Annotated in this window: 50 protein-coding genes (2 of these 50 running past the window's edge); 27 read left to right on the top strand and 23 right to left on the bottom strand. The window is 69.8% G+C overall.

The annotated features are described in order from the left end of the window. The 6 genes from C3942_RS10630 to C3942_RS10605 all read left to right on the top strand — a co-directional run. Window positions 1–2370, top strand: partial view of a DUF6351 family protein gene (locus tag C3942_RS10630; protein ID WP_104230365.1) — the 3' portion only. The gene continues 78 nt to the left of window position 1, outside the view; the window shows 2370 of its 2448 coding nt (coding positions 79–2448); the start codon falls outside the window, past its left edge; the stop codon is at window positions 2368–2370. Window positions 2371–2515: 145 nt separating this feature from the next. Next, the gene (gene tkt, locus C3942_RS10625; RefSeq protein ID WP_104230364.1) at window positions 2516–4522 is read left to right on the top strand and encodes a transketolase; all 2007 of its coding nucleotides are present in this window, start codon (window positions 2516–2518) and stop codon (window positions 4520–4522) included. Between the two features lie 84 nt (window positions 4523–4606). Beyond that, the gene (gene gap / locus C3942_RS10620) at window positions 4607–5608 is read left to right on the top strand and encodes a type I glyceraldehyde-3-phosphate dehydrogenase (protein WP_104230363.1); all 1002 of its coding nucleotides are present in this window, start codon (window positions 4607–4609) and stop codon (window positions 5606–5608) included. A 100-nt stretch (window positions 5609–5708) separates the two neighbouring features. Continuing rightward, window positions 5709–6887 (top strand): phosphoglycerate kinase, encoded by a 1179-nt coding sequence (locus C3942_RS10615; protein ID WP_104230362.1) that lies wholly within the window; start codon window positions 5709–5711, stop codon window positions 6885–6887. A gap of 18 nt (window positions 6888–6905) precedes the next feature. Further along, window positions 6906–9116: a DEAD/DEAH box helicase gene (locus C3942_RS10610; protein WP_207766053.1), complete on the top strand. Its 2211-nt coding sequence runs from the start codon at window positions 6906–6908 to the stop codon at window positions 9114–9116. A 164-nt stretch (window positions 9117–9280) separates the two neighbouring features. Then, window positions 9281–10075, top strand: a complete 795-nt coding sequence (locus C3942_RS10605) for an AAA family ATPase (RefSeq protein WP_104230514.1) — start codon at window positions 9281–9283, stop codon at window positions 10073–10075. Window positions 10076–10147: 72 nt separating this feature from the next. Here C3942_RS10605 and C3942_RS22540 read toward each other — a convergent pair whose 3' ends face one another. The 3 genes from C3942_RS22540 to C3942_RS10590 all read right to left on the bottom strand — a co-directional run bounded on the left by C3942_RS22540 (window position 10148) and on the right by C3942_RS10590 (window position 14398). After that, window positions 10148–11191: an FHA domain-containing protein gene (locus C3942_RS22540; protein ID WP_207766051.1), complete on the bottom strand. Its 1044-nt coding sequence runs from the start codon at window positions 11189–11191 to the stop codon at window positions 10148–10150. A 644-nt stretch (window positions 11192–11835) separates the two neighbouring features. Beyond that, a complete protein-coding gene (locus C3942_RS10595) occupies window positions 11836–13719 on the bottom strand; it encodes an MFS transporter (RefSeq protein ID WP_104230361.1) in 1884 nt (627 codons plus the stop codon). A gap of 34 nt (window positions 13720–13753) precedes the next feature. Continuing rightward, window positions 13754–14398 carry a hypothetical protein gene (locus C3942_RS10590; protein ID WP_104230360.1) on the bottom strand — a complete coding sequence of 215 codons (645 nt, stop codon included), beginning with the start codon at window positions 14396–14398 and terminating at the stop codon, window positions 13754–13756. Window positions 14399–14463: 65 nt separating this feature from the next. On the opposite strand from C3942_RS10590, the gene C3942_RS10585 reads away from it, so the two are divergent. Further along, window positions 14464–15090 (top strand): TetR/AcrR family transcriptional regulator, encoded by a 627-nt coding sequence (locus C3942_RS10585; RefSeq protein ID WP_165797416.1) that lies wholly within the window; start codon window positions 14464–14466, stop codon window positions 15088–15090. Here the strand turns inward: C3942_RS10585 and C3942_RS10580 are convergent. From C3942_RS10580 to C3942_RS10565, 5 genes are all read right to left on the bottom strand, one after another. After that, window positions 15009–15803, bottom strand: coding sequence for an alpha/beta hydrolase (locus tag C3942_RS10580; protein WP_104230358.1), 795 nt, complete (start codon window positions 15801–15803; stop codon window positions 15009–15011). The genes C3942_RS10585 and C3942_RS10580 overlap by 82 nt on opposite strands. Before the next feature lie 15 nt (window positions 15804–15818). After that, window positions 15819–16109, bottom strand: a complete 291-nt coding sequence (locus tag C3942_RS10575) for a YiaA/YiaB family inner membrane protein (protein ID WP_104230357.1) — start codon at window positions 16107–16109, stop codon at window positions 15819–15821. A 9-nt stretch (window positions 16110–16118) separates the two neighbouring features. Further along, window positions 16119–16256, bottom strand: coding sequence for a hypothetical protein (locus C3942_RS22275; RefSeq protein ID WP_165797415.1), 138 nt, complete (start codon window positions 16254–16256; stop codon window positions 16119–16121). 11 nt (window positions 16257–16267) lie between these two features. Then, window positions 16268–16960, bottom strand: coding sequence for a PspA/IM30 family protein (locus tag C3942_RS10570; RefSeq protein WP_104230356.1), 693 nt, complete (start codon window positions 16958–16960; stop codon window positions 16268–16270). A 128-nt stretch (window positions 16961–17088) separates the two neighbouring features. Then, window positions 17089–17916: a hypothetical protein gene (locus C3942_RS10565; RefSeq protein WP_104230355.1), complete on the bottom strand. Its 828-nt coding sequence runs from the start codon at window positions 17914–17916 to the stop codon at window positions 17089–17091. Between the two features lie 94 nt (window positions 17917–18010). Between C3942_RS10565 and C3942_RS10560 the strand changes: the two genes are divergently transcribed. Then, window positions 18011–18745 (top strand): FecR domain-containing protein, encoded by a 735-nt coding sequence (locus C3942_RS10560; RefSeq protein WP_104230354.1) that lies wholly within the window; start codon window positions 18011–18013, stop codon window positions 18743–18745. A 188-nt stretch (window positions 18746–18933) separates the two neighbouring features. Here the strand turns inward: C3942_RS10560 and acs are convergent, their stop codons facing one another. From acs to C3942_RS10545, 3 genes are all read right to left on the bottom strand, one after another. Beyond that, window positions 18934–20898: an acetate--CoA ligase gene (acs, locus tag C3942_RS10555; protein ID WP_104230353.1), complete on the bottom strand. Its 1965-nt coding sequence runs from the start codon at window positions 20896–20898 to the stop codon at window positions 18934–18936. A gap of 187 nt (window positions 20899–21085) precedes the next feature. Then, a complete protein-coding gene (locus tag C3942_RS10550; RefSeq protein ID WP_104230513.1) occupies window positions 21086–22738 on the bottom strand; it encodes a cation acetate symporter in 1653 nt (550 codons plus the stop codon). A gap of 2 nt (window positions 22739–22740) precedes the next feature. Next, window positions 22741–23058 carry a DUF485 domain-containing protein gene (locus C3942_RS10545; RefSeq protein WP_104230352.1) on the bottom strand — a complete coding sequence of 106 codons (318 nt, stop codon included), beginning with the start codon at window positions 23056–23058 and terminating at the stop codon, window positions 22741–22743. Between the two features lie 277 nt (window positions 23059–23335). On the opposite strand from C3942_RS10545, the gene C3942_RS10540 reads away from it, so the two are divergent. Continuing rightward, entirely contained in the window at window positions 23336–23557 is a 222-nt protein-coding gene (locus C3942_RS10540; protein WP_104230351.1) for a YegP family protein, read from the top strand. A 178-nt stretch (window positions 23558–23735) separates the two neighbouring features. Beyond that, window positions 23736–24467, top strand: coding sequence for a hypothetical protein (locus C3942_RS10535; RefSeq protein ID WP_104230350.1), 732 nt, complete (start codon window positions 23736–23738; stop codon window positions 24465–24467). Window positions 24468–24531: 64 nt separating this feature from the next. On the opposite strand, the gene C3942_RS10530 is transcribed toward C3942_RS10535, so the two are convergent. The 5 genes from C3942_RS10530 to C3942_RS10510 all read right to left on the bottom strand — a co-directional run bounded on the left by C3942_RS10530 (window position 24532) and on the right by C3942_RS10510 (window position 30553). Continuing rightward, window positions 24532–25023 carry a hypothetical protein gene (locus tag C3942_RS10530; RefSeq protein ID WP_104230349.1) on the bottom strand — a complete coding sequence of 164 codons (492 nt, stop codon included), beginning with the start codon at window positions 25021–25023 and terminating at the stop codon, window positions 24532–24534. A gap of 74 nt (window positions 25024–25097) precedes the next feature. Next, window positions 25098–25901 (bottom strand): hypothetical protein, encoded by an 804-nt coding sequence (locus C3942_RS10525; protein WP_104230348.1) that lies wholly within the window; start codon window positions 25899–25901, stop codon window positions 25098–25100. A gap of 110 nt (window positions 25902–26011) precedes the next feature. After that, on the bottom strand, window positions 26012–27343 hold the full coding sequence (locus tag C3942_RS10520; RefSeq protein ID WP_104230347.1) for a sigma-54-dependent transcriptional regulator: 1332 nt from the start codon (window positions 27341–27343) through the stop codon (window positions 26012–26014). Window positions 27344–27455: 112 nt separating this feature from the next. Next, window positions 27456–30368 (bottom strand): sensor histidine kinase, encoded by a 2913-nt coding sequence (locus C3942_RS10515; protein WP_104230346.1) that lies wholly within the window; start codon window positions 30366–30368, stop codon window positions 27456–27458. Next, window positions 30365–30553 carry a hypothetical protein gene (locus tag C3942_RS10510; protein WP_104230345.1) on the bottom strand — a complete coding sequence of 63 codons (189 nt, stop codon included), beginning with the start codon at window positions 30551–30553 and terminating at the stop codon, window positions 30365–30367. The genes C3942_RS10515 and C3942_RS10510 overlap by 4 nt, the downstream gene beginning before the upstream one ends. A gap of 232 nt (window positions 30554–30785) precedes the next feature. Between C3942_RS10510 and C3942_RS10505 the strand changes: the two genes are divergently transcribed. The 8 genes from C3942_RS10505 (at window position 30786) to C3942_RS10470 (ending at window position 38264) form a co-directional block, all read left to right on the top strand. Continuing rightward, window positions 30786–31928, top strand: a complete 1143-nt coding sequence (locus C3942_RS10505; RefSeq protein WP_243393573.1) for a DcaP family trimeric outer membrane transporter — start codon at window positions 30786–30788, stop codon at window positions 31926–31928. Window positions 31929–32045: 117 nt separating this feature from the next. After that, window positions 32046–32870, top strand: a complete 825-nt coding sequence (locus C3942_RS10500; protein WP_104230344.1) for a 23S rRNA (adenine(2030)-N(6))-methyltransferase RlmJ — start codon at window positions 32046–32048, stop codon at window positions 32868–32870. Continuing rightward, the gene (locus tag C3942_RS10495) at window positions 32867–33394 is read left to right on the top strand and encodes an NUDIX hydrolase (protein ID WP_104230343.1); all 528 of its coding nucleotides are present in this window, start codon (window positions 32867–32869) and stop codon (window positions 33392–33394) included. Before C3942_RS10500 ends, C3942_RS10495 begins: the two co-directional genes overlap by 4 nt. A gap of 8 nt (window positions 33395–33402) precedes the next feature. Beyond that, window positions 33403–34251, top strand: coding sequence for a phytanoyl-CoA dioxygenase family protein (locus tag C3942_RS10490; protein ID WP_104230342.1), 849 nt, complete (start codon window positions 33403–33405; stop codon window positions 34249–34251). Between the two features lie 175 nt (window positions 34252–34426). Next, window positions 34427–35404 (top strand): ferredoxin--NADP reductase, encoded by a 978-nt coding sequence (locus C3942_RS10485; protein WP_165797414.1) that lies wholly within the window; start codon window positions 34427–34429, stop codon window positions 35402–35404. Window positions 35405–35422: 18 nt separating this feature from the next. Then, window positions 35423–36622, top strand: a complete 1200-nt coding sequence (locus C3942_RS10480; protein ID WP_104230340.1) for a ferritin-like domain-containing protein — start codon at window positions 35423–35425, stop codon at window positions 36620–36622. A gap of 196 nt (window positions 36623–36818) precedes the next feature. Next, the gene (locus C3942_RS10475; RefSeq protein WP_104230339.1) at window positions 36819–37226 is read left to right on the top strand and encodes a hypothetical protein; all 408 of its coding nucleotides are present in this window, start codon (window positions 36819–36821) and stop codon (window positions 37224–37226) included. A gap of 114 nt (window positions 37227–37340) precedes the next feature. Further along, entirely contained in the window at window positions 37341–38264 is a 924-nt protein-coding gene (locus C3942_RS10470; protein ID WP_104230338.1) for a hypothetical protein, read from the top strand. Window positions 38265–38391: 127 nt separating this feature from the next. Here the strand turns inward: C3942_RS10470 and C3942_RS10465 are convergent, their stop codons facing one another. Then, complete coding sequence (locus C3942_RS10465) at window positions 38392–39288, bottom strand: bile acid:sodium symporter family protein (protein WP_104230337.1); 897 nt, start codon at window positions 39286–39288, stop codon at window positions 38392–38394. Between the two features lie 369 nt (window positions 39289–39657). Here C3942_RS10465 and thiC point away from each other — a divergent pair, with 369 nt between their 5' ends. After that, complete coding sequence (gene thiC / locus C3942_RS10460; protein WP_104230336.1) at window positions 39658–41547, top strand: phosphomethylpyrimidine synthase ThiC; 1890 nt, start codon at window positions 39658–39660, stop codon at window positions 41545–41547. After that, a complete protein-coding gene (locus tag C3942_RS10455) occupies window positions 41544–42689 on the top strand; it encodes a DUF748 domain-containing protein (RefSeq protein WP_133164287.1) in 1146 nt (381 codons plus the stop codon). Before thiC ends, C3942_RS10455 begins: the two co-directional genes overlap by 4 nt. A 75-nt stretch (window positions 42690–42764) precedes the next feature. Here C3942_RS10455 and C3942_RS10450 read toward each other — a convergent pair whose 3' ends face one another. From C3942_RS10450 to C3942_RS10435, 4 genes are read right to left on the bottom strand one after another with little or no spacing between them, the layout of a single operon-like run. Next, entirely contained in the window at window positions 42765–43124 is a 360-nt protein-coding gene (locus C3942_RS10450) for a hypothetical protein (RefSeq protein ID WP_104230334.1), read from the bottom strand. A gap of 28 nt (window positions 43125–43152) precedes the next feature. Next, window positions 43153–43548, bottom strand: coding sequence for a roadblock/LC7 domain-containing protein (locus C3942_RS10445; RefSeq protein WP_104230333.1), 396 nt, complete (start codon window positions 43546–43548; stop codon window positions 43153–43155). Then, window positions 43541–44092: a GTP-binding protein gene (locus C3942_RS10440; RefSeq protein WP_243393572.1), complete on the bottom strand. Its 552-nt coding sequence runs from the start codon at window positions 44090–44092 to the stop codon at window positions 43541–43543. The genes C3942_RS10445 and C3942_RS10440 overlap by 8 nt, the downstream gene beginning before the upstream one ends. 1 nt (window position 44093) lies before the next feature. Further along, on the bottom strand, window positions 44094–45071 hold the full coding sequence (locus C3942_RS10435; RefSeq protein WP_104230332.1) for a hypothetical protein: 978 nt from the start codon (window positions 45069–45071) through the stop codon (window positions 44094–44096). Between the two features lie 189 nt (window positions 45072–45260). Here C3942_RS10435 and C3942_RS22270 point away from each other — a divergent pair, with 189 nt between their 5' ends. Both C3942_RS22270 and C3942_RS10430 read left to right on the top strand, forming a co-directional pair. Beyond that, a complete protein-coding gene (locus C3942_RS22270) occupies window positions 45261–45416 on the top strand; it encodes a hypothetical protein (protein WP_165797412.1) in 156 nt (51 codons plus the stop codon). Beyond that, the gene (locus tag C3942_RS10430) at window positions 45417–46709 is read left to right on the top strand and encodes an Ig-like domain-containing protein (RefSeq protein WP_104230331.1); all 1293 of its coding nucleotides are present in this window, start codon (window positions 45417–45419) and stop codon (window positions 46707–46709) included. It abuts the gene before it with no gap. Here C3942_RS10430 and C3942_RS10425 read toward each other — a convergent pair. Then, window positions 46690–51081, bottom strand: a complete 4392-nt coding sequence (locus C3942_RS10425; protein WP_104230330.1) for a DEAD/DEAH box helicase — start codon at window positions 51079–51081, stop codon at window positions 46690–46692. The two genes, C3942_RS10430 and C3942_RS10425, sit on opposite strands and share 20 nt — an antisense overlap. A gap of 145 nt (window positions 51082–51226) precedes the next feature. Between C3942_RS10425 and C3942_RS10420 the strand changes: the two genes are divergently transcribed. From C3942_RS10420 to C3942_RS10405, 4 genes are all read left to right on the top strand, one after another. Continuing rightward, window positions 51227–52303 carry a hypothetical protein gene (locus C3942_RS10420; RefSeq protein ID WP_104230329.1) on the top strand — a complete coding sequence of 359 codons (1077 nt, stop codon included), beginning with the start codon at window positions 51227–51229 and terminating at the stop codon, window positions 52301–52303. Then, window positions 52300–53442, top strand: a complete 1143-nt coding sequence (locus C3942_RS10415; RefSeq protein ID WP_104230328.1) for a serine/threonine-protein kinase — start codon at window positions 52300–52302, stop codon at window positions 53440–53442. The genes C3942_RS10420 and C3942_RS10415 overlap by 4 nt, the downstream gene beginning before the upstream one ends. Window positions 53443–53449: 7 nt before the next feature. Next, entirely contained in the window at window positions 53450–54355 is a 906-nt protein-coding gene (locus C3942_RS10410; RefSeq protein ID WP_104230327.1) for a 5'-nucleotidase, read from the top strand. 116 nt (window positions 54356–54471) lie between these two features. Further along, entirely contained in the window at window positions 54472–55380 is a 909-nt protein-coding gene (locus C3942_RS10405; RefSeq protein ID WP_104230326.1) for an alpha/beta fold hydrolase, read from the top strand. A gap of 42 nt (window positions 55381–55422) precedes the next feature. On the opposite strand, the gene C3942_RS10400 is transcribed toward C3942_RS10405, so the two are convergent. Further along, window positions 55423–55905 (bottom strand): YajQ family cyclic di-GMP-binding protein, encoded by a 483-nt coding sequence (locus C3942_RS10400; protein WP_104230325.1) that lies wholly within the window; start codon window positions 55903–55905, stop codon window positions 55423–55425. A 146-nt stretch (window positions 55906–56051) separates the two neighbouring features. On the opposite strand from C3942_RS10400, the gene C3942_RS10395 reads away from it, so the two are divergent. Then, a protein-coding gene (locus C3942_RS10395) for a hypothetical protein (protein WP_104230324.1) crosses the window boundary here: on the top strand, window positions 56052–56294 show its 5' portion. It continues 27 nt past the right edge of the window; the window shows 243 of its 270 coding nt (coding positions 1–243); it begins with the start codon at window positions 56052–56054; the stop codon falls past the right edge of the window.

Raw genomic sequence — 56294 nt, 5'->3', positions numbered from 1 at the left:
TCGGTGGACGGCGAGGGCGGCAGCAGCGGCGGCACCAACCTGGTCGAGGCCGACTACCACACGCGCGCCACGCCGCCGCTGGAACCGGGCCAGTTCGAGATGATCACGCTCTCGACCCTGCCCGACGCGGTGACCGACGGCGACGTGCTGCTGGGCCTGCGCGGACTGGCCGCGGGCGATACCTTCAAGGTGACGCGCAACGGGGCCGACGTCAGCGCGGCCTTCGCCCGCGCGGAGGGCGGCGAGGTGCGTGGCCTGGTCACCGGCCTGAAGAAGGGCGCCAACCGCCTGGCGGCCACCGTCAGCGGCGAGGCCGGCGTCCGCCGCGCCGAATTGACCGTGATCAACCACCCGATCACCGGCCCGGTGCTGTCGGGCCCGCACCAGAAACCCTTCATCTGCCGCACCGAGGACAACGGCCTCGGCGCGCCGATCGACGCCAACTGCTCGATCGTCACGCAGTACAAGTGGTTCTACCGCTCGGTGACCAACCAGGGCTTCAGCGAGCTGGCCGATCCCTACGCCCCCTATCCGGGCGACGTGATCATGACCGAGACCAAGGACGGCCGCGCCGTTCCCTTCGTCGTGCGCATGGAGACCTCCACGATCAACCGCGGCATCGCACGCCTGGCGGTGCTGGACGATCCGCATGCCCGCGGTCCCGAGGCGCCCTTCGAGGCGGCGCTGTGGGACGGCCACGTCTACTATGTCTTCGGCGAATCCTGCGGCGTCGGCTACCAGCAGGGCAGGAGCGATCCCAACCTGGTGCTCGGTGCGCTGGCGCTGACCGAGATCTCGGCCGACAACCTGCTGATCAACCTGGTGGGCATCGCCGACCGCCTCGGCAAGGGCGACCTGGTGATCCACAACACGCTCAGCGCGTTCGGCAACCACTGCAATCCGCTGATCAGCGCCGAGACGGCGATGCTGATGAAGGAGCACATCACCGAGAAGTACGGCCCGGTGCGGTTCATGATCGGCACCAACGGCTCGGGCGCGGCGCTGCAGCAGTACAACCTCGCCAACAACCTGCCGGGCGTGCTCAGCGGCGCGATGCCGACCGCGACCTTCGCCGACATCCTGACCACGGCGATGACGGTGGCGGACTGCGGCCTGCTGCAGCACTACTACGAGAACAGCTCGCTGGACTGGAGCGTGGGCAAGCAGGCGGCGGTCAACGGCCACAACCTGCTGGTGGGCAACCCGCTCAACGCCATCTGCCAGTCCTGGGTCGATGCCTTCCTGGACCTGCTCAATCCCGAGACCGGCTGCGGCCCGGTGCCGGAGGAGGACCGCTACCGCGGCCCCGACAATCCCAACGGTCCCAACCTCAAGGGCGTGCGCTGCACGGTGCAGGACGCCAACGTCAACATCTTCGGACGTGATCCGGAGACCGGCTACGCCAACCGCCCGCTGGACAATACCGGCGTGCAGTACGGCCTGGGGGCGCTGCTGGCGGGCACGATCAGCGCCGAGGAGTTTCTCGACGTCAACCGCAACATCGGCGGCTTCAACATCGACGGCAAGCCGGTGGCCCAGCGCATGCGCATGAACGAGCGGATGGCCAAGGTCGCGTACCAGGTCGGCGGCGTCATCGGCCGCGGCGCCCTGGCGGAGACGCCGGTGCTGGATCATGCGCCCTACCTGGACCTGATCCCGGTGGCCAACATCCACGAGGCGGTGCGCCCGTTCATCGTGCGCTCGCGCCTGCAGAAGCAGACCGGCCAGGTGACGACCCAGGGCCTGTGGCGCGGCGTCGTGACCCAGGCCGACGGCTACCCGGTGATGGAGCAGTGGCTGGAGGCCCTGCAGCGGCCGGAATACGGCGGCGACCACATGGCGGCCGTGATCGCGGCCAAGCCGGCCGCGGCGGCCGATCGCTGCGTGTTCGGCACCATCGGCGGCCGCCTGGAGCTGCCGGATGCGATCCTGCTGCCGCTGGGCCTGGCGCAGCTGCCGCTGCTGCCCCAGCTGGGACCCCTGCACGACCTGATCCCCGAGTTCGACGTCAACGTCCCGCTGCGCGTCGACCTGCCGGAGTTCTACAACAACGACGGCTCCGGGCTCGGGGTCTGCTCGCTGGCGCTGCCGGTGACCCGGACGCCGCGCATGGTGGCCGGCATGCCGATGACCGACGACATCATCCGCTGCCAGCTGCGCCCGGTGGACCCGGCCGACTACGCCGGCAAGCTCAGCGAGGCGCAGGTCGCCGAGGTCCGGGCGATCTTCCCGGACGGCGTTTGCGACTTTACGAAGCCGGCGGCCGAGGACGTCGAGCACAGCCTGCTGTACCCGTCCCTGGGCGGCGAGCGGCTGGAAGCCCCGCACTCCCTCAAATGGTGGGCCGCGCGGTCCGGCAAGGCGCAGTAAACCCTTGATCGAAAAGCCCGGCGGCGCCTGCCGCCGGGCTTTTTTGTGCCCTGGATAACGGTTGCCGCCGCCGTTTCCTTGCCCCGGCGCGCGCAAACCCTGAAAATATGCGCCCTTTTTGTTTCCCTTCAGGCCGCCGCTTCCCATGCCCGCGACGAACCGCTTCGAACTCGCCAATGCCATCCGCGCCCTGGCGATGGATGCCGTGCAAAAAGCCAACTCCGGCCATCCCGGCATGCCGATGGGCATGGCGGACATCGCCGAAGTGCTCTGGAACGACTACCTGAGCCACAACCCCGCCGACACCAGCTGGGCCAACCGCGACCGCTTCGTGGTGTCCAATGGCCACGGCTCGATGCTGCTGTACGCGCTGCTGCACCTGACCGGCTACCCGCTGCCGATGGAGGAGCTGAAGAATTTCCGCCAGCTGCACTCCAAGACGGCCGGCCATCCGGAGTACGGCATCACCCCGGGCGTGGAAACCACCACCGGCCCGCTGGGCCAGGGCCTGGCCAATGCCGTGGGCATGGCGCTGGCCGAGCGCGTGCTCGCCGCGCGCTACAACCGCGACGGCCACAGCGTGGTCGACCACTACACCTACGTCTTCACCGGCGACGGCTGCCTGATGGAAGGCATCAGCCATGAAGCCTGCTCGCTGGCCGGCACCCTGGGCCTGGGCAAGCTGGTGGTGTTCTACGACGACAACAACATCTCCATCGACGGCGAGGTCGAGGGCTGGTTCCGCGACGACACGCCGGGCCGCTTCGAGGCCTACGGCTGGCAGGTGATCCGCAACGTCGACGGCCACAACCCGGCCGAGATCAAGAAGGCCATCGATACCGCCCGCGCCACGCAGGACAAGCCGACCCTGGTCTGCTGCAAGACCATCATCGGCTTCGGCTCGCCGAACCTGCAGGGCAAGGAGAAGTGCCATGGCGCGCCGCTGGGCGAGGCCGAGATCAAGCTGGTGCGCGAGAAGCTGGGCTGGACCCACGCGCCCTTCGAGATCCCCGACGAGATCCGCGCCGGCTGGAACGCGCTGGAGAAGGGCAGGCAGCGCCAGCAGGCCTGGACCCAGGCCTTCCGCGCCTATGCCGAGAAGTTCCCCGAGGACGCTGCCGACTTCGAGCGCCGCATGAAGGGCGAGCTGCCGGCAAACTGGGCCGCGACCGCCGCGGCGACGCTGGCGGAGGCCGCGAAGTTCGACAAGCCGGTGGCCACGCGCAAGGCCTCCAAGAACGTGCTGGACGCGCTGGCCGCGGGCCTGCCGGAACTGTTCGGCGGCTCGGCCGACCTGAGCGAATCCAACTGCACCGACTTCAAGGGCCACAAGGCCGTACGCCACGGCAGCCTCGACGGCAACTACGTGAACTACGGCGTGCGCGAGTTCGGCATGTCGGCGATCATGAACGGCGTCGCCCTGCACGGCGGCCTGATTCCCTTCGGCGGCACGTTCCTGACCTTCAGCGATTACGCCAGGAACGCGGTGCGCATGGCCGCGCTGATGAAGATCCGCAGCATCTTCGTCTACACCCACGACTCGATCGGCCTGGGCGAGGACGGCCCCACCCACCAGTCGGTGGAGCACGTCGCGTCGCTGCGCCTGATCCCGAACCTGAACGTGTGGCGTCCCGCCGACCAGTTCGAGACCGCCATCGCCTGGCAGGATGCCATCGAGCGCAAGGACGGCCCCTCGGCGCTGGCGCTGACGCGCCAGAACCTGGTGCCGCAGGCGCATCCGGAATCGCATTTCACCGACGCCCGCCGCGGCGGCTATGTCCTGTGGGAGCCGGCCGCCGCCGCCCAGGGCATCCTGATCGCCACCGGCTCGGAGGTGCAGCTCGCCGTGGACTCGGCGAAGAAGCTGGCCGAGCAGGGCGTCCATGTCCGCGTGGTGTCGGTCCCCTGCGCGGAGATCTTCCGCCGCCAGGACGCCGCCTACCGCGAATCGGTGCTGCCCAAGGCCCTGCGCAAGCGCCTGGCGATCGAGACCGGGGTGTCGCTGTATTGGGCCGGCTTCGTCGGCGACGAGGGCGAGGTCCTCGGCGTGGACACCTACGGCGAGTCCGCGCCGCTGGCCGCCGTGATGAAACACTTCGGCTTCACGGTCGATAACGTCGTGGCCAAGGTCACGGCTCTGCTGGGCAAATGATGGAGGGGGCGCCGCGAGGCGCCCCTTTGTTTTTCAACCGAAACCTGCGGGTATGGCCGCAGTCTGTACTAAAGGAAAAGTAAGATGACCGTCAAAGTGGGTATCAATGGCTTCGGCCGCATCGGCCGCAACGTGCTGCGCGCCGCCGTGCAGAATTTCGGTGGCGACATCGAGATCGTCGGCATCAACGACCTGCTGGAGCCGGACTACCTCGCCTACATGCTGCAGTACGACTCCGTGCATGGCCGCTTCAAGGGCGACATCAAGGTCGAGGGCGGCGCGCTGGTCATCAACGGCAAGAAGATCCGCCTGACGCAGGAGCGCGATCCGGCCAACCTGAAGTGGAACGAGATCGGCGCCGACGTCGTGATCGAGTCCACCGGCCTGTTCCTGGACAAGGCCAGCGCCGAGAAGCATCTCGCCGCCGGCGCCAAGAAGGTGATCATCTCGGCCCCGTCGAAGGACGACACCCCGATGTTCGTCTACGGCGTCAACCACAAGACCTACGCCGGCCAGGCCATCATCTCCAACGCCTCCTGCACCACCAACTGCCTGGCGCCGCTGGCCAAGGTGCTGCACGACAAGTGGGGCATCAAGCGCGGCCTGATGACCACCGTGCACGCCACCACCGCCACCCAGAAGACCGTGGACGGCCCGAGCAGCAAGGACTGGCGCGGCGGCCGCGGCATCCTCGAGAACATCATCCCGTCCTCCACCGGCGCCGCCAAGGCCGTGGGCGTCGTGATCCCCGAGCTGAACAAGAAGCTGACCGGCATGTCCTTCCGCGTGCCGACCTCCGACGTCTCCGTGGTCGACCTGACCGCCGAGCTTGAGCGCGAGGCCAGCTACGAAGAGATCAAGGCCGAGATGAAGGCCCAGAGCGAAGGCGCCCTCAAGGGCATCCTCGGCTACACCGAGGACAAGGTCGTGGCCACCGACTTCCGCGGCGATGCCCGCACCTCGATCTTCGACGCCGATGCCGGTATCGCGCTGGACAAGACCTTCGTCAAGCTGGTGAGCTGGTACGACAACGAGTGGGGCTACTCCAACAAGTGCCTCGAGATGGTCCGCGTCGTCGCCAAGTAAGCATCCGGAGACGAGAACGGGAGCGGGGAGACGCAAGACTCCCCCTCCCGTTTTTCTTGGATCTCCCGCCCACGTCTTCCGCCTCACGGAGTAAAAGATAATGACCGTCCTTCGCATGTCCGACCTGGACCTCGCCGGCAAGCGCGTGCTGATCCGCCAGGATCTGAACGTGCCCATCTCCAATGGCCGCATCACCTCCGACGCGCGCCTGCGTGCCTCGCTGCCGACGCTGAAGCTGGCGCTGGAGAAGGGTGCCTCGGTGCTGGTGGTGTCGCACCTGGGCCGCCCCAAGGCCGGCAAGTTCGACCCCGAGGCCTCGCTGACCCTGGTGGCCGCCTGGCTGTCGGAGAAGCTCGAACGGACCGTGCCGCTGGTCTCCAACTGGATCGAAGGCATCGCCATGGAGCCGGGCCAGATCGCGCTGGGCGAGAACACCCGCTTCCTCAAGGGCGAGAAGGACAACGACGAGGCGCTGTCGAAGAAGATGGCGTCGCTCTGCGACGTCTACGTGATGGACGCCTTCGGCACCGCGCACCGCGCGGAAGCCTCCACCCACGGCGTGGCGAAGTTCGCGCCGGTGGCCTGTGCCGGCCCGCTGCTGGCCGCCGAGCTGGATGCGCTGGGCAAGGCCCTGGCGACGCCGAAGAAGCCGCTGGCCGTGATCGTCGGCGGCAGCAAGGTCTCGACCAAGCTGGACCTGCTGGAGAACCTCGCCGACGTGGCCGACCAGCTGATCATCGGCGGCGGCATCGCCAACACCTTCCTGGCCGCCATGGGCAAGCCGGTGGGCAAGTCGCTGCACGAGGCGGACATGCTGGAGAAGGCGCGCGCGATCCTGGCCAAGATCCAGGCCCGCGGCGGCGACATCCCGCTGCCGGAAGACGTGGTGGTGGCCTCCGAGTTCTCCGCCGAGGCGCATGCCGAAGTGCGCGATGCCGACGAGGTGGAATCCGACGAGATGATCCTCGACATCGGCCCCAAGACCCGCAAGAAGCTCTCGGCGCTGCTGAAGTCCTGCGGCACCATCGTCTGGAACGGCCCGGTGGGCGTGTTCGAATACGACAGCTTCGCCGGCGGCACCAAGGCCATCGCCGAGGCCATTGCGGCGGCCGAGGGCTTCTCGCTGGCCGGCGGCGGCGACACGCTGGCGGCGATCGACAAGTTCAAGGTGGCCGAGCGCATCGACTACATCTCCACGGGCGGCGGCGCCTTCCTCGAGTTCCTCGAGGGCAAGAAGCTGCCGGCGGTGGAGATCCTGGAACAGCGCGCCAAAGGCTGAGGACCACGGGTCGCGACCGTGACGGGCTCTCCGCCATGGCCACGGCCGGTCGTACGGCTGCTGCGCACGGAGCACGGCTACGGCGGCCGTGACGAGCGCGTGCGCGACTGCGCGCAGCTGCTGTTCGACTACGGCGTGCAGCGCTGCCGCTACGGCGAGCCGGCCGTGGGCGAGCACGGCCAGGGCTTCCTGCTGCGCGATCCCGGCGCCGAGGACGTCGCCTGCCGCCGGCTGCTGGCGCTGGGCCTGGTCTCCTTCGATCCCAAGCGCCCGTCGCTGCTGACCCCCCACAGCGAACGCGACTGGCTGCGCCTGATGGCGGAGCCGCTGCCGGCGCTGCAGCGCGAGGGCTGGCAGATCGACGTCGACCGCGACTTCAGCTTCCGGCTCTACGAGCCGGAGCCGGACTGGCTGCTGCAGCTGCAGGAGGGCGAGGGCCGCGACTGGTTCGGCGTGGCGCTGGACGTGGACGTGGAGGGCGAGCGCCTGCCGCTGCTGCCGCTGCTGGTGGCCTTCCTGCAGGATCCGCGTGCCGGCTGGACGCCTCAGAAGTTCGCGGCGCTGGACGACCATGCGCCGCTGCTGCTGCGCGACGAGTCGCGCGACCGCTGGCTGCGCCTGCCGGCCGGCCGCCTCAAGCCGGTGCTGGCGGTGCTGCGCGAGCTGTTCACCGCGACCTGGCTCGACGCCGGCGGCCGCCTCTGGCTGCCGCGGCCGCAGGCCCTGATGCTCGACGAGCTGCTGCACCTGCCGCAGCTGCGCTTCGACGGCGATGCGCCGCCGGGGCTGCTCGCCGGCGTGGCCGAGGTGGCGCCGCCGCAGGGGCTGAATGCGCAGCTGCGCGGCTACCAGCAGCAGGGCCTCAACTGGCTGCAGTTCCTGCGCACCCACGGATTCGGTGGGGTGCTGGCCGACGACATGGGCCTGGGCAAGACCCTGCAGACGCTGGCGCACATCCTGCTGGAGAAGGAGAGCGGCCGCATGGACCGCCCCTGCCTGGTGGTGGCTCCCACCAGCCTGATGTTCAACTGGCGCCGCGAGGCCCGGCGCTACGCGCCGGCGCTGCGCGTGCTGGTGCTGCAGGGGCAGGACCGGCGCCTGCGCCATCACGAGATCCGCGACCACGACCTGGTGCTGACCACCTACCCGCTGCTGGCACGCGACCACGAGGCGCTGGCGCGGCACGAGTACCACCTGCTGATCCTGGACGAGGCGCAGCACATCAAGAACAGCCGCTCGCAGGCTGCGCAGAAGGTCAGCCAGCTGAAGGCGCGGCACCGTCTCTGCCTCAGCGGCACGCCGATGGAGAACCACCTCGGCGAGTTCTGGTCGCTGATGAATTTCCTGATGCCCGGCTACCTGGGCAGCGAGGCCGAGTTCCGCCAGCGCTACCGCAAGCCGATCGAGCAGCAGGGCGACCAGGATGCGCGCGAGCAGCTGCTGCGGCGCATCAGGCCCTTCCTGCTGCGCCGTACCAAGGCCGAGGTGGCCACCGAGCTGCCGCCGCGCACCGACCTGATCCGCAGCGTGGCGCTGGAGGGCGCGCAGCGCGAGCTGTACGAGACGCTGCGCCTGTCCATGGATCAGCGCCTGCGCGAGGAGATCGCCGCGCGCGGCCTGGCGCGCAGCCATATCGTGGTGCTGGACGCGCTGCTGAAGCTGCGCCAGGTCTGCTGCGATCCTCGCCTGCTGAAGCTGGAAGAGGCGGCCCGGGTCAGCGAGTCGGCCAAGCTGCAGCTGCTGATGGACCTGCTGCCGGAGATGCTGGAGGAGGGGCGCCGCATCCTGCTGTTCTCGCAGTTCACCAGCATGCTGGAGCTGATCGAGGAGCGCCTGCAGCAGGAGGGCATGCGCTATCTCAAGCTCACCGGCGAGAGCCGCGACCGCGAGGCCCTGGTGGAGCGCTTCCAGCGCGGCGACGTGCCGCTGTTCCTGATCAGCCTCAAGGCCGGCGGCACCGGCCTGAACCTCACCGCCGCCGACACCGTGATCCACTACGACCCCTGGTGGAACCCCGCGGTGGAGCAGCAGGCCACCGACCGCGCCCACCGCATCGGCCAGGACAAGCCGGTGTTCGTCTACAAGCTGCTCACCGAGGGCACGGTGGAGCAGAAGATCGCCGAGATGCAGGAGCAGAAGCGGGCCCTGGCCGACGCCCTGCTGGCGGAGTCCGGCAGCATCGCCGGCTGGAGCGAGGACGAGCTGCGGGCCCTGTTCGCGCCTGCCTGAGCCGGGCTTCGCCCGCGCGGCCGGGCCGGAACGCCGGATTACCCCCCCGTGGCGGGTGGCAACGCCCGGGCCCGCCATCCTTTAAACTGCGCTCCTTACGCAATTTCGAGGACTGCCCCGTGCGCTTCCAGGGTACCGATACCTACGTCGCCACCAACGACCTGATGATGGCCGTGAACGCCGCCGTGACGCTGCAGCGCCCGCTGCTGGTCAAGGGCGAGCCCGGCACCGGCAAGACGCAGCTGGCGCGCGAGATTTCCGCGGCGCTGGGCCGCCCCTTCATCGACTGGGCGATCAAGTCCACCACCAAGGCCCAGCACGGCCTCTACGAGTACGACGCGGTGTCGCGCCTGCGCGATTCGCAGCTCGGCCAGGAGTCGGTGAAGGACATCCGCAACTACATCATCAAGGGCAAGCTCTGGGAGGCCTTCGACAGCGACGTGGCGCCGGTGCTGCTGATCGACGAGATCGACAAGGCCGACATCGAGTTCCCCAACGACCTGCTGCGCGAACTCGACCAGATGGAGTTCTACGTCTACGAGACGCGCGAGAACGTCAAGGCCAAGCACCGTCCGATCATCATCATCACCTCCAACAACGAGAAGGAACTGCCGGACGCCTTCCTGCGCCGCTGCTTCTTCCACTACATCCGCTTCCCGGACAAGGAGACGATGCAGCAGATCGTCGACGTGCATTTCCCCGGACTGAAGAAGCACCTGATCAAGGAAGCGATGGAGGTGTTCTTCGGCCTGCGCGACATCCCGGGCCTGAAGAAGAAGCCTTCCACCTCGGAGCTGCTGGACTGGCTGAAGCTGCTGCTGGCCGAGGACATCGATCCGGCCGTGCTGCACGATGCCTCGACCAAGAAGAGCCTGCCGCCGCTCTACGGCGCGCTGCTGAAGAACGAAGCCGACGTGCATCTGTTCGAACGCGTTGCCTTCATGGCGAGGCGTTCATAGGGCAACGGCCCGCAGCACGAAAAACGGCGCCCGAGGGCGCCGTTTTTCGTTGCCGCTGAAGCCGGCCCGGGTTCAGACGAACAGGAAGGCCACGGTGCGGGCCAGTTCACCGATGACGGCGTCGGCGCTGCTGTGGCAGCGGTCCGGCATGCCGGTCATGCGCAGCCAGACCCCGGAGATCACGCCGGTCTTGTGGTCCGGATGCTCCTGGCTCAGCACGATGGACTGCTGCGGCAGCTTGGGGTCGGGCTGCACGCGGATCGCGACCTCCCCGCTGCGGCGCGAGACGTTGAAGTAGCGGATGCGCGGGTCGTCCTTGAGCTTGGCCTGCAGCGTCTCGCTGTAGCTCACGATCTTTTCCCACTCGGCGCGCAGCTTCGCCTCGTTCTCCTGCTTGTCCTGCTGCTCGCGTTCGCGGTGCGCCCGGATCGAGCGGGCCATGCCCTCCAGGGGGTCGGCAACCGACGGGGGCGCTGCGGGCTCCGCCGGCTTGGGCGTGCCGAGCTCGGGCAGGATGAAGTTGAAGCCGGCGATCGGCGACGAAGGCAGGCTGGCCGGCGGCGGCGCCTTGGGCGGCGGCGGGGCGGCGGCCACCGGTGGCGGCGGGGGTGGCGGTGGCGGTGCGGGCGGCGGAGCCAGCACGGCGCTCAGGGCCGGGATCAGCAGCGGTTCGGTGCCCGGCTCGGCAGCGGCCGAGGGGCGCGGCGGCACCGGCACGGCGGACACGCCGGTCAGCGGCAGGGTGGAGTCCGGCGGCGGCTCCTGGACCACCGGGGCGCGCATGATCGTGGTGGCCATGGTGTCGGCCGCGGCTGCGGCGGCCACGCTGGCGCTCTGGTCGTGGAATTCGAGGCGCTGGGCGCCGATGTAGATGACGTCGCCGTTCTTCAGCGGCGCGCGGCTGATCCGCTGGCCGTTGAGGATCGTGCCGTTGCTGCTCTTCAGGTCCTCGACGAAATAGCGGCCGTTGACGTAGCCGATCATGGCGTGACGACCCGACGCGAACGTGTCGGGCAGCACGATGTGGTTATCCGGCCGGCGGCCGATCGACAGGGACGTCTGGCCCAGCGGCCATTCCTCGGTCGAGGCGCCTGACTTGCGGATGATCTTTGCCATCTCGGTCCTGGGTCCTGGTACGGGTGCGAATCCTCGTTGTGACATTGTCGGCAGGCACGGGGACACATGCAATGGATGGGCCTACCCCATCCCCCGATATGGGTCGGCCCCCGGCCCCGCGGCGGGCCGGATTCTTCTGGAGCCCCCCCGTGCAAGATTCGCGCCTCCCGCGCTCCCTGGGCGGGGCGGGGCCGGGGCGAGCCGCCACTGACAAAATTGGTCAGCTTCTGACGCCGACGGCGGCAAGCTTACGCGATCAGGAATGCCAGGTCGCGGACCCGTTCGGACATCGCCTCCCGGGCGGTGGCGTAGCAGCGGTCGGCTTGGCCGCTGCGGCGGGCGGTGGCGGGACCGCCGGAGCTGTCACCAGCGGTAGGCGGCCGCCGCAGCGGGGCCTTTGCGGCGGCGTGCGCGCGAGGCCTATGGATCGACGAAATCCAGGCGCTGCAGGCCGATCAGGATGATATCGCCATGGCGCGGCGGGGCCTCCCGGACGGCGGATCCATTGTCAGCTGGAAAGAACCCAACTCGATTTCTTCCGTGCCCTCGCGTGTTTTCCTGACGATCTTCGCCATGTTCGCTGAATGCAGGCTCCCCGGAGGGCTATTGTCCGACGCGGCCCTTTTGCAGGTAAAGGCACGATGTCACGGATGGCTGCCGCGCAGCTCCCGTACCGCCTGCTCCAGCGCCGCGGCGCGGGCCTCCGCCGCCGGCACGGCCGGGGCGGCGCTCATGCCGATGCGGGCGCGCAGGCGCCGCGGCAGGCGCATGCGCCGCAGGCGGCTGTCGCGGCGCGACCACATGCTTTCCCAGAGACCGCTCAGGGCCATCGGCACCACCGGCGCCGGGCTGCGCTCGATGATGCGCTCGATGCCCGGGCGGAAACCCTGGATCTCGCCATCCGGCGTCAGGCCGCCCTCGGGGAAGATGCCGACGATGTCGCCGGCCGCCAGCGCGGCGGCGATGTCCTCGAAGGCCTTGTGCATCAGGGCCTCGTCCTCCCTGGCGGGGGCGATGGGGATGGCACGGGCGGTGCGGAAGATGAAGTTCAGCACCGGGATGCGGAAGATCTTGTGGTACATCACGAAGCGCACCGGCCGGCGGATGTTGCCGCCGAGGATCAGGGCATCGACGAAGCTGACGTGGTTGCAGACGATCACCGCCGCGCCCTCGTCGGGGATGTGCTCCATGCCGCGCTGGTCGATGCGGTACAGCGTGCGCGTCAGCAGCCACACCAGGAAGCGCATCATGAACTCGGGCACCAGCGAGTAGATGAACACGGCCACCGCCGCATTCATCAGCGCCACCACCAGCAGCAGCTCCGGGATCGTCAGGCCCGCCTTGAACAGGCCCACGGCCAGGGCGCCGGCCACGACCATGAACAGGGCGTTGAGGATGTTGTTGCCGGCGATGATGCGCGAGCGGTGCGAGGGCTCCGAGCGGGTCTGGATCAGCGCATACAGCGGCACGATGTAGAAGCCGCCGAAGATGCCGATCAGCACCAGGTCGGCCACCACGCGCCAGGCGCCGGGCTGCTCCAGGAAGGCCTGCGCGGTCAGGCCGGTGGCCGTCGCCATGCCCGGATGGGCCAGGTACAGGTCGATGCCGAACAGCGTCAGGCCGATGGAGCCCAGCGGCACCAGGCCGATCTCCACCTTGTGGCCCGAGAGGCGTTCGCAGAGCAGCGAGCCGGCGCCGATGCCGACGGAGAACAGGGTCAGCAGCAGCGTGGCCACGGAGGGATCGCCGCCCAGGACCTGGCTGGCGTAGGTCGGCATCTGCGACAGGAAGGCGGCGCCGTAGAGCCAGAACCAGGAGATGCCCATCACCGACAGGAACACCGTGCGATTGGTCCGCATGAAGCGCAGGTTGCGCAGGGTCTCGGTCAGCGGGTTCCAGTTGATGCGCAGCTCCGGCGCCGCTGGCGCGGCGGGCGGGATCGCGCGGCAGGCGGCGTAGCCGGCCAGGGCCAGCGCCACCACCACGGCCGCCACCCAGTGGGTGCCGCCGGGCTGCGCCACCAGCCAGCCGCCCAGCACCGTGCCCAGCAGGATCGCCAGGAAGGTGCCGGCCTCGACCCAGGCGTTGCCGCCGACCAGCTCTTCCTCGCGCAGGTGCTGCGGCAGGATGGCGTACTTCACCGGGCCGAACAGCGCCGCCTGGAAACCCAGCAGGAACAGCACTCCCAGCAGCAGCGGGATGCTGCCGAGCCACAGGCCGACGGCACCCAGCAGCATGATGCCGATCTCCAGCAGCTTGATGCCGCGGATCAGGCGCGACTTCTCGTATTTCTCGGCCAGCTGGCCGGCGGTGGCGGAGAACAGGAAGAAGGGCAGGATGAACAGCACCGCCGCCAGGTTCACGTAGAAGCTGACCTGCTCCTGGGCCAATCCCGCAATGCCGAAGGTCACCAGGATGACCAGGGCGTTCTTGAAGACGTTGTCGTTGAACGCGCCCAGGGCCTGGGTCAGGAAAAACGGTCCGAAGCGGCGCTGCCGCAGCAGGCTGAACTGGCTGTCCTGGCTCATCGTGTTCCCGTCTCGTCGTTCTGTGGCCGACAGTTTAGCGGCGCGGCGCCGGCATGTAGCGGCGCAGCAGGGCGTGCACCGGCAGGTACAGCAGCAGCAACAGCGCGGCCATCTCGGTGAAGACCCAGGCCAGCGGGGGCATCCAGCCCTGCGGCTCGGTATCGCTGAAACCCCAGACGTAGTTGATGTTCACCGGGCCGATGCCGTGGTCCGCCGACGGCGGCGGCAGGAACAGGAAGCAGGTCCATACCAGGGCCCAGGCGAGCGCCGTCCACAGCCACAGCGCCCGGCGGTCGTAGCCGAGGCGCATCACCAGGTACAGCAGCAGGATCGGCAGCCAGCCATGGAACAGCGACAGGCCGCGCAGGTACAGGGGGCGCGCCTCGTCGAACATGTAGGCGGTCATGCCGGTGAGTTGCCCGCCGGCCAACTCGAAGGCGAAGTCCAGCAGCCACAGGCCCTGCGAGGCGAGGATGCCGACCGCCGGCAGGGAGGCCAGCAGCGGCTGTCCGGTCCAGACCGCGGCCAGCGTCAGGAACAGCGCCACGTCGCAGAAATAGAGGAAGTTGGCCGGGCCGTAGTGATGCCAGTACACCGGCACCAGCACCGCCATGAACAGCGTGTAGCCGAGCTTGACCGCCATCGGGATGCGGCCCGCGGGCACTGCCTGTCCTGTCATGTCGTGATTCCCCCTGTTCCCACTATAAATGGACAGCGATCAGTTTTGTCCACAAAATGCGGCCCATGGGACGACGCAATCTCCACACCCGCGAGCAGCAGCGCGACATGGCGATCGCGGCGGCGGAACTGATCCTGGTCCGGGAGGGCATCGACGAGCTGAGCATGCGCAAGGTCGCGCAGGCCATCGGCTATACCGTCGGCAACCTCTACCTGCTGTTCCAGAACCAGGACGACCTGCTGGCCGCGCTCAACGAGCGCACCGCCGATGCCATCTACCTGTCGCTGCGCGACCGCATCGAGCCATTGGACGACCCGCGGGAGAGGCTCGGCGCGATGGCGCGGGGCTATATCGAGTTCGCCACCGGCAATCCCCATCGCTGGCGCCTGCTGTTCGAGCACCAGTTGCCGGAGGAGATGAAGCCGCGCCCCAGTGCCGACGCACGCATCCGCCGCCTGTTCGAGCTGGTGGAAGCCACGCTGGCGATGCTGGAGCCCCGGCTCAAGGCCGAATCCCTGCGCCTGCGGGCGACCACGTTCTGGGGGGGCATCCATGGCATCTGTTCCCTGGCGGTCAGCGGCAAGCTGAGCTGGGGCGGACGCAGCAGCGACTACCGGCTGTACTGCGAGGAGATGATCGCGGCGTTCTTCGGTGCCGCGTCCTCGCGCGCGAAGGCGGTCCGGCGGTCCTGACGCCGGTCCCGTTCCCGATCGAAGCGACCCTGCCGCAGGAAGTGCAGGGTCTGCCGCAGCGCTTCCGGCTGCCGCATCATGAACGGGTGGCTGGTCGGCAGCAGCAGGAAGTCCTGCATGCCGTCCAGGCGGGTACGCGTCACCGCGACCTTGCCGTCGTCCGGGCCGGGGATCACCAGCGACAGCAGGACGTTCCAGGAGCGGTCGCCGGCGATCACGCCCAGCTCGAACGGCGCGGGGCCGAGACGCCGCCCCGCGGAGCCCTCGCCGGTTCCCAGCTCGCCTCCGGCCGGACCGCCGTAGTGACGGAACAGCGGCCAGCCCGCGGCACGATCGACGATCTCGCTGCCCTGGTTCGGCGGCCCCAGCATTACCACGCGGCCGATGCGGCCGGCTTCGCCGGTGGCTGCCAGCTGGCGCACCAGGATGCCTCCCATGGAATGCGTCACATAGTGGATGGGCCGGACCTCGCCCGGAAAGCAGCGCGCGACCTGCGGCGCCACGTGATCGTGCGCCAGCTCCGTCACGTCGTGCGCGCGCGAGGGATAGTCGATGTTGCAGACCTGGTAACCCTCGCGCCGCAGCGCCTGCGCCATCGGTTCCATCGACGCGGCGCTGCGCGCCAGTCCGTGCAGCAGCACCACCGGTTGTCCGGCACCGGCGGCGGCCGGCAGGGCCGCCAGCAGCAGGGCGAGCATGATCAGCGGCCTCATGGGGCTGTTCCTTCTTCAGTTCTGGATGCCGTATTCCTTCAGCAGCTTCTCGGTACGCGCCTGCGCCACCTTGTTGATCAGCTTGTTGGCCTCGAACTGGTCGCGCAGCGTCTTGGCCAGCGTGAAGGTGGCGCCGGTGAGGAACAGGGTTCCCAGGATCATGTAGCCGCGCATCCAGATCTCCACCGGCATCACGGTGAGGCCGAAGACCATGCCGCCCAGCGCGCAGGCGAAGGAGGCCTTGACGAAGAAGATCCAGCCCGGCGAGTCCAGGCGGGTGGAGTCGAAGTTGTCGGTCGTATCCATGTGCGGTTCTCAGATCAGGTGCAGCAGTTCCTGCGCCAGGCGCAGGCTGCCTGGCAGGGCGAAGACGAAGGCCATCGCCGCGGCGGCCAGCAGCAGGCGGGCGGCGCGCAGCGGCGAAAAGCCTTCGGGCGAACGCGGGGTGCTCATATGAACATTGATCAATTGTCGGGCACGGCGGTACGGCCGGCCAGGCGCGCTTTCAGTTCCGCGAGGCGGGCATCGACTGCCGCCGCCAGGTCGACCTGGGCGACCTCGCGCTCGAAGCGGCCGTCCTCGTTCAGCAGTTCGGCCGCCGCCTCGGCCTCGGATTCGTAGCGCGAGGCCTTCTGCGACAGGCGGTCCATCTGCTGCGCGCGGTCCATGGCGCGGGTGTATCTGTCGCTGGCGCGCGCGGCGCTGCCCAGGGCGGTGGCGGCGGTCTGGTTGGCGTTGATCACGGCGGCCCGGCCGTGCGCGGTCTCCAGCTCGGCCTTCAGGCGCTGCACCTGCTCGCGCAGCCGCGCGGTGGCGCGCTGCGCCGCCGCCAGCGGGGTCTCCAGCGCCTGCGAGCGGCTGCGCGCCTGCACCGCACGCTCCAGGGCGCCGCGCGCGCGGATTTCGTCGCCGGACTGCAGCAGGCGCTCGGCCTTCTGCTCCCAGTCCGCGGCCTCGGCACCGGCGGTCTCGCGCTGGCGCTGCAGCTGCTTCTCGGCGCCCAGCGAGACCACCAGGGCCTGGTTGGACTGCTGCAGGTCGTCGCCCAGTTCGCGCAGCACCTGGGCGGCCATCACCTGCGGATTCTCGATCCCGTCGATCTGGTGGTGGGCCTGGGCGGTGACCAGGCTGCGGATGCGATGAAGCAGGCTCGGCATGAACGTCTCCTCCGTGTCCGTTCAAAACTGAACGTTGTTCATTGAAGTTAGGAGCAAGTGCCCGGGCTGTCAATGCAGGGATCACGCAAGGGCTTGCGGCGACTGGAAAAATAGCCGCTGCTCGGCGCTCACCAGCGCCACAGCAGGCTGAGCAGCAACTGGCGGCGCTCGTAGCGCGCGCCGGTCTCGGCGCGGGCTCGGATTCCGCGGCCCTGCAGGTCCAGCGCCAGTTGCGGCGACAGGGCGTGGTTCAGGCCCAGCGTGCCGATGTCGGCGCGCGAGTCCAGGCGGAAGGCGGTCTCGCCGTCGAAGACATCGTCCGGCGCCACGGCGTCGGACGCGGCGGGGGCGGTGGGGGCGGTGGAGACCAGGTCGCCGTCCAGATGCTGGTAGCCGAGGTACAGCGTGCTGCCCGGGCGCAGCTCCCAGTCGAGGTCGGCGCCGAGCATGCGGACATCGGTGTCGAACACGGCCGAGTCGGCGCGGCGCTGGCGCAGCTGCGCACCGGCGCGCAGGCCGATGCGGGTGGTGAGCGGGGCGCTGGCGAAGACGCCGAACCGGTACTGCGCGCCGTCGCGCAGGCGACTGTCGAACTCCCAGGCCGTGGCGCCGGCCAGCAGCTCCAGCACCGGCACGTGGAACCCGGCGCCGGGCCGGTAGAGCCAGCGGGCCTGCAGGCCCAGCTGCAGGCTGGACAGGCCCCGGCAGTCGTCGAACTGCTGGGCTTCCAGCTGCGGCCGCCACAGCAGCGTGCTGGAGTCGGACAGGCGCCAGGGCCGGTCGACGCCCGCGGCCAGCAGGGCGAAGCGGTCGCTGCGTTCCCGGCCGCCCTCGCGCACGTTGGCGACGTTGCTGTCCTGCCCGAGCGCGAACTCCCCGGAGAAGTCGGCGGCCCGTGCCGGCGCCAGCGCGGCGCAGCAGCTCAGGCCCAGCACGGCGATCGGCCTCTTGCCCATGGATTCCCCCTGTTTCCCCGGGAGCCATTGTGAACCAGATACTGGTGGCCGCGGCCAGGGCATGCTGAACTGGGACGGTTGACGGGGGAAGACCATGAAGCCGCAAGCTGACGACGAAGCCGACGATTCCCGCCGGGAGTTCCTGCTGCAGGCCCTGTCCCTGGGCCTGCTGGCCGGCGGCAGCGGCTGGCAGACCCAGGCCCTGGCCGGTGTGCTCGGCGAACTGCCCGGCAAGCTTCCGCAGGGGCGCTCGATCTTCTCGATGCAGGGCGAGGTGCTGGTCAACGGCCGGCCCGCAAGCCGCGACACCCCGATCGGTCCCGAGGATCACGTGAAGACCGGCAAGGGTGCCAGCCTGGTTGCGGTGGTCGGGCAGGATGCCCTGATCCTGCGCGGCGATTCGGAGCTGAAGCTGGATGCCGGCCGCGCCGCGCGCCAGTTCTTCCGCCTGGTCAGCGGCGCCATGCTGACGGTATTCGGCCGGCGCGAACGTGAATTGTCGGTGTACACGCCGACCGCCACCATCGGCATCCGCGGCACCGGCGTCTACTTCGAGGCCGACCCGGAGAAGACCTATGTCTGCACCTGCTATGGCCGCGTGCAGATCGAGGCCGGCGACGATCCGGCGGTGCGCGAGGAGATCGTGGCGCGGCACCACGATGCGCCGCGCTACGTGCTGGCCAAGCCGCAGAACGGCCGCCGCATCGTTCCCGCCTCCTTCCAGTGGCATACCGACCTGGAACTGATGACGCTGGAGGCGCTGGTGGGCCGCGAGGTGCCGTTCAAGCTGGAGGCGGGGCAGTACAAGGGGCCGCGGCGGGAGTACTAGGCCCCCAAGCCCCTCTCCCTTCGGGAGAGGGGAGGGCGAGGGCATGGATGCCCGAGGTAGGGCAACGCAGGGAGCAGTTGCCGAGGTGAGGGGCGCGAGCAACAAGTGCGTGCAGTTGCTTGTTGCTCGCGACTCCCTCGCCCGCGCCTTCGGCGCGACCTCTCCCGGAGGGAGAGGCAGGACGATCCTCAGGCCTTGCCGCTGAGCTGCGCCACGATCGCAGGGTTCTCCAGCGTGCTGGTGTCCTGGGTGATCTCCTCGCCCTTGGCGATGGAGCGCAGCAGGCGGCGCATGATCTTGCCGCTGCGGGTCTTGGGCAGGTTGTCGGCAAAGCGGATGTCGTCCGGCTTGGCCAGCGCGCCGATCTCCTTGGCTACGTGGTCGCGCAGTTCCTTGGCCAGCTTGTCGGCTTCCTCGCCGGTCGGGCGGGGGCCCTTGGCGATGACGAAGGCGAAGACGCTTTCGCCCTTGACCTCGTGCGGGCGGCCGACCACGGCGGCTTCGGCGATGCGCGGGTGCGAGACCAGGGCGCTCTCCACCTCCATGGTGCCCAGGCGATGCCCGGAGACGTTCAGCACGTCGTCGACGCGGCCCATGATCCAGTAGCAGCCGTCGGCGTCGCGATGGGTGGAGTCGCCGGCGACGTAGTACTTGTTCTGGAACTGGCCCCAGTAGGTCTTGATGTAGCGCTCGTTGTCGCCCCAGACCGTGCGCAGCATCGACGGCCAGGGCTTGGAGACGACGAGGTAGCCGCCGGCATCCTGTTCCCTGATCGGCGTGCCGGCCTCGTCCACCACCTCGACGCAGATGCCGGGCAGGGGCTTGGTGCAGGAGCCGGGCTTGGTGGTGATGGCGCCGGGCACGGGCGCGATCATGATGGCGCCGGTCTCGGTCTGCCACCAGGTATCCACGATCGGCAGGCGCTCCTTGCCGATCACGCGGTGGTACCACATCCAGGCTTCGGGATTGATCGGCTCGCCGACGCTGCCCAGCAGGCGCAGCTTCGACAGGTCGTACTTGTTGGGCCATTCCTCGCCCAGCTTCATCAGCGCGCGGATCGCGGTGGGCGCGGTGTAGAAGATGGTCACGCCGTGGTCCTGGCAGATCTTCCAGAAGCGGCCGGCATCGGGAATCGTCGGGGCGCCTTCGTACATCAGGATCGTCGCGCCGTTGGCCAGCGGGCCATAGGCGACGTAGGAGTGGCCGGTGATCCAGCCGACGTCGGCGGTGCACCAGAAGACGTCGTCGTCGCGGATGTCGAAGACCCACTGCGTGGTCATCGTCGCGCCCAGCAGGTAGCCGCCGGTGGAATGCTGGATGCCCTTGGGCTTGCCGGTGGAGCCGGAGGTGTAGAGCAGGAACAGCGGGTGCTCGGACTCGACCCATTCCGGCTCGCAGCGCTCGGAGGCGGTGTCCATCAGCTCGTGCCACCACAGGTCACGGCCGGCCTGCATGTCCACGCCATGGCTGGTGCGCTGGTGCACGATGACCTTGCCGATGGTCTTGCAGCCGGCGGCGAGTGCCTCGTCGGCGACCTTCTTGAGCGGCACGATGTTGCCGGCGCGGTGGCCGCCGTCGGCGGTGATCAGCAGGCGGGCGCCGGTGTCCTCGATGCGGTCCTTCAGCGAGCTGGCGGAGAAGCCGCCGAACACCACCGAGTGGATCGCGCCGATGCGGGCGCAGGCCTGCATGGCGATGACCGCCTCGGGCGCCATCGGCATGTAGATCACCACGCGGTCGCCCTTGTTCACGCCCTGGGCCTTGAGCACGTTGGCGAGCTTGCAGACCTCGGCGTGGAGCTGCTTGTAGGTGTAGTTGCGGGTGTCGCCCTTCTCGCCCTCGAAGCGGATCGCGATCTTGTCGCCCCGCGCCAGCAGGTGGCGATCCAGGCAGTTGGCGGAAGCATTGAGCTTGCCGTCGGTGAACCAGCGGTAGTTCGGCGCGGCGCTGTCGTCCAGCACCTGCGTGAACGGCGTCTGCCAGCCGAGGTTCTTCTTCGCCAGGCCGGCCCAGAATCCGGTGTGGTCGGCCTGCGCCTCGGCGTGCAGCGCGGCGAGTTTCTCCGCATTCAGGCGCGCCCGCGCGGCGAACTCGGCCGGCGGCGGGAATACGCGGTTCTCGGTTAGGACGGATGCGATGTTGTCGGAACTCATGCCTGTCTCCGCAGAGCTGGTTGCGATGTCGTTGTCACGGGTGGACGCTACGCGGTCCGGGGCGTTCTTATGGCATGAAGCCGTATCCAAGTCCATCGTTCATGTCCTTGAGTCAGTAGGAGGGCGGATGCCCGCCAGCTCGTTGCGCCAAGGCCCCGGCGCAAGAGCGCCGGGGCCTTGGCATGGTTCAGTGCGACGAGGCCGCGCTGGCGCCGATGCCGGTCTGCGAGCGCACCAGCTGGCCCTCGAACAGCGCCGCCTCGCGTGCTGCCTGCGCGGAGCTGTCGAGCACCGAGAACAGCCAGCAGCCGACGAAGGCCACGGTCATCGAGAACAGGCCGGGAGCGTCGTAGGGGAAGATCGGTTCGGCGTAGCCGAACACCTTCACCCATACGGCGGGGCCGAGCACGGTCAGCGTCACCGCGGTGGCCAGGCCGAGCCCGCCGCCGATCACGGCGCCGCGCGTGGTCAGGCCCTTCCAGAACATCGACAGGATCAGGATCGGGAAGTTGGTGCTGGCCGCGACCGCGAAGGCCAGGCCCACCATGAAGGCGACGTTCTGCTTCTCGAACACGATGCCGAGCAGGATCGCCACCACGCCCAGCGCGAGTGTCGCCATGCGCGAGACCTTCAACTCCTTGGCGTCGTCGACCTTGCCGCGGGCGAAGACGTGGGCGTAGAGGTCGTGCGATACCGCGGCGGCGCCGGACAGCGTCAGGCCAGCGACCACCGCCAGGATCGTGGCGAAGGCCACTGCCGAGATGAAGCCCAGCATCACTTCGCCGCCCACCGCGTGGGCCAGGTGCACGGCGGCCATGTTGTTGCCGCCGAGCAGGCCGCCCTTTTCATCCAGGTAGATGCTGTTGGAGCCCACCAGGATGATGGCGCCGAAGCCGATGATGAAGGTCAGGATGTAGAAGTAGCCGATGAAGCCGGTGGCGTAGAACACGCTCTTGCGCGCTTCCTTGGCGTCCTTCACGGTGAAGAAGCGCATCAGGATGTGCGGCAGGCCGGCGGTGCCGAACATCAGTGCCAGGCCCAGCGAGATCGCCGAGATCGGGTCCTTCACCAGTGCGCCGGGGCCCATGATGGCGTCGGCCTTCGGATGGACCGCGATGGCTTCGGTGAACATGCGGTCGAAGGAGAAGCCGACGTGCCGCATGACCATGAAGGCGATGAAGCTGGCGCCTCCCAGCAGCAGCACCGCCTTGATGATCTGCACCCAGGTGGTGGCGAGCATGCCGCCGAAGGTGACGTAGACCACCATCAGCACGCCGACGATCACCACCGCGGTGGAGTAGTCCAGGCCGAACAGCAGCTTGATCAACTGGCCGGCGCCGACCATCTGCGCGATCAGGTAGAAGGCGACCACCACCAGCGTGCTGGAGGCGGCGAGCGTGCGGATCGGCGTCTGGCCGAGGCGGTAGGCGGCGACATCGACGAAGGTGAACTTGCCGAGGTTGCGCAGCCGTTCGGCGATCAGGAACATGATGATCGGCCAGCCCACGAGGAAGCCGATCGAGTAGATCAGGCCGTCGAAGCCGGAGCCGAACACCAGCGCCGAGATACCCAGGAACGAGGCCGCCGACATGTAGTCGCCGGCGATCGCCAGTCCGTTCTGGAAGCCGGTGATGCCGCCGCCGGCGGCGTAGAAGTCGGCGCGCGACTTGGTGCGTCCGGCCGCCCACTTGGTGATGAACAGCGTCAGGCCGACGAACACCAGGAACATCGCGATGGCGATGGGGTTGATCTCGGACTTGGTGGTGGCGCCTTCGAGGGCACCGGCCGCATGGGCGGGCAGGGCGAGGGCCGCGGCGGAGGCGGCGAGGAGCTTGCGCAGGTTCACGGCTGGCCTCCCCCGACTTTCTCGTGCAGGCGGGCGGTCAGGCGGTCGTACTCGCCGTTGGCCTTCCAGACGTAGATGCCGGTCAGCAGGATCGCGGTGAGGATGACGCCGATGCCGAGCGGGAAGCCCAGCGTGGTGGCACCGTCGCCGATGCGCTGGCGCAGGACGTCGGGCGCGAAGGCGATCAGCAGGATGAAGCCGTAGTACACCGCCAGCATGATGGCGGTGAGGACCCAGGCCAGGCGCGAGCGCTTGCGGGTCAGTTCCAGGTAATGCGGATCGCGGCCGATCCGCTCCAGCAGTTCAGTGGGCATCGTTTCTCCTCCGTGCGCGGGCAGCTGGATGCTGCTTGTGCTTTTCATGGAGCAGTTAGGATGCCAGCCGGGATATCGAGAAAAAACAATGAGATGAGACGTTACCGGGGTTCCTGGCCTGTTACGGGACGTAACGCCGTTGTCACGAAGCGTGCCGCCGGGGGCGATCCTGCTAGATCCGGACGAGGTGGCGCCTGTCAGGGCCGGACAGAATAAAATGTGACGATATCCGGGCGCCCATGCAGCGTCCGCACGACCAGGCAGGCTGAAAGGGACTATGGCGGCAGATTTCGAGATTCACCGGGATACGGAAGGCCGGTGGTACTGGACCTTCCAGGCGGGCGACAACCAGACCATCGCCCGCGGGGCTGAAACCTACGCGCACCGCGTCGAATGCATCCATGCGATCAGCCTGGTGCGCACGCTGGCGCCGCGCTGCCGCATCTTCGACATGACCGAGGCCGGCACGGCCAAGGTCATTACGCCCGACGCCGCCTAGCGGCCGCCGGGGCGTTTTCCCCTGACGCAGAGCACCCGGCCCACCGGGCGCGGCCTGCGCGCGCAGGACCGGGGAATCCCCTGCTTGGGGGGCAGGTGCATCCACCATCGTTTGTTAGCGTCCGGCGCGGGCGTGCCGCTGCGCGCCGGGCATCATTCACCAAGGGAGATACGACAACATGCGAAACAAGAAGACCGCCATGGTCCTGCTGATGCTGATGGCGCCGGGCATGGCGCAGGCGGACGAGGTGGCCCGGCACGGCGGCCTGGGCCTGCGGCTGGGTACCGCGGGCATCGGCATCGACTACACCTACGGCCTCAACCGCTTCTTCGACCTGCGTGCCGGCTACAACTTCGGTTCCTACAGCGACAGCTACGAGGAAGACGGCATCGACTACGACGCCGACCTGAAGATCAGCGCCGCCTCGCTGATGGTGGACTACAAGCCCTTCGCCGGCGGCTTCCGCATCAGCGCCGGACTCTACACCAGCGCCCCGGAGCTGGACCTGGACGCGCGGACCCGCAACAACACCGAGACCTTCGAGGTGGGCGACCGCGAGTACCGCGGCGACGACCTGCGCCTGGACGGCGGCATCGACCTGGGCTCGACCGCGCCCTACCTGGGCATCGGCTGGGGCGGTACCACCAATGCCACCGGCTTCGGCGTGAGCTTCGACCTGGGCGTGATGTTCACGCAGTCGCCGGATGTGGCGCTGGCCGCCTCCGGCCGGGCCTGCGACGCCACGGCCAACCCGGACTGCGATCCCACGGACCCGGCGGAGAGCTTCGACGCGGCCAGCAACCCGCTGTTCCAGACCGAACTGCAGAACGAAGTGAAGAACCTCGAGGACGACTCCGAGGACTTCAAGTTCTGGCCGGTGCTGAGCCTGGGCCTGCACTACCGCTTCTGAGCGCGACGCTGGCGGCACGAAGAAGGGCCTGCGCGAGCAGGCCCTTCTTCGTGGGTTCGCCGCTTCAGCGGCAGATGTTGCGCGTGATGGGCACGGCCTCCGTCATCAGCTGGTTGCCGATGTCGATCAGCCGGCCCTTGGTGGTCCTGAGGTCGGCGCTGACCTGCCAGTCGAGCTGGTACTGGCGTCCCGGCGTCAGGCGGATCGCCACGGCATGCCGATGGCCGGTGGCGGTGGCCGCCTCGGGGTCGCCGAGCACGTCGCCGAGGTCCATGCGCAGGTAGACCACGCTGGCGGTGGTCACGTCGAAGTCCAGCGTGGAGGCCAGCGGTGCGCCGCCCGGGGTGGTGGCGCCGCGCCCGGCCCTGGGATCGGCCGCGCCCACGTACTGCCACTGCGGCTTGCCGGGGAAGCAGAAGAACAGGTTGGCGCCGGTCCCCGGCGAGATGCGCAGGTTGTGGGTCTGCTTGGCGGGCGCTCGCGCGCCGCCGAGGCTGCTGCAGCCGGTGCTGACCAGGCAGAGGGCGGCGAGGCCGGCGATGAAGATCGGTTTCATGGTTCTCCTGGGCGGATATCGACCGGTTGCCGCTCATGGCGGGGCCGGTTCGCGCTGTCTGCCGCCATTCTGCCTCAACGGCGGGCCATCGACCGCGGAATCCGTCCCAGTGGCTTGCCGCGTTCGTCCACCGGAATCTGGGTGTCCTCCTCGCAGAGCCGTTCACGCCCGGCGTCGCAGCGCATGCGCTTGCCGCTGGTGAAGATCTGCACCACTTCGCCGGTCCAGCGCGACTGCTCGTCCCGCAGGACCTTGCGGCCCTGCAGGCGCGTGCCGTCGGCATAGGTGTAGGTGGTCTCTCCTTCGCAGGCGCCGCTGGGTGCGGTGTCGCATTCCTCGCGGTCGCCGCCCGGGTAGTGGCGCACCAGGCGGCCCTGCCAGACCGGTCCCCGGTCCCCGGGCACCAGGCGGCCCTGCAGGCGGCCGCCGCTGCGGAACCACAGCGTCGCCGCGCCGTTGCAGGCGCCGCGCGCATCGCGCTCGCATTCGAGGCGCTCGCCGCCGGCGTCGGCCGGCTGGGGGCGCCCCTTCGCGGCGGCGGCGACCGGGAGCGGCCGGACGACGTCGCGGCGGTTGTCCGGCGGCGCAGCGCGGACCGGGACTTGGCAGCGGCCTTCGGCGTCGGCCATGCATTCGCTGCGTTCGCCGTTGGGCTGGTAGCGCACCAGCAGGCCATGCCAGCCCGGCTTGCCGTCCAGCTTGCTGCGCAGGCCGGAGAGCCGCGTCCCGTCCGGCTGGGTATAGGTGGACAGGCCGATGCAGTCGCCGGCGCTGTCGCGCGTCCGGCACTCCCAGCGCGCGCCATCGGGCGCGGCCAGGGCCGGCAGGGCCAGCAAGGCCAGCAGCAGGAGGGCGAGACGGCGCGGCGTGGTCGGCAAGGGTGTTTCCGGCGAAGGGCGATGCGGCGATTCTGCCGCCGCCCCGGGGCTGGATGCAGGCCCTGTGCCGGGCCTGCGGTGCCGCAAGGCCGCCGGGCGGACGGCGCGGCTCAGGGTTCGCGCCGCCGCGGCAGGTTCATGCGGCTGCGCCGCTCCCACAGGGTCTTGCGGCTGATGCCCAGGGCCTTGGCCAGGTCCGACTCGGTCATGCGGTCCTGGTTCTGCAGCACGAACTGGCGGAAGTAGTCCTCCAGGCTGGTCTGTCCCGCGGCGGCCGGCGGCGGGGGCGCCGCGCCGACCGGGATCGCCAGGTGCTCGGGCTCGATCGTGGGACCGTCGCAGAGGATCACGGCGCGTTCCACCGCGTTGCCCAGCTCGCGCACGTTGCCGGGCCAGTGGTGCGCGCGGATCGCCGCCAGCGCGCGCTGCGACAGCCGGATGCCGCCGCGGTTGAGCTTCTGCGCGGCGCGTTCCAGCAGGTGCCGCGCGAGGCGCTCGACGTCGTCGCCGCGCTCGCGCAGCGGCGGAAGCATCAGTTCCATGACCTTGAGGCGGTAGTAGAGGTCCTCGCGGAACGTGCGCTCGCGCACCATCTGCTCCAGGTCGCGGTGGGTGGCGGCCAGCACGCGCACGTCCACCTTGCGCGAGGCGGTGGAGCCGACCATGCGCACCTCGCCTTCCTGCAGCACGCGCAGCAGCCGTGCCTGCACCGCGGGAGCCAGCTCGCCGACCTCGTCCATGAACAGGGTGCCGCCGTGGGCGGCTTCCACCAGGCCCTGCTTGCGCTGCGTGGCGCCGGTGAAGGCGCCCTTCTCGTGGCCGAACAGCTCGGCCTCGATCAGGCTGTCGGGAATCGCGGCGCAGTTCACCGCGATGAAGGGGCCGGCGGCGCGCGCGCTGCGCTCGTGGATGGCCCGTGCCGCCAGCTCCTTGCCGGTGCCGGACTCGCCGCGGATCAGCACGGTGATGTCGGCGCCGGCGACGCGCTGGATGCGGTCGGACACCGCGCGCATCGCGGCGCAGTCGCCGACCATGCCGGACACCGGGAAGTCCCGCGCGACGTCCTTCTTCAGCGCGGCGTTCTGGCGCGACTGCAGGCCGCCCTGCAGCAGGCGCGCGATGGTCAGCAGCATCTCGTCGTGGTCGAAGGGCTTGGCGATGTAGTCGGCCGCCCCCTTCTGGATGCATTCCACCGCGGAGCGGATGCTGGCGAAGCTGGTCATGATCAGCACCGGCACCGGCCGCGCCCGCTCGATCACCTCGGTGCCGAGCACGCCGGGCAGGCGCACGTCGGCGATGATCAGGTCGAAATCCTGCAGGCCCAGGGCCTCGGCCTCGGCGACGCTGCCGGCCTCGGCGGTGTCGTAGCCGTGCTTGGCCAGCAGGCGCGCCAGCTGGCGCCGGATGACCTCCTCGTCCTCGATGATCAGGAGGCGGCTCATGACGTCGCGAGCAGCGTGGAGGGCCTCCGCGCAAAGCGCGGGGATCCCAGCGTCGCGAGTCGACGTGGGTCCGGATGTAAACCATGCCTGGAAAGCGCCATTGGAGGCTGTCTCATGTCAGTACCGTGGCCAGTGAATCCGGTGCGGCGGGCAGCCGCACGGTGAAGGTGGAGCCGGCGCCCTCGCGGCTGTCGACGCCGATGCTGCCGCCGTGGTCGCTGACGATGCGGTAGGCCAGCGGCAGGCCCAGTCCGGTGCCGCGGCCCGGATCCTTGGTGGTGAAGAAGGGCTCGAACACGCGCTCGCGCAGGGCCTCGGGGATGCCGCTGCCCCAGTCCTGCACCTCCAGCGTCACCGAGCCCGCACCGCGCGCGGCGCGGATCTCCACCCGGCCGCCGGGCGGTGAGGCGTCGGCGGCGTTGCCCAGCAGGTTCAGCAGCACCTGCGTCAGGCGCGCCGGATCGCCCTCGATCCACAGTTCCGGCGCCAGCCGGCTGTCGAAGGCGATGTCGCGCGCGGTGGGCGACAGCCGCACCAGGCGGATCGCCTCCACCACCAGCGCCGCCAGGTCCAGGCGCACCAGGGTGCGCGATTCCTGCACCGCCGGCCGGGCGAACGTCAGCAGCGACTGCACGATGTCGCTGATGCGGCGCGACTGCTTGAGGATTTCCTCGATGCCGTACTGCCGTTCCGCGGCGTCGTCCTCGTCGCGCAGGTTCTGCGCCACGCAGGTGATGCCGGTGAGCGGATTGCCGATCTCGTGCGCCACGCCGGAGGCCAGGGTGCCGATCGAGGCCAGGCGCGCGCTGTGGGCCAGCTCCGCCTCCAGCTGCTGCTGTTCGGTGAGGTCCTCCACCAGCAGCACCAGGCCGGCGGCGGCATCGTCCACCCCGGCGCCGATGTCCTCCTTGTGCAGGTTGAGCCAGCGGCGCTTGCCGTCCAGGGCCAGCTGCAGCTTGTAGCGGTGCTGCTGCGCGCTCTCCAGGAAGTCGCCGAACAATCGAGCCCAGGGCGCGGGCAGCTGGTCCACGCGGCTGCCAAGCACGGCGTCGGCCGGCAGGCCGGAGAGCTCGGCCATGCGCTCGTTCCAGATCGTCACTTCCAGGTTCAGCCCCAGCGAGCAGACGCCCACCGGCAGGTCCTGCAGGATCTGCCGGTGGAAGCGGCGCAGCTGGTTGAGCTCCGCCGCGAGGCCGCGCAGGCGGTCCTGCGAGTGCTCCAGCTCTTCTTCCACCAGCGGGCCGGCACTGCCGGCGGCGGTCGTGGCGCCGAGCAGTTCGCGCGCCAGTTGCGGGCCGACCAGGCCGGAGAGGTTGCGCTGCAGGCGCTCCTGCAGGAAATGCAGCTGCCGCGGCCGGCGTTCGTCGGCGCCCAGCTTGAGATCGGAGAGGGCGCGTTCGATCTCCGCCGCCGCCGTGTCCGGGCCGAGCGCGCCGGCGACACGTTCGCGCAGCGCCGCCACGCCCGCGGCGCGCGGCTGCGGGCTGAGCAGCAGTGCGGCATCGAGGCGGCAGGCGCGATCGGCCGCCTGCTCCTTGGGCGTGGGCCGCGTGAGCAGCGACACGCCGATGAACAGCAGCAGGTTGGCGGCCAGCGACCAGAAGCTCACGAAGGTCCAGATGCCGCTCTGGTGCAGCGGCCAGTCCGCCAGCGGCGAGGGCCGGCCGCTGATCAGCGGCAGGACCAGCACCAGGAACCACACCGTCATGCCCGCGCTGGTCCCGGCGATGAAGCCGGCACGCGTGGCGCGCGGCCAGGCCAGCATGGCCGCCACGGCCGGCAGGAACTGCGTGACCGCGACGAAGGAGATCAGGCCGAGCTGCACCAGGCCGCGGCTGTCGCCCACCGCGAGATAGGCGCCGTAGCCGGTGAAGATCACCACGGCGATCAACAGGCGCCGGCCCCAGAGCAGGTGGCCGTAGAAGTCGGTGCCGGAACGCGGGCGGCGGCCGCGCAGCCACAGCGGCAGCACCAGGTGGTTGAGGCACATCGCCGCCAGCGCGAGGCTCTCGACGATGATCATGGCGCTGGCGGCGGAGATGCCGCCGATGAAGGTCAGGTAGGTCAGCCAGCCGCTGGGCTCCTGCAGCGCCAGGCGCAGCGCGTAGTAGTCGGCGGCGCCGTCCATGCCCAGCTTCTGGCCGGACCACAGCACCACCGGGATGGCCAGGTTCAGCAGCAGCAGGAACAGCGGGAAGGCCCAGCTGGCGGTGCGCAGGGCGCCGGGCTCGATGTTCTCGGTAAAGATCATGTGGAACTGGCGCGGCAGCAGGAAGGCCGCGGAGAAGGCCAGCAGCAGCAGCGTGCTCCACGCACCCTCGCGCAGCGGCGCATGCAGCTGCTCCACTGCCTGCGGGTTGGCGCGCAGCCATTCGTCCAGGCCCGCGGGCCCGCCGAAGACGCCGAACACGGCGAAGGCCGCGGTCGCCAGCAGCGCCACCAGCTTGATCAGCGACTCGAAGGCGATGGCCACCACCAGGCCCTCGTGCTTCTCGCGCGGCGTAACCTGGCGTGCGCCGAACAGCACCGCGAACAGCGTCACGGTGACGCAGAACACCAGCGCCAGCACGCCGGGCGGCACCTCCTGCGTCAGCACCTGCGCCGAGGTCACCACGGCCTGGATCTGCAGCGAGATGTAGGGAAGGATGCCGACCAGCATGAACAGCGTGACCAGGGTGCCGGTCCAGCGGCTCGGGTAGCGGAAGGCGAAGAGGTCGGCGAGCGAGGTGAGCTGGTAGTCGCGCACCAGCCGCAGCAGCGGCTGCAGCAGCACCGGCGCCAGCAGGAAGGCCAGCGTCACGCCGACGTAGATGGTCAGGAAGAGATAGCCCTGGTTCTGCGCGAAGCCGACGCTGCCGTAGAAGCTCCAGGTGGTGGCGTAGACGCCCAGCGACAGCGTGTAGGTCAGCGGATGGCGCGCGACGCGGGCGGGAATCCAGCCGTTCTCCGCGGCATAGGCCACCAGGAACAGGGCGCCGAGGTAGACCAGCGCCGCCAGGAACAGCTGCCAGAGCTCGGGCGTCATGGATCCTGCCGCTGCGCCAGCGCCGCCAGGGCGATGATCGCGCCCCAGACCGCATACAGCGTCCACCAGGGCATGCCGGGCGCCACCCACAGCTGCAGCGCCGGCGACAGCAGCGCACCGGCCGCGAGCAGGAACAGCACCAGGGCCTGATCGCCGCGGCCCTGGCCGTCTTCGTTCTTGCGCATGCCTTTCCTCCTGCGATCCAGTATGCCCGTTTGTTACCTACGGTAACGCCACCGTCACCTTCGGTGACATCCCCGGTTCCCGCCGCCGTTGTTCCTCGAAGGGTCAAGTGCTTGTTGCGGCGGGATTTTCCGTCTCCTCCGGGGGATGGCATGGCCGTTGCCCCCTCCATCACAACGCAGGCCCCGTGCCTGACGAAACACAAGAGCCATCCCGGTGCAAAGGAGCGAGGAGATGAACAAGACGGCAATCGCGGCGCTGGCCGCCGCAGCGATGTCCCCCATGGCCCAGGCGGTCGACTTCAAGCTCGGGGATACCAACCTGACGCTGGGGGGCTACATCAAGGTGGACGCCATGTACTCGCGCTTCAGCGAGGGCAGCGTGGCGCAGGGCTCCGCGCGTGATTTCTACGCACCCGGCGCGATCCCGGTATCGGGCGCGGCCGGCGGCAGCAGCTCCTACTTCGACATGCACGCCAAGGAAACGCGGCTGTTCCTGAAGACCGACACGCTGGTCGAGGGCTACAAGCTCGGCAGCTACCTGGAGATGGACTTCATCGTCAATCCGGGCGCCGGCAACGAGCGTGTCACCAATGCCTACAACATCGGCCTGCGCCGTGCCTACCTGACGATCGACAACTGGCTGATCGGCCAGGACTGGTCGACCTTCCAGAACCTGGTGGCGCTGCCGGAGACGCTGGACTTCGTCGCCTTCCCCACCGACGGTACGCCCTTCGTGCGCCAGCCGCTGGTGCGCTACACCGCCGGCGGCTTCGACGTGTCGGTGGAGAACCCGGAGACCACCGTGACCACCGGCACGGGCACGCAGAACACCACCGACCAGAACACCATTCCCGATGCCTCGGCGCGCTACCGCTTCGAGGCCGGCGGCGGGCAGTTCTCCATCGCCAGCGTGGTGCGCCAGCTCAAGCAGGACGGCGCCGGCAGCGACGTCGGCTACGGCCTGAGCTTGGCCGGCAAGATTCCGGTGGGGCGCGACGACATCCGCTTCACCGTCAGCGGCGGCGACGGCATCGGCCGCTACATCGCCATCAACACGGTCAACGACGCCGCGGTGGATGCCTCCGGCGACCTCGAGGCCTTCTCGGCCTACGCGGCCTACATCGCCTACCGCCACGTCTGGAGCGACAAGTGGCGCAGCACCGCCACCGTGTCGATGCTGCGCGCCGACCACGACGTGGCCCTGACCAGCGATGCCGTCACCAAGAGCGTCAACAGCGCCAGCCTCAACCTGCTGTACTCGCCGGTGCCGAAGATCACCGTCGGCGTCGAGTACCGGCGTGCCGAGCGCGAGGTGGAAAGCGGCGCCGACGGCAGCCTCGACCGCCTGCAGGTGGCCGCCAAGTACGCCTTCTAGTTCCGGTCCCCGACCTCCGGCGCTCTCCCCCTCATCGCGCCGGCATTCCCCGCCGCGGCCACCCCACCGGGTGCCGCGGCTTTTTCTTGGGCGTCGCCGGGGCCTTACACTGGCGGCATGCATTACCAACACCGATACCACGCCGGCAATTTCGCCGACGTCTTCAAGCACGTCCTGCTCTGCGGCCTGCTGCGCGCCCTGAGCCGCAAGGACAAGCCCTGGCGGCTGCTCGATACCCATGCGGGCAGCGGCCTCTACGATCTCGGCGACGAGGCGGCGGAGCGCACCGGGGAGTACCGGGACGGCATCGGCCGGCTGGCGAACGCGACGGGGCTGCCGGCGCCGGTGCGCGACTACCTGGAGCTCGTCCGTGGCTTCGGCGGGCGCTACCCGGGCTCGCCGCTGCTGGGCCTGGCCTGTGCGCGCGAACAGGATCGCGTGGCGGCCTGCGAGAAGGTGCCGGCGGTGTTCGCGCAGCTCAAGGCCCATGCCGGCGGTGACCCGCGCGCCCAGCTGCACCAGCGCGACGGCTACGAGAGCCATGCCCTGCTGCCGCCACCGGAGAAGCGCGGCCTGGTGCTGGTCGATCCGCCGTTCGAGCGGCCGGACGAGTTCGACGCCATCTCGGCCTACCTGAAGAAGGCCAGCGCCCGCTTCGCCGGCGGCGTCCACGCGGTGTGGTACCCGGTGAAGAACCGCCACGAGGCCGACCGCTTCCGCCGCCGCCTGATGCGCGAGCACCCCCGCTCCGGGGTGGACCTGCAGCTGCACAACGGGGCGGAGGCGGAGGGCCAGATGCGCGCCTGCGGCCTCTGCGTACTGAACCCGCCTTACGGCTGGGCGTCGGAAATGGAACCGGCGCTGCGATGGCTGGCCCGCGAACTGGCGCAGGGGCCGCGCGCCGAACACCTGGTGGAAGCCTGGGAGGCTGCCGCGGCATGAGCGAGGCGAAGATCGAGACCCTCCACGAAGGCCGCTTCCTGCGCCTGCTGAAGGATCGGCACTGGGAGTATGTCGAGCGTACCAACTCCAGCGGAGCCGCCTTCATCCTGGCGGTGACGCCGGAGGACGAGCTGCTGCTGGTCGAGCAGTATCGCCTGCCGCTGCATGCACGGACCATCGAACTGCCGGCCGGCATGATCGGCGACGACGAGGGCTTCAAGGGCGAGGCGGTGGAGGCCTCGGCGCTGCGCGAGCTGGAAGAGGAAACCGGCTACCGCGGCAGCGCCGCGCGCATCCTGGCCAGCGGCCCGGTGGCCGCGGGGATGACCTCCGAGCAGCTGCACCTGGTGGAGATCACCGGCCTGACCCGTGTCCACGCCGGCGGCGGGGTGGAGGGCGAGGACATCACCGTGCACCGCGTGCCCCTGCGCGAGGTGCATGGCTGGCTCGAGCGCAAGCGCGCCGAGGGTTTCCAGGTGGAGCCGCGCATCTACGCGGCGCTGTACTTCCAGGGCAGGGGATAGGGGCGGCCATGGCCTTCGACGTCGACGCACACGAACAGGCGCTGCGGCGCGAGGGCTACAGCATCATCCCGGACTTCCTCGACGCCGCGGCCCTGCGGGCCGTGCGGGAGGGCCTGGCGCCCTTCCTCGGCAGCCACCAGGGGCGCAACAACTTCGAGGGTTACCGCACCGAGCGCGTCTATACCCTGGTGGCGCGCGGCGCGGTGTTCGAGCGCATCACCGAGGACGCGCGGATCATGGCGATCCTGGAGCGCTTCCTCATGCCGGGCTTCCTGCTGACCGCCAGCCAGGCGATCTGCATCCACCCGGGGGAGACGCCGCAGCCGATCCACAGCGACGACAGCTTCTACCCGATCCCGCGCCCGCGGCCGGCGATCAGCCTCAGCACCATCGTGGCGGTGGATGCCTTCACCGCCGAGAACGGCGGCACCGAGATCATTCCCGGCAGCCACGACTGGAGCGATGCCACCCTCGCCGGCAGCTACGACGGCTTCGACGCCGACGCGCAGGCCAACCCCCTGCTGGAGCGCCAGCTGAAGCCCACGGTGATGCCGGCCGGTGCCTGCGTGGTGTTCCTGGGCACGCTGCTGCACCGCGGCGGCGCCAACCGCAGTGCCGCGCCGCGACTGGCCTTTTCCAACCAGTACTGCGAACCCTGGGCGCGCACGCAGGAGAACTATTTCCTGGGCGTGCCGGCGGCGCGGGCGGCATCGATGTCGCCGCGGCTGCAGGGCCTGCTGGGCTACAGCATCCATCCGCCGTTCATGGGCCATGTCACGGCGTCCCATCCGCTGAAGACCCTGCGGCCGGGCTACGTGAACGCCGTCCTGGCCGGGCGCCCGGAAGACCCTGGGTAATCGAATTAACCGACCGTTTGACAAGCTGCAGCATCGCCCGCAAGCTGGACCCGAGGAGACAGACTCGGGGTGAACGATGTTCGCACTCGGCAGGCCGCGGCGGATCCTGATACCGCGCGGTGAAGGACCTTCGAAACGCTGGGGCGCGGCCCAGCCGGGGCAGGCGCCGCGGCCGGTGCGCGTCGCCGGACTGCGGCGCGAAACCGCGGACACCCTGACCCTGGTGCTGGAGCCGGAGGACGGCGTGGTGCCGGACTTTCGCGCCGGCCAGTACTTCACCCACTGCTTCGAGATCGACGGCCAGGTGGTGCGCCGCGCCTATTCGCTGTGCGCGCCCGAGGGCGGCGGACTGGCCTGCACCATCAAGCTGGTGCCCGGCGGCTGGGTGTCCTCGCATGTCCACGAAGCCCTGCAGGTGGGCAGCCGCTACCGCCTGCTCGGCCCCACGGGCGATTTCCTGCTGGAGGAGGGTAGCGGGCCGCTGCGCTTCCTGGCCGGAGGCAGCGGCATCACCCCGGTGATCAGCCTGGTCGAGACCGCGCTGGCGCGCGACCCGCGGCGCGACATCCGGCTGGTCTATGCCAGCCGCAGCGAGGCGGACATCATCTTCGCGGAGCGCCTGCGGGAGCTGGCGCAGGCGCATCCCGCGCTGCGGCTGGTCCACGTGCTGTCGCAGCCCGCGGCCGGCTGGACGGGCGAGCGCGGCCGGCTCGACGGCGCGCGCATCGCGGCGCTGCTGGGCACGGACGCCGCCGCGATGTTCTACCTCTGCGGTCCTGCCGGGCTGATGGAGGCGGCGGAATCGGTGCTGCGCCAGGCCGGCGTGCCGGCGGCGCGCGTCCGCCACGAGCGTTTCCTGGCCGCGCCCAGGCTGGCCGAGCGGCCCACCGAGCCGCAGGAAATCCTGTTCAAGCAGTCCGGCCGCGTGGTCACCCAGCGGCCCGGCGAAAGCATCCTGGAGGCCGGCCTGCGCGAGGGCCTGGCCCTGCCGTTCAGCTGCATGGTCGGCGGCTGCGCGCACTGCAAGCTCCAGGTGCTGGAGGGCGAGGTCGCCCTCAGCGAACCCAACTGCCTGTCGCCGGAGGAACGCGCGGCGGGCTTCACCCTGGCCTGTTCGGCCTGCGCCACGGGACCGCTGTCCGTCGCGGCATAACCTTCAGAGGGATTTCCCATGATGCTCGATCGCATGCTCAACGGACTGCCGCTGAAGGCGCAGAACCAGATCTACAGCACCTTCGACAACCTCAACGTGCTGGCCTCGGTCGGCAACCTCAAGGTGGCAGCCTCGATGGCGCCCTCGGCGGTGCGCGGCCTGGTGCTGGGCAAGGCACGCCACGGCGATGCGGTGCCGATGGTGTCCGGCCATGCGGCGCATTTCGACCTGACCTACCAGGGCGACTTCCCGGAGATGTACGAGCTCTACCGGCGCGCCGTGGCCAACCAGTGGAACGGCGACCGCGACCTGGACTGGAGCACCAGCGTGGACCCGGAAGATCCGGACAAGCCGGTGATGCCGCTGGACTATCCCCCGTTCGAGGGCCTGGCGGCCAAGGGCATCCGCCTGAACCAGAAGGAGAAGCTGCGCTTCGCCGCGGACATGGCGTCCTGGACGCTGTCGCAGTTCATGCACGGCGAGCAGGGCGCGCTCTATGCCGCGGCGCAGGTCACCGAGTCGGTGCAGTGGCTGGACGGCAAGCTCTACGGCGCCACGCAGGTGATGGACGAGGGCCGTCACCTGGAGGTGTTCCTGCGCTACCTCGACACCAAGCTGCAGAAGGTCTACGCGGTCAACGACAACCTGTTCGTGATCCTCGACGACCTGCTGACCGATTCGCGCTGGGACGTGAAATTCCTCGGCATGCAGATCATGGTGGAGGGCCTGGCGCTCGGGGCCTTCGGGACGATGTACAACTTCACCCGCGAGCCGCTGCTGAAGCAGCTGCTGCGCTACGTGATCCAGGACGAGGCGCGCCATGTGCACTACGGCGTTCTGGCGCTGAAGGCGCATATCTCGCAGGAGCTGTCCGAGGCCGAGCGCCGCGAGCGCGAGGACTGGGCCTACGAGGTGGCGCTGCTGATGCGCAACCGCTTCCTGTCGCACGAGCTGTACTACGAGTGGTTCGAGCACAAGCTGTCGCTGAAGGACTGGGACGAGGTGGTGATGAACGCGCCGTCGATGGCGGCCTTCCGCCACCTGATGTTCCTGCGCCTGATCCCGAACCTGGAATACATCGGCCTGATGAGCGACCGCATCAAGGCGCACTACGACAAGTCCGGGCTGACCAGCTTCCTCGGCGGCAAGAACGCCACCCAGCTCAGCGGCGAGGACCTGATCCGGGACATCGCGGCGTACAAGGTCGAGGCGAGATAAGTGGATGTCCGATGGACATCCGCCTCGCCGAAAGCCCGGCCAGGGATGGCCGGGCAGGAGCTGGATTGGGCAGCCGAAGTCGCGCCATGGATGGCACTGCGCATCTCTGGGTCGTTCCTGCTTCGACAGTCTCAGGGCGAACGGTTCGGGGATAGGGCAATGGTAGGATCAGGGTGACCCAGCGCGGAGACCCCTCATGCCACGCCAAGCCCTGCTGCTGCTCCCCGTCCTGTTCCTCGCCGGCTGCGCCACGGCCCGCCCGGTGATCTACCCCAATGCCACTTCCCAGCTCGCCGGCAAGCCGGCGCAGGAAGCGGCCGTGCAGGCCTGCATCCAGCAGGCCGATTCCGCCGATCTCAGCCGCGGCGGCGGCGACGTGGCGCGCTCCACCGCCGGCGGCGCTGTGATGGGCAGCGTCGGCGGCGCGGCCGCGGGGGCGGTCTACGGCAACGTCGGCCGGGGTGTGGGTGCCGGCGCCGCGGCGGGCGCCGCCACCGGCCTGGTGCGCGGCCTGTTCCGCGGCAACCAGCCGAGCCCGGTCTACATGAGCTACGTCAACCGCTGCCTGGCCGACAAGGGCTACGAGGTGGTGGGCTGGCAGTAGCGGCCGCTAGCCGGCCATCGCCCGTTCCTGTACCGCCGGTCCTCCGGTCCGGCCGACTTATCCACCGCCGTGTGTAGTCTTTTGCCTACTCTTCTATAAGCAAAAGGCTGACGCATGTCCCTCCTGAGCCCCAAGCCGCCGCTTCCGCGTCGCCGGCTCGCCTGCCTGGGTGTCGACTGGCAGGCAGAGCGCTCGTTGCGCGCGACGCTGGCGCTGCTGGGCGGCAGGACCCGCGAGCCCTGGGACTTCGGCGACGGGCTGGCCGCGGCGGACGTGGTGATCTACGAGCCGGGCAACCAGCTGGCGCAGGCGCTGGAACGCCGCGAGCCGCCGTCCGCGCCGCGCAAGCTGTTCCTGCCCTGCGACGGCGAAACCGCCGAGGCCCAGCGCCGCCTGCGTCATCCCATTGGTGCCAGCCGCCTGATCCGCTGTCTGGACCATGCCTCCGAGGTCTTGCCGGCGCCGCGCGGCGAGCCGGCGCGGGACAGCCTCTGCCAGCGCCTGGATGAGGCGCTGCGCAGTCCCGGCGTGCGCGGCGTGGCCCTGCTGACCGGCGAGCGCCGCGGCCTGCTGCTGCCGGCGGAGGCGGCGCTGCGCTGGCCGCTGCCGCTGGGCGGCGACGAGATCGCCCGGCTGCTGGCGCCGGACGTGGAGATCCAGATCCTGCGGGCCGACGACTACGGCGCGCTGCGCAAGCTGCAGGCGATCACGCCGCAGCAGCATCCCTGGGAGACCGCGCTGTGGGCGGTGGGCGTGGCGACCTCCGGAGGCCGCCTGCTGCGGCGGCTGGGCGAGGGCCGTGCCTACGGCCTGCGCCGCCGCCCCGATTTCGGCAGCGTGGGCAGCCGCAAATCGGACCTGCGCTGCAGCGCGCTGCTGCTGCAGGCGGCGATGACGCCGGTGCAGCTGGCCAGTGCCGCCGGCATCCCTCCGGAGGTGGCCAACAATTTCCTCAATGCCGCGGCACTCTGCGGCCTGCTGGACGGCGTGCCGGCGGAACTCGCGGCCGCAATGCCGCGGGCCGGCGAGCTGTTCTAGGCCGACGCCCTGGCCGCCGCAGCGACGGCCAGGGCGTCGGCAGACCCGTGATCAAAGAGTGGGGCTTGGCGGCGCCGACCGGCGCCGCCTTCTTTGATATAATAAAGAAGCTATGTTGTACTTTTAATCACAACGCCGTATCGGCGGCAGAACCCGCCGCGCGGCTCTTGCGGTTCACCCAGTAGCCGAAGGCCGCGGCAGTGAAGAACATCATCACGCCGTAGACCGCCGCCGGCACCGCCATCTCCTGGTTGTTCAGCATCAGCGGCGACAGCGCGATGGCGATGGCCAGCGTGCCGTTGTGGATGCCGATCTCCATGCCGATGGCGATGGCCTGGCGCTCCTCCATCTTCAGCAGCCGGGGCACGCCGTAGCCCACGGCCAGGCTCAGCAGGTTGAAGGCCAGGCAGGCCGGGCCCACGGCCGCCACGAAGCCGCCGATGTCGCCGCGCGACTTGAACAGCGCCAGGCCGATCACGGTCAGCAGGAACAGCACCGACAGCAGCTTCACCGGCTTGCTCAGCAGGGCGGCAAGCTTCGGCAGGTGGGCGTTGAGCGCCATTCCCAGCACCACCGGCGCGAGCACGATCGTGAACACCTGCACGACCTTGGAGAACTGCAGGGGCAGGGTCTGGCCCTCGCCCATGAAGTGCTGCAGCGACAGGTTGACGATGATCGGCAGCGTCAGGATCGCCAGCACCGAGTTGACGGCAGTCAGCGTGATGTTGAGCGCGACGTCGCCGTGGGCGAGGTGGCTGTAGAGGTTGGCGGAGGTGCCGCCGGGCGAGGCCGCCAGCAGCATCAGGCCCACCGCCAGCGCCGGCGCCAGGCCGAACAGGTGCGCGATGGCGACGCAGGCCAGCGGCAGCAGGATGACCTGGCAGGCCAGCGCCACCACCACGGCCTTGGGATACTTCAGCACGCGGGTGAAGTCGGCGACGCGCAGCGACAGGCCGAGGCCGAACATGATCACGCCCAGCGCAATCGGCATGAATACCGTGGTGACCGGATCCGCAGGCTGCATCCTTCCTCCTGGTTTTTTGCGCTCGCGCGCCGGAATGGGCGCGTGCCGTCCGCAGCATAGCGGGCAGCCCGCCGGGCCCGCCAAGGAAATCCAGGGAAATCCGGCCCATTGCTCGGCGAAGGGATGACAGCTCCTGGCCGCGCGCTCCGGCGCAGCGCCAGTAGAAACCACAGACCCTGCCTGGCGGGACAAGGACTTGCCTTGCCCCTGCCGGGCGCATGTCCTATCGTGTCGCCCAAAGCCGGGGGTGCCTGCAACAGGCAGGCTGAGAACAGACCCTTGGAACCTGGCCGTACGGCGGAGGGAAGGCTTGCAGACGGGATCATTCCGTCCTGCAGCGCGCTCCGCCTCGAGAACACGAGGAACCCCATGAGCGCCATCGCAGAAGACATCCACCGCCGCGCCGAGCAGCTGTCCGCCGACGTCACCCGGCCGTTTCCCTCCAGCCGCAAGATTCATGTCGAGGGTCCGCAGGGCGTGCGCGTGCCGATGCGCGAGATCAGCCTGACGGCGACCAAAACCCGCGAGGGCCTGGAGCCGAACCCGCCGGTCACGGTCTACGACACCAGCGGCCCCTACACCGACCCGGCGGCGCGCATCGACCTGCAGGCCGGCCTGCCGGCGCTGCGCGCACCCTGGATCGAGGCCCGCGGCGACACCGAGCAGCTGCGCGGCCCCAGCTCGATCTACGGCCGGATCCGCGCCGCCGACGACAAGACCGCGGACCTGCGCTTCGACCATATCCGCGCACCGCGCAAGGCCAAGGCCGGGGCCAACGTCAGCCAGATGCACTATGCGCGCCGCGGCATCGTGACCCCGGAGATGGAGTTCATCGCGATCCGCGAGAACGCCCGCCTGGAAGAGCTGCGTGCCAGCTACGAGAAGGCCGGCTACCTGCGCCGCATGCACCGCGGCGAAGGCTTCGGCGCGCGCCTGCCGCGCGAGATCACCGCCGAGTTCGTGCGCGAGGAAGTGGCGCGCGGCCGCGCCATCATCCCGGCCAACATCAACCATCCGGAGCTGGAGCCGATGATCATCGGCCGAAACTTCCGCGTGAAGATCAACGCCAACATCGGCAACTCCGCGGTCACCAGCAGCATCGCCGAGGAAGTGGAGAAGATGGTCTGGTCCACCCGCTGGGGCGGCGATACGGTGATGGACCTGTCCACCGGCAAGAACATCCACGAGACGCGCGAATGGATCCTGCGCAACTCGCCGGTGCCGATCGGCACCGTGCCGATCTACCAGGCGCTGGAAAAGGTCAACGGAAAAGCCGAGGAACTGACCTGGGAGATCTACCGCGACACGCTGATCGAGCAGGCCGAGCAGGGCGTGGACTACTTCACGATCCACGCCGGCGTGCTGCTGCGCTATATCCCCTGGACCGCCAACCGCGTCACCGGCATCGTCTCGCGCGGCGGCTCGATCCTGGCCAAGTGGTGCCTGGCGCACCACAAGGAGAATTTCCTCTACACCCACTTCGAGGAAATCTGCGAGATCATGAAGGCGTATGACGTCTCCTTCTCGCTGGGCGACGGCCTGCGCCCCGGCTCCATCGCCGACGCCAACGACGACGCGCAGTTCGGCGAGCTGCACACGCTGGGCGAGCTCACCAACATCGCCTGGAAGCACGACGTGCAGGTGATGATCGAAGGCCCCGGCCATGTGCCGCTCCAGATGATCAAGGAGAACATGGACGAGCAGCTCAAGCACTGCTACGAGGCGCCGTTCTACACCCTGGGCCCGCTGACCACCGACATCGCGCCGGGCTACGACCACATCACCTCCGGCATCGGCGCCGCCAACATCGGCTGGTACGGCTGCGCCATGCTGTGCTACGTCACGCCCAAGGAACACCTCGGCCTGCCCGACAAGGACGACGTGCGCGAGGGCATCATCACCTACAAGATCGCCGCACACGCGGCCGACCTGGCCAAGGGCCACCCGGGCGCGCAGGTGCGCGACAACGCGCTGTCCAAGGCGCGCTTCGAGTTCCGCTGGGAGGACCAGTTCAACCTGGGCCTGGATCCGGAGAAGGCCAAGGAGTTCCACGACGAGACGCTGCCGCAGGAAGGCGCCAAGCTGGCGCACTTCTGTTCCATGTGCGGTCCGCACTTCTGCTCGATGAAGATCACGCAGGACGTGCGCGACTACGCCGCCAAGGTCGGTGCCGACGAGGCGGCGGTGCTGGAGAGGGGCATGGCCGAGAAGTCCGCCGAGTTCCGCGAGGCCGGCGCCGAGGTGTACCGCACGCTGTGACCGAGCCCGCGCGCCTGCCCCACGAAGCGTCCGCTCCACGGCGCCGCCTGCGTCGGGTGCTGGTTGCGCTCGGCATCGTGCTGGCGGTGCTGCTGCTGGCCTGGCAGGGCGCGGCCTGGGGGCTCAAGCGCCAGGTGCTGGCGGCGCTGGGGCCCGAGGCGACCATCGGCAGTATCCGCCTGGGACTGGGCCGCGTGGTGGTGGAGGACCTGCGGCTGGCGGCCCCCAAGGGCTGGCCGGACCCGGACACGCTGCGCGCGAAGCGCCTGACCGTGGAGGCGGAGCTGGGCTCGCTGTTCTCCGACCAGTACCGCATCGGCAGGATCACGGTGGAGCAGGGGTATCTGTCGATGCAGCGCACGCGCGAGGGCAAGCTCGGTCTGCTGCCGACGCTGCTAGGCCGCAGCAGGAAGCAGGAAGGCGAGAGCGGCGGCCGCTTCCGCCTGCACATCGACCGGGTGGAACTGAAGCAGGCACAGGTCGATTTCCATGACTACAGCCTCAAGGAGCGGCCGGCACGACTGCAGCTGGAAGCGCTGGATGCGACGCTGGATGAATTGGAAGTGCCCCGGCTCACCGGCCGCAGCCGGCTGCAGGCGGGGGGCCGCGTGAAGGGACGCAGCCGCGACGGCAGCCTGAAGCTGGAGGGCTGGATGGAGATCGCCACGCGCGAGTCGGACCTGAAGCTGACGCTGCGCGACGTGGACCTGGTCCCGCTGGAGCCCTACCTGCTGAAGGCGGCCGAAGCCGGCGTGGCGCGTGGCCAGGTGGACCTGGACCTGCACTCGCAGGTGAAGCAGCGCCAGCTCAAGGCCCCGGGCAAGCTGGTGCTCGAGGACCTGGAGCTGCGCTCCGGCAAGGGCGTCGGCGGTACCTTCATGGGCATGTCGCGCGGCGCGGTGATCGCGGCGCTGAAGTCCGGCGGTGACCGCATCGACCTCGACTTCACGCTGGAGGGGAATCTGGACAACCCGCGCTTCTCGCTCAACGAAACCCTGTCGATGCGACTGGCGGTGGGGGCGGCGGCCTCGCTGGGCATCGGCGTGGTCGACATGGTCAAGGACCTGGGTTCCGCCACCGGCCGCGGCCTTGAGGCGGTAGGCGATGCCGTCGGCAATCTCTTCGGCGGCGGCGACGACTGAGGCGGAAAAGAAGCTGGGCCGGGAAAGAAGAAGGGGCCTGCGCGAGCCAGGCCCCTTCTCCCAACGCTGCAGCGCTCAGATGGAGAGCGCGGCTTCCACGTCCTGCACCTTGCGGCGGGCCATGGCCAGGTTGGACTTGGTCTTGTCCAGCACCACGTAGAAGAACAGGCCGGGCTTGGACGCCACCGGGCGGATGATGTGGTACTGCTTGCCCAGCGTGATCAGGATGTCCTCGATCTTGTCGTTGAGCTTCAGCGAGTTCATCGTCTTCAGCTTGGCGCGCACCACCTCGGTGTTGCCGGCCGCGGCCAGCTCCAGGTCCACGCCGCTGCCGGACTGGCCCAGCATCATGCCGCTGTTGGCATCGACCAGGGCGCTGCACAAGCCGCCGTCCAGGCCGAGGAAGCTGTCGAGGGATTCTTGAAGGTTGCTCATCTTGTTGTACTCCGTTGTTTTCGGGGGTTTAGGGTTGGATCAGTTGCCGCACGCAGTCGCGGGCGGCCCACAGAAGGGTTCCGGTGATCAGGTCGGGCCCGCCGATGGCGGCGAGCACCATCGGCTGGCCGCGCAGCGGCACCTCCAGCAGCAGCAGCTTTCCGTCCTGGCCTTCCACCAGCACGCTGCCGCCGCCGCCGTGCATGCCGACCTCGCGCAGCGCGGCCTGGCTCAGGGCCACCATCGAGCTGGACAGCGCCGACAGGCGCGACACCGGCACCTCGGCGCGCGTGCGGCTCAGCACCTCGAAGCCGTCGCTGCGCGACAGCACGGCACCGGTCAGTGCGGGCACCGTGGCGAGCAGGCGGTCCAGGGCGCCACCGAAGTGCGCGGGAATGGGTTCGAGCTGGGTATCGTCAAGCATGGGGCGTGTCCGCCAGCAGACGGGCGGCCTCGATCTGGTAGAGCAGGGCGTCGAGCAGCAGCAGGACGTCGTCACGGCGCCGCACGTCGACGGTGAACACCGGCAGCGACAGGCCCTGTCCGGCCAGCCAGGCGGTGTAGGACTCGACGCTGGTGTGGCCCGAGCCGAGCCGCCCGATCCCGATCACCATGGCGCCGCGCTCCGCCATGGCGCGGAAGGACTCGACGTAGAGCGCCAGGTCCTTCAGCGGCTCGGGCCGCGAATTGTCGGACAGCAGCACCACGCCCAGCGCGCCTTCGCTGGCCACCTTCCACATGAAGTCGAAGCGGTCCTGGCCCGGCATGCCGTAGAGGCGCAGGCGGTCGCCGCCGTCGAGCGCGATCTCGCCGTAGTCGAAGCCGACCGTGGTCAGCTCCTTGGAGTGCTGCACGCGGTCGCTGTTGACCGCCTCGGTGCGCACCGGCGCGGCATCGCTGATGGCGGCGATCGCGGTGGTCTTGCCGGCGCCCATCGGCCCGGCAAACAGGAGCTTGTACTCGCGCACGTTATTGCCCGATGGCCAGGGCCGTGCGGATGCGACGCAGAACGCTGCCCAGGCCGGATTCCTGGGGCAGCGCATGGGCCTGCGGTGCCGGGGCGGCGGCGGGCAGCGCCTTGCCGGGCTCCAGTACGCCGACCAGGGCGCAGGCATTGAGGAAATTGCCCAGCACTCCCAGCGGGATGCCGGCCATCATCGCCAGGTGCGAGGGGGCCAGTTCACGCTGCGTCAGCAGCGAGGCGCAGCGGATGTCGAGGCTGCGGCGGCCGATGGCGCCGAAATCGGGCCAGCGGCGCAGGCGGCAGGGGCGCGCGATGTCCAGGCGCGGCAGCAGCGAGCCCTTGGAACGCGCGATGCCGATGGCCCAGAGCAGCCCCTCCGCCGGGGCCGGGTGGCGCGCGGCGGCTTCCAGCCGGCGCAGCGCGGCGCCTTCGGTCGGCCCCAGGGCTTCCACTTCGACCTCACCCGACAGCAGGCCGGCGATCTCGTCGACGCCCAGCGGCTGCGACCAGTGCAGCTCCCGTTCCGGCAGCCGCAGCCATCCCTGCTGGTCGCCGGCGCGGATCGATACCGCCAGCGTGCCGGGCGCGCGCAGCGCGTCATCCAGCCGCTGGCAGAGGCTCGGGGCCTCGGCCTGTTCCGTCGCCGGCACGCGGCCCTGGAGCTGCAGCGAGGCGCTGTCGAGGCAGGCGACCAGGCGGCTGGCGCCGAAGGGATAGCGCAGCGTCAGGACGCTGTCGTCCTCGCTGCTGGAGGGGAAGAACACCCGCCCGGTGTTCTCGGCCGCGCTGCGGCGGACCATGGCCTGGGCCAAGACGTTATGGGTCTCGTAGACCACCACGTCGGCGGTCAGCTCGTCGCTGTACTGCCAGGCCTCGCGGGTCTTGCCGCGCAGCAGCGCCAGGGTTTCCTTCAGCGAAACCTCCGCGCGCCAGTCGAAACCGATGCAGGTGATCTTGCGGGCCTTGGGGACTTGGGCTGACATGTAAGCCGTCTCTTATTGATGTTGTAGGACAAAACTTACACGGAGCTTGTGTGCAACTGGCCATGGAGGCGGATGGAAGGTCGTTTGCAAACGACGACAGGCATCCGGGGGGCGGAGCCATCTTTCCCAGTGACGATCCCGCGCGGGCCCCGTCATCCTGGCGACACCCGCCCATACCAGACTGCGCCGATGACCCGCCTTGCCGCCCTGTTCCTGGCGGCGGCCCTGCTGGCCGCCTGCCACTCCTCCGACGCACCCGGTGCCTCCGCCCAGGGCGACGATGCCGAGGCGGCGGCGCGTGCCGAGCTGGAGCGCGTGCGCCGGCTGGAAGACGGCTGCTGCTGAATGACGATTCCGATGCGCCTGATCGCCTTGCTGCTGCTCCTGTCCCTGGGTTCCGTCCAGGCCGCCGGCATGGCCACCCATGCCTCGATGGCGGATTTCGGCCGCGACGCGCTGGAGGATGGAGCGCTCAAGACCATCCTCACGGCGCATCGCCCGGCGCTGCTGGCCGGCGCGATCTTCCCGGACGGCGGCTACGGCTCCGGGGCGCTGGTGGCGGCCGACCGCGACATGGCGGAGCGCGCGCACTGGGGCGATTTCACCATCCAGTTCATCCAGTACCTGCGAGAGACCGGCTGCAGCGGCGAAGTCCGCGCGGCGATCCTGCGGCGCCCGCCGCTGGGCCTGATCGACCTGAACCTGCTGACCGACCGCTGCGGCCACCTGATCGCGTTCGCCTTCGGCAATGCCGCGCACGGCTTCACCGACCAGACCTGGGATGCGCAGTTCGAGCCCGAGGTGCGCCACCGCGGCGAGACGCCGAACTCGGTGGAATGGATCGGCCAGCTCGTGCCGCAGCTGCCGGCGGCGATCCTCGATCCGCTGAAGCAGATCTACGGCGCCACGCCGATGAACGCCATCGAATACGCGATGGACATGGTCAACATCGCCGAGCGGCGCCTGGTGCTGAACGCGCCGACGCTGGTATTCCCGCCGACCTCGGACCTGGTGGAGGTCTACCGGCGCAATCGTCCGGAGCAGGGCGTCAACGCCCAGGCCATCGAGCGCGGCAGCCTCTTCACGCGCGTGCTGGTGCAAGCCGAAAGCGTCGCCGCGCCGTTGGAGGTGACGCGCATGCGCCTGCAGATGCCCTGGGCGGCGGCCAACTACTACACCGCGCCGGGCGGGGTGGTGCAGAGCGGCTACGCCGTGGCGGGCATGTACCGCCAGCTCTGGGACCTGCTGACCGGCGATCCGGCCCGGCCGCTGCCGCCGGCCGTGATCGGCAGCTACCCCGGCCATGGCGCGCTGGACGTGGTGCTGGAGCCGGCGCGCGAGTCCTGGACCGAGAGCCGCTGGCTGCACGTGTTCTTCAGCAGCAGCATGGACCCGGCGAGCCTGGAGCTGCCGGGCACGTTCTGCCTGTTCGACGACAAGGGTCGCCGCGTCAAGGGCGTGGTGGAGGCGGGCAGCTGGCAGCGCGACTACGCCAATGCCGTGAAGCTGCGCCTGCAGGAACCGCTGCGCCCGGGCGAGCGCTACACCGCGGTGGTGACGACGAAGGCCAGGGACTACCGCGGCGTGGCGCTGGCGCGGCCGTACAGCTTCAGCTTCGTCACGGCTTCGCCGCCGTAGCGGCGTCCCCGCTGCGATCGACGCGGCGCACCAGGCGGCTCTTCCATTCACCGTGCAGCCCGATGTCGGCCTGCGCCAGATAGCGCGTCTCGCCGCCGACCCGGCAGGCCACCGGCACGCCGCCGCGGAACAGCACGCGGTTGCCGGGCGTGGCCGGCACGCGCTCGCCCGGCAGCAGGATGCCGGTGAGGTTCAGCGGGTCGCAGGCGGAGATCGTGACCAGCGCGGCGTCGGCGTCCTCGCGATGGCGGCGCAGGCTGCCGGCGGCCTCGGGCAAGGCGAACTGCTCGCCGGAGAAGCCGCTGACGAAGCGCCCACCGCGCACCTCGCCGCGCGCTTCCAGGCGGCGCAGTAGATAGAACAGCTCGCGCCAGGGCGGCAGCGAGGGCTCGCGTTCCAGCAGCTTGCGGAACACCACGCCGTAACGGCGCAGCAGCACGCGCACGATGTGCTCGGCGCGCGCCTCCGGCTCCGGCGTCTCCGCCGCGCGGCGCGGCCTTGCCAGCGACCAGCGGCCGGCACCTTCGAGATTGGCGAAGGCGGCCTGCAGGCCGCCGCGGCGCAGTCGCCGGGCCTTCATCTCGGCCGGGGCGATCAGCGCGCGCAGGCCGGCGAAGCCGTCGGAGGTGACCAGGCCATGGCTCACCAGTTCGCCCAGGGCCTGTTCCACCTGGCTGCGCAGCTGGCCCGAGTCGGCGACCAGCTCGACGAAAAAGGAGGCGCCGTGGGTGCGCAGCGCGTCGAGCACCGCGTGGGCGGCGCCGGAGAGGTCGGGGTCGTGATCGGCCGCGGCCTGCCAGTGCGCGGCCTGCTCGCGCGGCAGCAGCACGATCGGCGTGGCCCGTACCGGTGCCGCCTTGCGGTTGCTGCCGTCGCCGCTGGGCAGGCGCTGCCAGATGGTCCGGCCCGTGGCGCAGAGCTGGTCCAGCCAGGCGGGTTCGTAGTGATGCATGCGCGAGGGCAGAATCTCCGACTCCCAGGCGCTGGCGGCAGCCGGAAATCCCTCGAGCTGGGACAGCACCAGCGCCAGCGCGGGCGCGCCTTCGCGGCGCTCGCCGCCGGCCAGGCCTTGCCAGTCGAACAGGAAGCGCAGGAAGGCCGCCGGCGACACCGGCTGGATTTCGGCGCGGCGCTTGTCGCGGCTGTAGCGATGGATGCGTGCCAGGCGGCGGCGCTCGCACCATTGCTCTTCGCCGGCGCCCTCGAAATCGCCCCGCATGACGTAGCCCTCGGCTTCCAGCGCCGCCAGGGGTATGGCCATGGCACCGGCGGACAGGCCCAGCGGCGCGCCGAGTTCGGCGGCGCTGACCGGGCCCACCGCTTCGAGGCGGCTGCGGGTCAGTTCGTGCAGGGCCTGGTCGGGATCGGGCGGCGCCGCCAGCGAGGGGGCATCACCCTCCACGCGGGCCCGGGGCAGCAGGGCGCGCAACTCGGGCAGGCGCTCGGCGGCGGCCCACAAAGCGTCGTCGTCTCTTGCGGAAGCGGCTTCAGCCGCGATCGACTCCGAATCTCGGCCGAAGCCGCTCCCGCGGGCATACGGACGCAGCTTCGCGACACGCCGCTGCCGCATCAGCTCTTCGGCCCAGCCCGCGGCGCCCATCTGCCGGATCTCGCCCGCCGTCAGGAAGCCATGCACCACCAGCGCGTCGGCCAGTTCGTCGGCGTTGACGGCCGCCGGGCGCATTTCGCCGCGCACCTGCTCGATCGCCGCCGGGTCCAGCCGGCCGAGGTCGGCGGCGCTCTCCGGCTCGTAGACGCCGCGGGTCTTCACGGCGAGCGTGCGCCGCTCCTCGGCGGCACCGTCGTCCAGGAAGGCATAGGGCTTGGCGCTGAGGATGGATTCCGACAGCGGCGACGGCGCGGTGAGGTCGCGGCAGACCACTTCCACCGCGCCGGTCTCGATGCGGCGCAGCAGGCCCACCATGCCGTCCACGTCCATCACCTCGTGCAGGCAGTCCGACATGGCCTGCCGTACCAGGGGGTGATCCGGCATCTCGCGGTCGCCCGGCAGGTTGTCCTGGCAGGCGACGGCGTCGGGGAAGGCGTGGGTCAGCAGGTCCTCGGCGTCGCTGCGCTGGAACTGCGGCGGCACGCGCTTGCCGTTGCGGTTGCGCGCCACCGCCAGGGCAGTGCTGGCGGTCCAGCGCCAGCGTGTGCCGAACATCGGCGCCTGCAGCACGGCCTGCACCAGCTTCTCTTCCGCGGTGGCGGCGTGCAGGAAGCCCTTCACGTCCTCCAGCGGGAAGCTGTGCGTGGGCCCCAGCGACAGCACCAGGGAGTCGTCGAGCGCCGCGGCCTGCAGTTCGAAGTTGAACTGGCGGCAGAAGCTCTTGCGCAGGGCCAGGCCCCAGGCGCGCATGATGCGCGAACCCAGCGGTGCGTGGATCACCAGGTGGGTGTCGCCCACCTCGTCGAAGAAGCGCTCGAAGACGATGCGCTCCCGCGTCGGCAGCAGGCCCAGGGCGATGCGCGCGGCGGCGTAGTAGTTGGCCAGCTGCAGCGCGGCCGGCGGGCCGAGCGCATGGTCGCGCATGAGCCAGTCGCGGCAGTCCTCGACGCTGCCTTCGCCCAGGATGCGGTCGGCCGTGGCGCGCAGCCGCGACACCGCCAGCGACAGCTCCTCGCTGCGGCCCAGGCCCTCGCCGAGCCAGAACGGCAGGCTGGGTGGTTGGCCCCTGGCGTCCTCCACGATGACGCGGCCGGTCTCCACCTTGAGGATGCGGTAGGAGGTGTTGCCGAGCTGCACGATGTCGCCGGGCACGCTTTCGAAGGCGAAATCCTCGTGCAGCGTGCCGACGCGCAGGCCCTCGGGCGCCAGCTCCACCTCGTAGTCGAACTGGTCGGGGATCACGCCGGCGTTGGTGACGGCGGTGAGCTTGGCGCCGCGGCGGCCGCGCAGCATCCGGTTGACGGCGTCGTAGTGCAGCAGGGCACCGCGGCGGCCGCGGCGCGTGCTGTAGCCGTCGGCCAGCATGCGCACCAGGCCCTCGAAGGCCTCCAGCGTCAGCGCGCGATAGGGCAGGGCGCGGCGGAAGCGCGCGTGCAGCTCCTCCAGGCCCCATTCCCGGCTGGCCACCTCGGCGACGATCTGCTGCGCCAGCACGTCCATCGGCTGCTGGAAGATGGCGACGCGGTCCAGCTCGCCCCGGCTGACGCTGTCCAGCAGCGCCACGGATTCGGCCAGGTCGTCCAGCGACACCGGGAACAGCCGGCCCTTGGGCGTGGCGCGCACGGCGTGGCCGGAACGGCCGACGCGCTGCAGGAAGGCGTTGATCGAGCGCGGCGAGCCGATCTGGCAGACCAGGTCGATGTCGCCGATGTCGATGCCCAGTTCCAGCGAGGCGGTGGCGACCAGGGCCTTGAGCTGGCCGTTCTTGAGGCGCTGCTCGGCCTTGAGGCGATGCTCCTTGGCCAGGCTGCCGTGGTGGGCGGTGACGTGCTCCTCGCCGATGCGCTCGGCCAGGTGGCGCGCCAGGCGCTCGGCCATGCGGCGCTGGTTGACGAAGATCAGCGTGGTGCGATGCTCCTTCGTCAGCTCGGCGAGGCGGTCATAGATCTCGCCCCAGACCTCGTTGGCCATCACCGCGGTCAGCGGCGACAGCGGCACCTCCAGGGCCAGGTCGCGGCGGCGCACGTGGCCGGTGTCGATGATCTCGCAAGGCGTATCGCGGGCGCCAACCAGGAGTTCCGCCATGGTGGCGATCGGCTTCTGGGTGGCCGACAGGCCGATGCGCACCGGGGGCTTCGCGCACAGCGCCTCCAGGCGTTCCAGCGACAGCGCCAGGTGGGCGCCGCGCTTGGATCCGGCCATGGCGTGCAGCTCGTCGACGATGACGCTGCGGACATTGCGCAGCATGTCGCGACCGGAGTCGGAGGACAGCAGGATGAACAGCGATTCCGGCGTGGTGACCAGGATGTGGGGGGGCGCGCGGCGCTGGCGCTCGCGTTCGAAGGATGGTGTATCGCCGGTGCGCACCGCGTCGCGGATCGACAGTTCGCCCAGGCCCAGTGCGCGGACGCGCCGGCGGATGCCCTCCAGCGGCGCCTGCAGGTTCTTCTGGATGTCGTTGGACAGGGCCTTGAGCGGTGAGACATAGAGCACCTGCACCTCGTCCGCCAGGCCGCGTTCGATGCCTTCCACCACCAGGTCGTTGATCGCGGCCAGGAAGGCCGCCAGGGTCTTGCCGGAGCCGGTGGGGGCGGCGATCAGGGCATGGCGGTGGCGCGCGGTGACTTCCCAGGCCCGCCGCTGCACCTCGGTGGGGATTCCGAAGGTTTCGGTGAACCAGTCGGCCACGGCCGGGTGGAACAGGCCGGCCAGGGGACCCTCCGCGACCGGTCCGGCGCGGTGCAGGGGGAGATGCTGTTGCATGGGGCCAGTGTAGCGGCTGCGGCGGCGGTCCCGGCAGGTTTTCCGACGAGGGGTGTCGGCGGCGGCTGATCCGCCGGCATTGCAGATTGCGGCTGTCCCCGGGCCCGGCTGCCGCTAGAATCGGGGCCGGGGATTCCCAAGGTCCATGAACGACTCCAGCCTGCCACCTGTCCTGGCCAGCGTGCTGTATCTGCATCTGGCCGAATTCGCTGCGCAATCCGCGCCGGAACAGGCGCGCCTGCGCGGCCAGCTCGTGGCCTGCGCGCGCCGGGCGCTGCAGGGGCTGACGCTGTCCGACCGCGTGGTGCTGGAAAGCCCGGATGGCCTGCTGGTGGTGGTGTTCGACGATCCGCGCGGCGCCCTGGAGGCGGCGGAGCGCTGCCTGCAGGAGTCCGAGGAGCTGCCGCTGCATGTCGGCATCGACCATGGCCCGGTGCTGCCGGTGGCCGAGGGCGAGGCGGTGGTCGGCATGATCGGCGACGGCATCGGCGGGGCGGCGATGGCCGCCGGTTTCGCCCCCCAGGCCGAGCTGCGGGTGACCCGTGCCTTCCATGACGCCCTGGCCGGCCGTGCGCCGGAGCGCGCGACGCTGCTGGCCCCGGCGGGGGTGATCCCCGGCAAGTACCGGCAGGAACTGTTCGCTCCCGGCCCGCGCACGCCGGCGCAGCGCCGCCGCGGCCTGCTGGCGATCGCCGGCGGATTTGCGCTGGCCCTGCTGCTGCTGGCCCTGGGCGGCCGGCAACTGATGGTGCGGCCGGCCGTGCTGGTCCTGGAGATCGAGCCGCAGGGGGAGGTCCAGGTCGACGGCGAGCGGATCGGGGATACGCCGCCGCTGCGTGAGCTGAAGCTCAAGCCGGGCAGCCATCGGGTCGTGATCTGGCATGGCGAGCAGGAGCCGCTGCGCCGCAAGCTGGACCTGGAAGCCGGCGAGCGCCACGTGATCCGGCATGACTTCCTGCCCGAGGCGACGCTGCTGTTCGACATCCAGCCGGGCGGCGAGGTCTTCATCGACGGCGAGTCGCGGGGCCTGATCCCGGGGCTGGAAAAGCTGCAGCTGGAGCCGCTGGCCGACTACCAGTTGGAAGTGCGGCTGGATCCCTATCCGCCGTTGTCGGTAAAGCTGTCGCCCAAGCCCGGCCAGCAGCTGCGCGTGAAGTACCGGTTCGTGGAGGAGAAACCGCCAGAGCCCCCGGCACCCGCCAAGAAGAAGGGCAAGCGATGACCGGCGCCCCGATCGCACAGCTGGGCCGCTACCAGGTCGTCCGCGAACTGGGCCGTGGCGCCATGGGCGTGGTCTACGAGGCCCGCGACCCGCTGCTGGACCGCACGGTGGCGGTCAAGACCATCCTGCTGCCGGGCGACGCGGCGCAGCGCCAGGCCTACGAAACACGCTTCGCCGAGGAGGCGCGCGCCGCCGCGCGCCTGGCGCATGCCGCCATCGTCACCGTCTACGATTTCGGCCGCGAGGGCGACCTCGCCTACATGGCGATGGAATTGCTGCCGGGCATCGACCTGCGCCAGCGCCTGGCGCAGTCGCGGCTGTCGCTGCGCGAGGTGCTGACGCTGGCTGCCGAGATTGCCGAGGGCCTGGCCTTCGCGCACGACCACGGCGTGGAGCACCGCGACATCAAGCCTGCCAACATCATGCTGTCGCGCAGCGGCCACGCCAAGATCATGGACTTCGGCATCGCCAGCCTGCGCCAGCCGCAGCTGCCCGCCCAGGGCCAGGGCGCCGGACGCGTCGTGGTGTTCGGCACGCCGCGCTACATGTCGCCGGAGCAGGTGGTGGGCCGCCCCACGGATCACCGCTCCGACATCTTCTCGCTGGGCTCGGTGATCTACGAGATGCTGGTCGGCCACCCGGCCTTCGACGCGCCCGACACCCGCCAGCTCTGGCACAAGATCGCCGTGCATTCCCCGCCGCCGCCGAGCACGCTGATGCAGGACGTGCCCGAGGTGGTGGACCAGATCGTCGAACGCGCCATGGCCAAGGCCAGCGCCGTGCGATACCAGAGTGCGCGCGAACTGGCCGCCGACCTGCGCGCCTGTCTGACCACGCTGCGCAAGGGCTTCGAGCCGCTGCGCCCGGTCGCCGAGGCGGTGCAGCCGGCCGCCGCCAGCGTCGCCGCCGTTCCCGGCGCGGTCACCGGCGTGGACGCCTATTGGCCGCTGTCGCCGGACTTCGACTCCGTCACCGCGCTGTACCGCTGTGTCGCCACCGATCCGGCGCAGCGCCCGGGGCAGCCGGGCCCGCGCCCGCCGCAGGGACCGGATCGCCTGTGGCGCGACGCCGACCTGCGCCTGGCCATTGCCATAGGCGCGGCCGGCCTGCTGGCATCGCTAGCCCTGCTGTTCGCATAGGAAACCCATGGGCGTCACGCTCGACGACAAGCTGGTGGTCGCGCTGTCCTCGCGCGCACTGTTCGACTTCGAGGAGGAGAACCGCCTGTTCGACGAGCAGGGCGATGCCGCCTACACGCGCCTGCAGCTGCAGCGGCTGGACCAGCCGGCGCGAGCCGGCGTGGCCTTCCCGCTGGTGCGCAAGCTGCTGGCCTTCAACGGCGACGGCCAGCACCGCGTGGAAGTGGTGATCCTGTCGCGCAACGATCCGGTCTCCGGCCTGCGCGTGTTCCGCTCGGCCAAGGCCGCGGGCCTGCAACTGGAGCGCGGGGTCTTCACCCGCGGCCAGCCGCCCTGGCATTACCTGAAGCCGCTGGGCGCGCAGCTGTTCCTGTCCGCCCATGCCGAGGACGTGGGCGCGGCGCTCAACGCCGGGTTCCCGGCGGCGCGCGTGTTCAGCAGCTCGGTGGTGGAGGCGGACCGGCATCCCGGCGAACTGCGCATCGCCTTCGACGGCGACGCCGTGCTGTTCTCCGACGAGGCGGAGCGCGTGTTCCAGGCCAACGGCCTCGACGCCTTCCAGAACCATGAGCGCACCCACGCCGCGCGGCCCTTGCCGGCCGGTCCGTTCAAGCCGCTGCTGGTGGCGCTGCAGCGCCTGCAGGCCGCGGCCGCGGAGGCGGTGCCGATCCGCCTGCGCACGGCGCTGGTGACCGCGCGCAGCGCGCCGGCCCACGAGCGTGCGATCCGCACGCTGATGGACTGGGGCATCGCCATCGACGAGGCCATGTTCCTCGGCGGCCTCTCCAAGGGGCCGTTCCTGCGCGAATTCGGTCCGGACTTCTTCTTCGACGACCAGATCACGCATTGCGAATCGGCGGCGCTGGCAGCGCCGACCGGCCACGTCGCGGCGGGCGTCACCAACCTGCGCTAGGGCCTGCCGACCCTTCGCGTCGGTGCGGGTACCGTTCGTCGGCTGTCATGTTCGGCCGCCACCGATTTGCTACTGTCCGTTCCCCGAAAAATTCACGGGAAGGACACGAAACTGAAATGAAACTGTGCTGGTCCGCCGGCAGCGCCTGCGTCAATGGGCTGCAACTCAGTTGGGAGCAGGCGGGACCGCAGGACGGCGAACCGATGCTCCTGGTCATGGGACTCGGCGGCCAGCTCATCCACTGGCCTGACGCGCTCTGCGAGCGGCTGGTGCTGCGTGGCTTCCGCCTGATCCGTTTCGACAACCGCGACGCCGGGCTGTCCGGCGACGCCGATCGCGGCATCGCCGCCAACCTGCCGCGCGACTGGCTGCTGAGCCGCTTCGGCCGGCCCGCCCAGGCCAACTACAGCCTTCATGACATGGCCGACGACGCCGTGGGCCTGCTCGACGCGCTGGGCATCACCCGGGCGCACCTGGTGGGCGTGTCGATGGGAGGCATGATCAGCCAGATCGTCGCCGCCCGTTACCCGGAGCGCGTGCTGAGCCTGTCCTCGATCATGTCCAGCACCAATGACCCGCGGCTGCCGGCGGCGCGTTTCGACGTGCTGTGGCGCATGGCCGGCATCGGGCCGCGGCCGCGGACGCGCGAGGACGTGATCCGCCGTTCCACCGCCATGCTGCGGCGTGTGGGCAGCCCGGGTTACCCCACGCCGCTGGACTATCGCGTGCGCCTGGTGGGCCGCGCCTACGACCGCGCCTTCCGGCCCGCCGGCCACGCGCGCCAGGTGCATGCCATCGTCGCCACCGGCAGCATCGAGCCGCTGCTGCCGAAGATCGTGGCGCCGACCCAGGTGGTGCACGGTCTGGCGGACCCGCTGCTGCGGCCGGCCTGCGGCCAGCGCAGCGCGCGGCTGATCCGCGGGGCGAAGCTGGAGCTGATCCCCGGCATGGGGCACGACTTCGCGCTGCCGCTGATGCCGCGCTGGGCGGAACTGATCAGCGCCAACGCCGCGCGCGCGGCGTAGCCGCAAGCGACAGGCCGGCGCCGCTGCGGCGCCGGCCCCTTCTCAATCCCTGAAATTCTCGAACTGCAGGGGCAGTTCGGTATCGGCCTTGCGCAGCAGGGCGATGACCGTCTGCAGGTCGTCGCGCTTCTTGCCGACCACGCGCAGCTTGTCGCCGGTGATCTGGGTGTCCACCTTGAGCTTGGACTCCTTGATCTTCGCCACCAGCTTCTTGGCCTGGGCCTGCTCGATGCCCTGCTTGATCGTGACCTTCTGGCGGGCCTCGGCGAGGTTGGTTTCCACCTTGCCTTCCTCCACGCTGCGCAGGTCGATATGCCGCGCCGCCAGGCGCCGGTGCAGGATCTCGAGCAGCTGCTTGAGCTGGAATTCGTTGGCCGAGAACAGCGTGATGACGAACTCGTCCTGCTCGATGCGGGCATTGGTGCCGCGCAGGTCGTAGCGGTTGTCCAGGTCGCGCCGCGCCTGGTCCAGGGCATTGGTCAGTTCGTGCTTGTCGACTTCGGAGACGATGTCGAAGGAGGGCATGGGCGGCTCTGCAGGGTAGCGGCGATGGCTGCGGAGTATCGTTGAATCGTGGAGGGATGTCAGCGCATCGCCGGCATTGACCTGGCTCAATGCCGGCATGGCCGGGTTGCCCGACACTGGCGGCACACCCCAGACCGGAGCCACCCATGTCCCAGATCGAAACCGCCCTGCACAACAATGCCCAGCTGGTGCGCCTGCTGCGCGACGAGATCGGCCTGCAGGCGCACCTGCTGAAGGAAGAGGCGCGGGATCGCCTGGCCGAGCTCGATGCAGGGCTGGACCAGATGAAAGCCCACCTGGAACGGGCCGCGGTCGCGGGCGCCGATGTGCGCCGGGAGGCCGAGGCGGCAGCCGGGCTGCTGGCGGACAGCCTGCGCGAGGGCTATGGC

Origin of the sequence: Solimonas fluminis, from assembly GCF_002930645.1 — a bacterium.
Lineage (GTDB): Bacteria > Pseudomonadota > Gammaproteobacteria > Nevskiales > Nevskiaceae > Solimonas_A > Solimonas_A fluminis.
This window is presented reverse-complemented; position numbering and strand designations above follow the sequence as displayed.

Coding starts and splice junctions, on each gene's coding strand:
- tkt (WP_104230364.1), top strand. CDS start 2,516: ATGCCCGCGACGAACCGCTTCGAACTCGCCAATGCCATCCGCGCCCTG.
- gap (WP_104230363.1), top strand. CDS start 4,607: ATGACCGTCAAAGTGGGTATCAATGGCTTCGGCCGCATCGGCCGCAAC.
- C3942_RS10615 (WP_104230362.1), top strand. CDS start 5,709: ATGACCGTCCTTCGCATGTCCGACCTGGACCTCGCCGGCAAGCGCGTG.
- C3942_RS10605 (WP_104230514.1), top strand. CDS start 9,281: ATGATGGCCGTGAACGCCGCCGTGACGCTGCAGCGCCCGCTGCTGGTC.
- C3942_RS22540 (WP_207766051.1), bottom strand. CDS start 11,191: ATGGCAAAGATCATCCGCAAGTCAGGCGCCTCGACCGAGGAATGGCCG.
- C3942_RS10595 (WP_104230361.1), bottom strand. CDS start 13,719: ATGAGCCAGGACAGCCAGTTCAGCCTGCTGCGGCAGCGCCGCTTCGGA.
- C3942_RS10590 (WP_104230360.1), bottom strand. CDS start 14,398: ATGACAGGACAGGCAGTGCCCGCGGGCCGCATCCCGATGGCGGTCAAG.
- C3942_RS10585 (WP_165797416.1), top strand. CDS start 14,464: ATGGGACGACGCAATCTCCACACCCGCGAGCAGCAGCGCGACATGGCG.
- C3942_RS10580 (WP_104230358.1), bottom strand. CDS start 15,803: ATGAGGCCGCTGATCATGCTCGCCCTGCTGCTGGCGGCCCTGCCGGCC.
- C3942_RS10575 (WP_104230357.1), bottom strand. CDS start 16,109: ATGGATACGACCGACAACTTCGACTCCACCCGCCTGGACTCGCCGGGC.
- C3942_RS22275 (WP_165797415.1), bottom strand. CDS start 16,256: ATGAGCACCCCGCGTTCGCCCGAAGGCTTTTCGCCGCTGCGCGCCGCC.
- C3942_RS10570 (WP_104230356.1), bottom strand. CDS start 16,960: ATGCCGAGCCTGCTTCATCGCATCCGCAGCCTGGTCACCGCCCAGGCC.
- C3942_RS10565 (WP_104230355.1), bottom strand. CDS start 17,916: ATGGGCAAGAGGCCGATCGCCGTGCTGGGCCTGAGCTGCTGCGCCGCG.
- C3942_RS10560 (WP_104230354.1), top strand. CDS start 18,011: ATGAAGCCGCAAGCTGACGACGAAGCCGACGATTCCCGCCGGGAGTTC.
- acs (WP_104230353.1), bottom strand. CDS start 20,898: ATGAGTTCCGACAACATCGCATCCGTCCTAACCGAGAACCGCGTATTC.
- C3942_RS10545 (WP_104230352.1), bottom strand. CDS start 23,058: ATGCCCACTGAACTGCTGGAGCGGATCGGCCGCGATCCGCATTACCTG.
- C3942_RS10540 (WP_104230351.1), top strand. CDS start 23,336: ATGGCGGCAGATTTCGAGATTCACCGGGATACGGAAGGCCGGTGGTAC.
- C3942_RS10535 (WP_104230350.1), top strand. CDS start 23,736: ATGCGAAACAAGAAGACCGCCATGGTCCTGCTGATGCTGATGGCGCCG.
- C3942_RS10530 (WP_104230349.1), bottom strand. CDS start 25,023: ATGAAACCGATCTTCATCGCCGGCCTCGCCGCCCTCTGCCTGGTCAGC.
- C3942_RS10520 (WP_104230347.1), bottom strand. CDS start 27,343: ATGAGCCGCCTCCTGATCATCGAGGACGAGGAGGTCATCCGGCGCCAG.
- C3942_RS10515 (WP_104230346.1), bottom strand. CDS start 30,368: ATGACGCCCGAGCTCTGGCAGCTGTTCCTGGCGGCGCTGGTCTACCTC.
- C3942_RS10510 (WP_104230345.1), bottom strand. CDS start 30,553: ATGCGCAAGAACGAAGACGGCCAGGGCCGCGGCGATCAGGCCCTGGTG.
- C3942_RS10505 (WP_243393573.1), top strand. CDS start 30,786: ATGAACAAGACGGCAATCGCGGCGCTGGCCGCCGCAGCGATGTCCCCC.
- C3942_RS10500 (WP_104230344.1), top strand. CDS start 32,046: ATGCATTACCAACACCGATACCACGCCGGCAATTTCGCCGACGTCTTC.
- C3942_RS10495 (WP_104230343.1), top strand. CDS start 32,867: ATGAGCGAGGCGAAGATCGAGACCCTCCACGAAGGCCGCTTCCTGCGC.
- C3942_RS10490 (WP_104230342.1), top strand. CDS start 33,403: ATGGCCTTCGACGTCGACGCACACGAACAGGCGCTGCGGCGCGAGGGC.
- C3942_RS10480 (WP_104230340.1), top strand. CDS start 35,423: ATGATGCTCGATCGCATGCTCAACGGACTGCCGCTGAAGGCGCAGAAC.
- C3942_RS10475 (WP_104230339.1), top strand. CDS start 36,819: ATGCCACGCCAAGCCCTGCTGCTGCTCCCCGTCCTGTTCCTCGCCGGC.
- C3942_RS10470 (WP_104230338.1), top strand. CDS start 37,341: ATGTCCCTCCTGAGCCCCAAGCCGCCGCTTCCGCGTCGCCGGCTCGCC.
- C3942_RS10465 (WP_104230337.1), bottom strand. CDS start 39,288: ATGCAGCCTGCGGATCCGGTCACCACGGTATTCATGCCGATTGCGCTG.
- thiC (WP_104230336.1), top strand. CDS start 39,658: ATGAGCGCCATCGCAGAAGACATCCACCGCCGCGCCGAGCAGCTGTCC.
- C3942_RS10450 (WP_104230334.1), bottom strand. CDS start 43,124: ATGAGCAACCTTCAAGAATCCCTCGACAGCTTCCTCGGCCTGGACGGC.
- C3942_RS10445 (WP_104230333.1), bottom strand. CDS start 43,548: ATGCTTGACGATACCCAGCTCGAACCCATTCCCGCGCACTTCGGTGGC.
- C3942_RS10435 (WP_104230332.1), bottom strand. CDS start 45,071: ATGTCAGCCCAAGTCCCCAAGGCCCGCAAGATCACCTGCATCGGTTTC.
- C3942_RS22270 (WP_165797412.1), top strand. CDS start 45,261: ATGACCCGCCTTGCCGCCCTGTTCCTGGCGGCGGCCCTGCTGGCCGCC.
- C3942_RS10430 (WP_104230331.1), top strand. CDS start 45,417: ATGACGATTCCGATGCGCCTGATCGCCTTGCTGCTGCTCCTGTCCCTG.
- C3942_RS10425 (WP_104230330.1), bottom strand. CDS start 51,081: ATGCAACAGCATCTCCCCCTGCACCGCGCCGGACCGGTCGCGGAGGGT.
- C3942_RS10420 (WP_104230329.1), top strand. CDS start 51,227: ATGAACGACTCCAGCCTGCCACCTGTCCTGGCCAGCGTGCTGTATCTG.
- C3942_RS10415 (WP_104230328.1), top strand. CDS start 52,300: ATGACCGGCGCCCCGATCGCACAGCTGGGCCGCTACCAGGTCGTCCGC.
- C3942_RS10410 (WP_104230327.1), top strand. CDS start 53,450: ATGGGCGTCACGCTCGACGACAAGCTGGTGGTCGCGCTGTCCTCGCGC.
- C3942_RS10405 (WP_104230326.1), top strand. CDS start 54,472: ATGAAACTGTGCTGGTCCGCCGGCAGCGCCTGCGTCAATGGGCTGCAA.
- C3942_RS10400 (WP_104230325.1), bottom strand. CDS start 55,905: ATGCCCTCCTTCGACATCGTCTCCGAAGTCGACAAGCACGAACTGACC.